This is a genomic window from Massilia aurea, assembly GCF_040790145.1.
GTDB lineage: Bacteria > Pseudomonadota > Gammaproteobacteria > Burkholderiales > Burkholderiaceae_D > Telluria > Telluria aurea_C.
Window position 1 is genome coordinate 287063 of the sequence record NZ_JBFMMP010000001.1, and the last position, 57671, is coordinate 344733.

Annotated in this window: 42 protein-coding genes and 1 tRNA gene (2 of these 43 running past the window's edge); 28 read left to right on the forward strand and 15 right to left on the reverse strand. The window is 63.6% G+C overall.

The window, feature by feature from the left end:
• Window positions 1-574 carry the 3' portion of an SGNH/GDSL hydrolase family protein gene (locus AB2N08_RS01225; RefSeq protein WP_367608806.1) on the forward strand. 521 nt of this gene lie to the left of the window's left edge, so only the last 574 of its 1095 coding nucleotides appear in the window; the start codon falls outside the window, past its left edge; its stop codon occupies window positions 572-574.
• 201 nt (window positions 575-775) lie between these two features.
• A complete protein-coding gene (locus AB2N08_RS01230) occupies window positions 776-3706 on the forward strand; it encodes a PAS domain-containing protein (RefSeq protein ID WP_367608807.1) in 2931 nt (976 codons plus the stop codon).
• Here the strand turns inward: AB2N08_RS01230 and AB2N08_RS01235 are convergent.
• The 5 genes from AB2N08_RS01235 to AB2N08_RS01255 all read right to left on the reverse strand — a co-directional run bounded on the left by AB2N08_RS01235 (window position 3703) and on the right by AB2N08_RS01255 (window position 13631).
• Window positions 3703-5268, reverse strand: coding sequence for a GH39 family glycosyl hydrolase (locus AB2N08_RS01235; protein WP_367608808.1), 1566 nt, complete (start codon window positions 5266-5268; stop codon window positions 3703-3705). The genes AB2N08_RS01230 and AB2N08_RS01235 overlap by 4 nt on opposite strands.
• Window positions 5269-5325: 57 nt before the next feature.
• Window positions 5326-6564, reverse strand: coding sequence for a helix-turn-helix domain-containing protein (locus AB2N08_RS01240; protein ID WP_367608809.1), 1239 nt, complete (start codon window positions 6562-6564; stop codon window positions 5326-5328).
• A gap of 13 nt (window positions 6565-6577) precedes the next feature.
• The gene (locus AB2N08_RS01245) at window positions 6578-8782 is read right to left on the reverse strand and encodes a beta-glucosidase family protein (RefSeq protein ID WP_367608810.1); all 2205 of its coding nucleotides are present in this window, start codon (window positions 8780-8782) and stop codon (window positions 6578-6580) included.
• A gap of 74 nt (window positions 8783-8856) precedes the next feature.
• Entirely contained in the window at window positions 8857-10536 is a 1680-nt protein-coding gene (locus tag AB2N08_RS01250; RefSeq protein WP_367608811.1) for a sodium:solute symporter family transporter, read from the reverse strand.
• Between the two features lie 98 nt (window positions 10537-10634).
• Window positions 10635-13631, reverse strand: coding sequence for a TonB-dependent receptor (locus AB2N08_RS01255; protein ID WP_367608812.1), 2997 nt, complete (start codon window positions 13629-13631; stop codon window positions 10635-10637).
• Between the two features lie 431 nt (window positions 13632-14062).
• Between AB2N08_RS01255 and AB2N08_RS01260 the strand changes: the two genes are divergently transcribed.
• The 10 genes from AB2N08_RS01260 to AB2N08_RS01305 all read left to right on the forward strand — a co-directional run bounded on the left by AB2N08_RS01260 (window position 14063) and on the right by AB2N08_RS01305 (window position 24739).
• Window positions 14063-14416, forward strand: coding sequence for a hypothetical protein (locus AB2N08_RS01260; RefSeq protein WP_367608813.1), 354 nt, complete (start codon window positions 14063-14065; stop codon window positions 14414-14416).
• A gap of 136 nt (window positions 14417-14552) precedes the next feature.
• Window positions 14553-17627 (forward strand): formate dehydrogenase-N subunit alpha, encoded by a 3075-nt coding sequence (fdnG, locus tag AB2N08_RS01265; protein ID WP_367608814.1) that lies wholly within the window; start codon window positions 14553-14555, stop codon window positions 17625-17627.
• Window positions 17628-17630: 3 nt separating this feature from the next.
• Window positions 17631-18557 carry a formate dehydrogenase subunit beta gene (gene fdxH / locus AB2N08_RS01270; protein WP_367608815.1) on the forward strand — a complete coding sequence of 309 codons (927 nt, stop codon included), beginning with the start codon at window positions 17631-17633 and terminating at the stop codon, window positions 18555-18557.
• A 10-nt stretch (window positions 18558-18567) separates the two neighbouring features.
• Complete coding sequence (locus AB2N08_RS01275) at window positions 18568-19197, forward strand: formate dehydrogenase subunit gamma (RefSeq protein ID WP_367608816.1); 630 nt, start codon at window positions 18568-18570, stop codon at window positions 19195-19197.
• A gap of 156 nt (window positions 19198-19353) precedes the next feature.
• Entirely contained in the window at window positions 19354-20373 is a 1020-nt protein-coding gene (fdhE, locus tag AB2N08_RS01280) for a formate dehydrogenase accessory protein FdhE (RefSeq protein WP_367608817.1), read from the forward strand.
• Window positions 20374-20375: 2 nt separating this feature from the next.
• A complete protein-coding gene (selA, locus tag AB2N08_RS01285) occupies window positions 20376-21833 on the forward strand; it encodes an L-seryl-tRNA(Sec) selenium transferase (protein ID WP_367608818.1) in 1458 nt (485 codons plus the stop codon).
• Complete coding sequence (gene selB, locus AB2N08_RS01290; RefSeq protein WP_367608819.1) at window positions 21830-23749, forward strand: selenocysteine-specific translation elongation factor; 1920 nt, start codon at window positions 21830-21832, stop codon at window positions 23747-23749. The genes selA and selB overlap by 4 nt, the downstream gene beginning before the upstream one ends.
• Window positions 23750-23792: 43 nt before the next feature.
• Window positions 23793-23888: transfer RNA gene (locus AB2N08_RS01295), tRNA-Sec, on the forward strand.
• 33 nt (window positions 23889-23921) lie between these two features.
• A complete protein-coding gene (locus AB2N08_RS01300) occupies window positions 23922-24368 on the forward strand; it encodes a glycine cleavage system protein H (protein ID WP_367608820.1) in 447 nt (148 codons plus the stop codon).
• A complete protein-coding gene (locus tag AB2N08_RS01305) occupies window positions 24365-24739 on the forward strand; it encodes a hypothetical protein (RefSeq protein ID WP_367608821.1) in 375 nt (124 codons plus the stop codon). Before AB2N08_RS01300 ends, AB2N08_RS01305 begins: the two co-directional genes overlap by 4 nt.
• Window positions 24740-25252: 513 nt before the next feature.
• Here AB2N08_RS01305 and map read toward each other — a convergent pair.
• From map to AB2N08_RS01320, 3 genes are all read right to left on the reverse strand, one after another.
• A complete protein-coding gene (map, locus tag AB2N08_RS01310; protein WP_367608822.1) occupies window positions 25253-26026 on the reverse strand; it encodes a type I methionyl aminopeptidase in 774 nt (257 codons plus the stop codon).
• The gene (locus tag AB2N08_RS01315) at window positions 26023-26241 is read right to left on the reverse strand and encodes a ParD-like family protein (protein ID WP_367608823.1); all 219 of its coding nucleotides are present in this window, start codon (window positions 26239-26241) and stop codon (window positions 26023-26025) included. Before AB2N08_RS01315 ends, map begins: the two co-directional genes overlap by 4 nt.
• A 114-nt stretch (window positions 26242-26355) precedes the next feature.
• Complete coding sequence (locus AB2N08_RS01320) at window positions 26356-29586, reverse strand: di-heme oxidoredictase family protein (protein WP_367608824.1); 3231 nt, start codon at window positions 29584-29586, stop codon at window positions 26356-26358.
• A 340-nt stretch (window positions 29587-29926) separates the two neighbouring features.
• Between AB2N08_RS01320 and AB2N08_RS01325 the strand changes: the two genes are divergently transcribed.
• The 3 genes from AB2N08_RS01325 to AB2N08_RS01335 all read left to right on the forward strand — a co-directional run bounded on the left by AB2N08_RS01325 (window position 29927) and on the right by AB2N08_RS01335 (window position 33352).
• A complete protein-coding gene (locus AB2N08_RS01325; protein ID WP_367608825.1) occupies window positions 29927-30616 on the forward strand; it encodes a hypothetical protein in 690 nt (229 codons plus the stop codon).
• A 132-nt stretch (window positions 30617-30748) separates the two neighbouring features.
• Window positions 30749-31699, forward strand: coding sequence for a heme o synthase (gene cyoE / locus AB2N08_RS01330; protein ID WP_367608827.1), 951 nt, complete (start codon window positions 30749-30751; stop codon window positions 31697-31699).
• Between the two features lie 96 nt (window positions 31700-31795).
• Window positions 31796-33352 (forward strand): alpha,alpha-trehalose-phosphate synthase (UDP-forming), encoded by a 1557-nt coding sequence (locus tag AB2N08_RS01335; RefSeq protein WP_367608828.1) that lies wholly within the window; start codon window positions 31796-31798, stop codon window positions 33350-33352.
• A 21-nt stretch (window positions 33353-33373) separates the two neighbouring features.
• Here the strand turns inward: AB2N08_RS01335 and AB2N08_RS01340 are convergent, their stop codons facing one another.
• Genes AB2N08_RS01340 through AB2N08_RS01355 form a run of 4 tightly spaced genes read right to left on the reverse strand, consistent with a single transcriptional unit; the run spans window position 33374 to window position 36456 of the window.
• Window positions 33374-34087, reverse strand: a complete 714-nt coding sequence (locus tag AB2N08_RS01340; RefSeq protein WP_367608829.1) for a glycosyltransferase — start codon at window positions 34085-34087, stop codon at window positions 33374-33376.
• A complete protein-coding gene (locus AB2N08_RS01345) occupies window positions 34084-34677 on the reverse strand; it encodes an SAM-dependent methyltransferase (RefSeq protein ID WP_367608830.1) in 594 nt (197 codons plus the stop codon). The genes AB2N08_RS01340 and AB2N08_RS01345 overlap by 4 nt, the downstream gene beginning before the upstream one ends.
• Window positions 34670-35443 (reverse strand): PIG-L deacetylase family protein, encoded by a 774-nt coding sequence (locus AB2N08_RS01350; RefSeq protein ID WP_367608831.1) that lies wholly within the window; start codon window positions 35441-35443, stop codon window positions 34670-34672. Before AB2N08_RS01350 ends, AB2N08_RS01345 begins: the two co-directional genes overlap by 8 nt.
• The gene (locus AB2N08_RS01355; protein ID WP_367608832.1) at window positions 35431-36456 is read right to left on the reverse strand and encodes an acyl-CoA dehydrogenase; all 1026 of its coding nucleotides are present in this window, start codon (window positions 36454-36456) and stop codon (window positions 35431-35433) included. The genes AB2N08_RS01350 and AB2N08_RS01355 overlap by 13 nt, the downstream gene beginning before the upstream one ends.
• Window positions 36457-36635: 179 nt before the next feature.
• On the opposite strand from AB2N08_RS01355, the gene AB2N08_RS01360 reads away from it, so the two are divergent.
• Entirely contained in the window at window positions 36636-37106 is a 471-nt protein-coding gene (locus AB2N08_RS01360) for a DUF2721 domain-containing protein (RefSeq protein ID WP_367608833.1), read from the forward strand.
• 6 nt (window positions 37107-37112) lie between these two features.
• Here AB2N08_RS01360 and AB2N08_RS01365 read toward each other — a convergent pair whose 3' ends face one another.
• Window positions 37113-37997 carry an alpha/beta fold hydrolase gene (locus AB2N08_RS01365; protein ID WP_367608834.1) on the reverse strand — a complete coding sequence of 295 codons (885 nt, stop codon included), beginning with the start codon at window positions 37995-37997 and terminating at the stop codon, window positions 37113-37115.
• 130 nt (window positions 37998-38127) lie between these two features.
• On the opposite strand from AB2N08_RS01365, the gene AB2N08_RS01370 reads away from it, so the two are divergent.
• From AB2N08_RS01370 to AB2N08_RS01380, 3 genes are all read left to right on the forward strand, one after another.
• Window positions 38128-38715, forward strand: coding sequence for a CGNR zinc finger domain-containing protein (locus AB2N08_RS01370; protein ID WP_367608835.1), 588 nt, complete (start codon window positions 38128-38130; stop codon window positions 38713-38715).
• A 221-nt stretch (window positions 38716-38936) separates the two neighbouring features.
• Entirely contained in the window at window positions 38937-39350 is a 414-nt protein-coding gene (locus tag AB2N08_RS01375) for an Rrf2 family transcriptional regulator (RefSeq protein ID WP_367608836.1), read from the forward strand.
• Between the two features lie 46 nt (window positions 39351-39396).
• Complete coding sequence (locus AB2N08_RS01380) at window positions 39397-40230, forward strand: hypothetical protein (protein ID WP_367608837.1); 834 nt, start codon at window positions 39397-39399, stop codon at window positions 40228-40230.
• Here AB2N08_RS01380 and AB2N08_RS01385 read toward each other — a convergent pair.
• Complete coding sequence (locus AB2N08_RS01385) at window positions 40191-41183, reverse strand: tyrosine-type recombinase/integrase (RefSeq protein WP_367608838.1); 993 nt, start codon at window positions 41181-41183, stop codon at window positions 40191-40193. The genes AB2N08_RS01380 and AB2N08_RS01385 overlap by 40 nt on opposite strands.
• Before the next feature lie 157 nt (window positions 41184-41340).
• Window positions 41341-41733, reverse strand: a complete 393-nt coding sequence (cadR, locus tag AB2N08_RS01390) for a Cd(II)/Pb(II)-responsive transcriptional regulator (protein ID WP_367608839.1) — start codon at window positions 41731-41733, stop codon at window positions 41341-41343.
• A 91-nt stretch (window positions 41734-41824) separates the two neighbouring features.
• Between cadR and AB2N08_RS01395 the strand changes: the two genes are divergently transcribed.
• The 9 genes from AB2N08_RS01395 to AB2N08_RS01435 form a co-directional block, all read left to right on the forward strand.
• Window positions 41825-44107, forward strand: a complete 2283-nt coding sequence (locus AB2N08_RS01395; protein ID WP_367608840.1) for a heavy metal translocating P-type ATPase — start codon at window positions 41825-41827, stop codon at window positions 44105-44107.
• A 13-nt stretch (window positions 44108-44120) separates the two neighbouring features.
• Entirely contained in the window at window positions 44121-44495 is a 375-nt protein-coding gene (locus AB2N08_RS01400; protein WP_367608841.1) for a hypothetical protein, read from the forward strand.
• Window positions 44496-44618: 123 nt separating this feature from the next.
• Window positions 44619-45926: a TolC family protein gene (locus AB2N08_RS01405; RefSeq protein ID WP_367608842.1), complete on the forward strand. Its 1308-nt coding sequence runs from the start codon at window positions 44619-44621 to the stop codon at window positions 45924-45926.
• Window positions 45923-47143: an efflux RND transporter periplasmic adaptor subunit gene (locus AB2N08_RS01410; protein ID WP_367608843.1), complete on the forward strand. Its 1221-nt coding sequence runs from the start codon at window positions 45923-45925 to the stop codon at window positions 47141-47143. Before AB2N08_RS01405 ends, AB2N08_RS01410 begins: the two co-directional genes overlap by 4 nt.
• A 12-nt stretch (window positions 47144-47155) precedes the next feature.
• Entirely contained in the window at window positions 47156-50362 is a 3207-nt protein-coding gene (locus tag AB2N08_RS01415) for a CusA/CzcA family heavy metal efflux RND transporter (protein ID WP_367608844.1), read from the forward strand.
• A 1187-nt stretch (window positions 50363-51549) separates the two neighbouring features.
• Window positions 51550-52173: a hypothetical protein gene (locus tag AB2N08_RS01420; protein WP_367608845.1), complete on the forward strand. Its 624-nt coding sequence runs from the start codon at window positions 51550-51552 to the stop codon at window positions 52171-52173.
• Between the two features lie 2461 nt (window positions 52174-54634).
• Complete coding sequence (locus tag AB2N08_RS01425) at window positions 54635-55000, forward strand: helix-turn-helix domain-containing protein (RefSeq protein ID WP_367608846.1); 366 nt, start codon at window positions 54635-54637, stop codon at window positions 54998-55000.
• A 158-nt stretch (window positions 55001-55158) separates the two neighbouring features.
• The gene (locus tag AB2N08_RS01430; RefSeq protein ID WP_367608847.1) at window positions 55159-55857 is read left to right on the forward strand and encodes a hypothetical protein; all 699 of its coding nucleotides are present in this window, start codon (window positions 55159-55161) and stop codon (window positions 55855-55857) included.
• Window positions 55854-57671, forward strand: the 5' portion of a protein-coding gene (locus AB2N08_RS01435) for a hypothetical protein (protein WP_367608848.1). It continues 162 nt past the right edge of the window; only the first 1818 of its 1980 coding nucleotides appear in the window; its start codon is at window positions 55854-55856; its stop codon lies beyond the right edge, outside the window. Before AB2N08_RS01430 ends, AB2N08_RS01435 begins: the two co-directional genes overlap by 4 nt.

Here is a 57671-nt window from a genome sequence, read left to right on the forward strand (position 1 = left end):
GGCCAAGGACAAGAACAGTTACATGTCCTATGCCGCGATCTCGGCGCGCGCGCTGGGCGCGGAGGCGCACATCACGTCACAGAGCGGCATTGGCGTGATGATCAGCTGGTTTCCTTTTACGATGCCGGATTTTTATGACCAGTCCAACGCCGTGGGCGACAACGACAGCCGCTGGGACTTCAAGCGCTGGACGCCGGACGTCGTCGTGATCAACCTGATGCAGAATGACTCCTGGCTGATCGGGCGCGATCACAAGCTGCAGCCGGAACCGAATGATGCGCAGCGCGTGGCGGCCTACCAGGCGTTTGTCGCGCGCGTGCGGGCGCTGTATCCGAAGGCGTACATCGTCTGCGCGCTGGGCAGCATGGAGGCGACGCGCGCGGGGTCAAGCTGGCCGGGCTATGTCAAGTCGGCCGTGGCCAATCTGCGCGCATCGGGCGACGCGCGAATCGATACGCTGTTCTTCCCGTTCACCGGTTATGGCCAGCATCCGCGCGTGAAACACCATCAGGCGAATGCGGAGCGCTTGACTGCGTTCATCCGGCAAAAGATGGGATGGGCGCGGGTCGAATGAGGTTGTAGCGCATCCATCGCATGCAACCGACCGGTAGATGGCCGATTAGTTGCCGCGAACTAAGGTTCAAGCGTGCCATGGCGGCAGGCCCATCATGCTAATATGACCACCGTTGATGGGTGCAGGCAGGCATGCGCGCCGCATCGCCGGTTTCTCAACTCAATCGTGTCATGGCAAACTTCCAGTCTCCAGAATCGCAGGATGCAGTCGCGCCAGCTGCCGCAGGTCAGCCCATTGGTCGCGGCCATTCGTCGTTGCGGCCCTGAGCGCGTGGACACCGCGCACGCACAAGAGCGCCTGCTGCAGGTACTCGAACTTGTTTCCAGCCTTGCTGGCCTCGACAGTAGCGATGACGTGATGCAGCTGGCGCAGCGTCGCCTCCCTGCGATCCTGCCGATCGAGGCTTCCGCGCTGCGCCCTGTTCTCCACGACCTGCTCCAGCCTGGGCAAGATGAGCCATCGGCACAGCAGATCGAACAAGCGCTTTCCACTGGCGCGTTCACGCCGGATGAACGCGCGCTGCTGCATCACGTCTGCGTGGGCCTGGGCGCAGCCCTGGCGCGCATCGGTCATGCGCGCACTGTCAGCACCTTGCAGGAACGAACCGCGCAGCTGGAAGCGCGCTGCGCCCGGCGCGCAGTGGCGCAGGACCGTGCATGGGCCGTCAGCCTGGAGCCGCTGTGCATCATCAATGCCGATGGGGTGGTCGAGATGGCCAATCCGGCGTGGGAGACGGTGCTGGGCTGGAGCGAAGCCCAGGTGTGCAGCCAGCCATTCATGGCGTTCGTGCACCGCGACGATCTCGCGGCGACGAAGGCGGCCTGGGTCGATGCGAGCGAGCGGGGGCAGGCCGTCGTGCGGTTCGAGAATCGCTACCGCACCAGTGGCGGGGCCTGGCGCTGGCTGTCGTGGGTGGCCGTGCCCGAGGACGGGAAAGTCTACTGCGTCGCGCGCGATATCACCGACGAAAAGCTGCAGCGCGAAGCGTTAATTCTGCGCACGCGCGAACGCGATGTGCTGGCCGCCGTGTTCCAGGTCACCAACCTGTTCTTGCAGGTAGTCGATGCAGACTACCGCTTCCTGGCGATCAACCAGGCCAGCATCGATGAATACTGGCGCATTTTCAAACGCCGCGTCGCGGTAGGCGATCGCCTGACCGACGTGCTGGCGGGCCAGCCCGAACAGCTGCAGGCAGCGCTTGTGCTGTGGAACCGCGCGCTGAGCGGCGAGGCGTTCGGTCTGCAGCACGCGTTCGGCCATGATCCGCTTGCGCAGCGCACCTACGAAATGCGCTTCGAGATCCTGCGCGATCAGGACGGCCATCAGATCGGGGCGTTCATGACGTCGCTGGACGTCACCGAGTGGCATGTGCAGCAGCGCGCGCTGGTCGAGACCCAGGAGGCGCTGCGCCAATCGCAGAAACTCGAAGCGATCGGTCAGCTCACCGGCGGCGTGGCGCACGACTTCAACAACGTCCTTGCCGTGATCAAGTCGAGCATCGAGCTGCTGCGCCGGGTGCAGCTTGGCGACGAGCGCCGCCAGCGCTTCATGGACACGATCTCCAGCGCCGTTACGCGCGGCGCCCGCCTGACCGGCCAGCTGCTCGCCTTTGCGCGCCGGCAGGCCTTGCAGCCGGCCGTGTTCGACGCCGGCCACAGCACGCGCGCCATCGGCGAAATGATCGGCAGCCTGACCGGCGTCGGGGTCGAGGTGGTGCTCGATTTGCCTGATCAGGCCTGTTTCGTCAATGCGGACCAGAGTCAGTTCGATACGGCGCTGGTCAACCTTGCGGTCAATGCGCGCGACGCCATGCAGTCGCGGGGAACGCTGTCGGTGAAGGTGGCCTCGGTCGACGGCCTGCCGCAGCATGGCGCGCAGCCGGCGGTCGACGGTACGTTCGTGGCCGTGTCGCTGCGCGATACCGGCGCCGGCATCGCGCCCGAAAACCTGGACAAGATTTTCGAGCCGTTCTTCACGACCAAGGGCGTCGGCCACGGCACCGGCCTGGGGCTGTCGCAGGTGTTCGGCTTTGCGCGCCAGTCGGGCGGCGATGTGCGGGTCGACAGCACGCCCGGTGCGGGGACGACCTTCACGCTGTATCTGCCCTGCGTAACGCAACCGGTTGCGGGCGGCGCCACGCAGAGCGTCCACCACACGCTGCCCGGCGGCGAGGGACTGCGCATCCTGGCGGTAGAAGACAATCCCGAACTGAGCGCCATGGTCGAGAGCACGCTGCACGAACTGGGCTACGCAACGACCGTCGTCACAAATGCCGAGCGCGCGCTGGCGTTGCTGCGCGATGAACCCGAACCGTATGCCGCCGTGTTCTCCGACGTCGTCCTGCCGGGCATGACCGGTATCGATCTGGGGCGCGCACTGACGCGCCTGGGGATCGACATCCCGGTGGTGCTCACCAGTGGCTACAGCCACGTGCTGGCGCAGGAATCGGACCACGGCTTCCTGCTGCTGCCCAAACCCTATGCCCTGGACGACCTCGCGCGCGTTCTGCATGACGCCGTGCGCCGCCGCGATCGCGCGGCGGGCGTTGCCAAGACCAGTTCGACGAAGGCCAAGAGCCTGGTTGAAACTGCGTTCGGCCAGCCGTCGCGCGAGCCGGACGAGCAGGTCGAGCGCATACGGCTCGCCGAACTGGCGGCACTGCGCGTCATGGATACCGAAGAAGAAGTGGCCTATGACGAGCTGACGCACCTGGCCAGCGTGTTCTGCCAGACGCCGATCGCGCTGGTCTCGCTGGTCGACGACAAACGTCAATGGTTCAAGGCGCGCGTCGGCCTGCAGGCCCGTGAAACCCCGCGCGAGCACGCGTTCTGCACCCACGCGATCGAGCACCCCGAGCAAATCATGCAGATTGTCGACGCGACGCTCGATGCGCGCTTCGTGGACAATCCGCTGGTGACCGGTGACCCTGGCATCCGTTTCTATGCCGGCGCGCCGCTGGTGACGTCGACCGGACAGGCACTGGGCACGCTGTGCGTGATTGATACCGAACCGCGCAAGCTCACTGTCAATCAGCTCGACGCGCTGCGCCTGCTCGCTGCGCGCGTCATGGAGCGGCTCGAAGCCCGCCGCACCGAGCTTGGGCTCGGGGTGCCGGGGAAGGGGGAGCACTAGCGCGCCGCGTCCAGTTGCAGCAGGTAGACGTCGTTTTCCCGCATCGGCAATGCGGTGCTGAAGACGCCATCGCGACCGACCGTCACTGATTGACGGCGCGACGGTTTTCCGGTGGCGGTCGCTTTCAATGTGGCGACTTGCGGGCGCGTCAACTGCTTCGGTGACCCCATGCCGATATACGCCGTGAACGCATCGTTCTGCTTGTACCCGACCTGCGACACCGTCATCGTGTACGCGCCCGGTGTCAAGCCGCGCACGGCCACCTTGACCGAACCCTTGGCCCTGGGCGGCAGGTCCTGGATGAAGTACTGCTGGTTATTCACGCCGTCCGGCAGCGTGTACGTCACATCCCACAGCAGCACCTGCGCATTGCCCTTGTCGTCGCGCGCCGCCATCGAGTCCTGGTCGGCGTTGTCCAGTTCATGCGCGCCGAGCTGATTGAGGAACTGGTACGCGAAGTAGGCCGGCTTCTTGATCCCTTGCGTGTTCATCAGGCCGAATCCGCCGTGGAACGCCTCGAAGCGCGGGCCTGGTTCTTCAAAGATGTCGGTAAATACCCAGTACGACATCGACTGCACGGCGCCGCTGCTCTGCTTGAGCTTTTTCAGGATGTACGCGGCCTGGTGGTAGCTGTCGTGGGTGGGGTCGGCCGGGGTGTACGACGAACTCCATTCGGTGTAGTGCAGCTCGAGCTTGGGCATGCCTGATGCCGCGATCTCCTTGCGGTTCCTGAGCACGTCGCCCGCCACCGCCATCTCGTCCTTGCTCAGCACGGTGCCGGTGGTGCCGAATTCGTCGAGGAAGCCCTGGTTCACGCCGTACGAGTGGGTGCTGACGAAGTCAAGGGGCACGCGGTTCTTGCTGGCGTAGTTGATCATCTCGGGGATCCACGCCGCGCCGGCGGTGGCCGGACCGCCCACGCGGTACGACGCATCGACGCTCTTGACGGCGCGCGCCGCGTGCGCGTACAGCTTGAAATACTCGTCCTGCGTGCCGGCCCAGAAGCCGTCCAGGTTCGGCTCGTTCCAGACTTCGAAGTACCAGCTGGCCACTTCGGCCTTGCCATAGCGCTCGGTCCAGTGCCGGGTAAGCGCCTTGACCAGGCGGCCCCATTGCTCGTAGTCGCGCGGCGGCGTGACGTTACCGCGCCACCAGAAGATGGTCTTGGTACCGCTGGCCATCGCCGACGGCATGAAGCCCAGTTCGACGAATGGCTTGATGCCGATGCCGAGCAGGTAGTCGAACAGCGCGTCGATGTACTGGAAGTTGTATTGTTCCTGGCCCTGCGGGTCGATCCTGAAGACGCCCATGTCGTCGCTCAGCAAGCCATGCATGCGGATGTAGCGAAAGCCGGTGTCCTTGCGCAGTTCGGCCAATTGCTGTTGCCAGTCTGCGCGCAAGCCCTCGTTGGCGCGCCCGGCCCCGACCGACAGGTTGAACATGCGATCGAGCGGGCCCTTGACTTGCGTGACATCGACATCAATCACGCGTTCCTGCGCGTTCAGGGCCAGCGGGATGGCAATCAGCGCCGCCAGCGCGGCCTGGGTAATCGTGTGCTTCATGGTCTTCTCTCTGGACGTGGGCAAAGTGAAAAGCCAGCATACGACGCGCCACAGGGTTCAGCCAGAAGCCTGGCGCGGCGATTCACGCGCCATGCGGATAGTTGAAGCGATCGTGGCAGAAGTTGCAGGAGTCGGCGGCTCGGTCGGCGCGCCCAGCGCAGCGCGGAAGGCCTTCGGCGTGCAGCCGTATTCGAGCTTGAACAGCTTGTTGAAGTACGAGACGTTGTTGTAGCCAACCGTGTACGCGATTTCCGAGATGGTCGCCGCATCGCGTTCGGCCAGCAGGCGCGCCGCTTCTGTGAGGCGCAGCTTGTTCAGGTAACCGGTAAAGGTAAAACCCAGTTCGGCCTTGAGCACGTCGTTGACCTTGTTGCGATTGACACCGGCGCTGTGCGCCACCCCTTCCAGTTCCAGGTCCGCGTCGGCGAAGCGGCTGGCGATGGCGTGCAGGATGGCGGATTTTTCACGGTCGCGGTGCGGTTCGAGCGAGAGCTGCTGGTAGGCCACGATCGGTAAGTCTTTCTGTAGTTTGTCGTGCAGGTCGGCGACCAGTGCGCGCGCGTGGCTGCGGAAGAACCACCAGCCAAACCCGCCCCATGCCAGCAACAGCAACGCGCCGCACAGCACCAGCGGTTGTGGGTCGCGTCCGTGCAGCTGCAGGGCGCTGATGTCGAGCGCCATGTCGATGTCGCGCGGACTCTGGAAGGTGCTGCCGAATGCCAGCTTGGCAACCTGGTCGAGGCGGTACGACTGGCGCGACAGGTCAAGCCCGAACATCGCGAACCACCACTGCGGCGTCTCCATGCGCGTCAGGTCCAGTTGCACGCGTGTGCCGGCTTCGCTGCACGAGAAAAAGCTCGACGGCGAGCGGTAGGTCAGCAGATCGCCACGGCGGGAGACACCCGGTTCGAACGTCGGCGCGACCAGTGAGAGCGTGTTGGCGGGCGCGCAGGTGGCAACGAACGACACCGAACTGTAACGCGCCAGGTCGGCGTGTACCCGCTGGCCGGTGCGGTCGACAAAGAACAGGTTCGCTTGCGCATACGGGTTCGCCGCGGCGCCGGCAACGTGCAGGTCGATGCGCAGGCGCCGGCCGTCGTCCTGCAGCCGCACGGCGGACCGGCCGCCAGGCGAGGCGTCGGCTACCGCGCGGATGCGCCAGGGCGCATCCAGGCCAGGGGCCGGCAGCAGCGGCGCATCGAGCACGCTGCTGCGGTAGCTGGCGACCCCTGACACCACGCTGGCACACAGCAGCGCGATGAACGCGAGCAGCGCATGCCGCTTGAGCGTGTGCATGGCTCGTTCGTGATCAGCGCGCCCCGGCGGCGAACTCGCGCGCCGGCAGGCGCACCGTCACCGTCGATACCGGCGCATCGGCTGCCGTGGCCAGGATCACGCGGTATTCGCCGGCAGCGATCTTCCAGCGGTTGCTGGCGCCATCGAACACCGCCAGCGTGCGCGGATCGATCGTCACTTCGCTGGCGCGGCTCGCGCCGGCATCCAGCACCAGCTTGTCCCAGCCGCCGAGGCGCTTGGGCGCTTCCCACCCGGCGCCGACCTTCGACACGTACACCTGCGGCACGGCCTTGCCGGCGCGCGCGCCGCTGTTGGCCACATTGAAGGTCACGCGGATGCTGCCGTTCGTGGCATCGGCCTTCAGGTTGGTGTAGTTGAAACTCGTGTACGACAGGCCGTGCCCGAACGCGAACAGCGGCTTGTGGCCTTTCAGGTCAAACCACTTGTAGCCGACGGCGGCGCCCTCGATGTCGTAGTCGACGTCAAAGCGCGTGTCCTTCGGCAGGTCGATGCCGTCGATTTTTGGGCGCGGCAGCTGGTTCTCCGACATTGGGAACGTCTGCGGCAGGCGGCCCGACGCGTCGACTTCGCCGGTGAGCACGCGGGCAATCGCCTCGGCCCCGTTCGTGCCCGGATACCATGCCTCGACCACGCCCGCGACGTCGTTCACCCATGGCATCGTCACCGGCGTACCGGTTTGCAGCACGACCACGGTGCGGGCATTGGCCTTGGCCACCGCCGCGATCAGCGCGTCCTGCCGGTTCGGCAGCGACAGCGTCGCCACGTCGGCCGCTTCGGACGTCCACTGCGTCGCGAACACCAGCACCACGTCGGCATTGGCCGCCACTTTTGCCGCCGCTGCCGCATCCTTGCCATCGTGCCAGGTGAGCTTGGCCTGCGTGCGCGCGGCCAGCGCCTTCATCGGCGAGCCTGGCAGGTAGACCATCGGGCCGGGCCATGCGGCCGGGCCTTCGTTCGGCACCGCCATGCCGCCGCGCGGATAGACCTGGGCCGAACCGCCGCCCGACAGCACGCCCTTGTTGGCGTGGCCGCCGATGATGGCGATGCGCTTGATGTCCTTCGCCAGCGGCAGCACGTTGCCCGTGTTCTTGAGCAGCACGATCGCTTCTTCGGCGTCGCGCTGCGAGATCTTGCCGTGCGCGGCGTAGTCGATCTGGTTGGGTTGCACCTTGACTGGGTTATCGAGCACGCCGTGCGCGCCCATCGCCCACAGGATGCGTTTGACCATATCGTCCAGGCGCGCCTGCGGCACGTGGCCGTTTTCCACGGCCTCTTTCAATGCGCCGTCGAAGTAGGGCGATTTGTCGAACGGGTAACCCGATTGCTGGTCCAGGCCCGCGAGCGCCGCCGGAATCGTCGAGTGGACCGCGCCCCAGTCGGACATCACATAGCCCTTGTAGTCCCAGTCGCCCTTGAGCACCTTGTTAAGCAGATGGTCGTTCTCGCAGCCGTACGGGCCGTTGATGCGGTTGTACGAGCACATGACCGAGCCCGGGTTGCCGCGCTCGATCGCGATCTGGAACGCCAACAGGTCGGACATGCGCCCGGATGCGTCGTTGATCTTGACGTTGACGTGGTTGCGCCCCGTCTCCTGGTCGTTGTACGCGTAGTGCTTGACGGTGGAAACCACGTGGTTCGACTGCACGCCGCGAATCTGCTCGCCGGCCATGATCCCGGCCAGCAGCGGGTCTTCGCCGGTGTACTCGAAGTTGCGGCCATTGCGCGGCTCGCGCGCCAGGTTCACGCTACCGCCCAGCATGATGTTGAAGCCCGACAGCCGCGCTTCCTTGCCGATCATCGCCGCGCCATCGAATGCCAGTTGCGGATTCCAGGTGGCGGCCGTGGCGATCCCCGATGGCAGCGAGGTGCGTTCGCGCGTTTGCTTGCCCGGCTGCGACGCCACGCCGATGCCAGCGTCGGTCAGCCACTGCGCCGTGATGCCCAGGCGCTCGATGCCCTTGATGAAACCGGCCGACTGGGGCAGGGCGTCCTTTGGCGCCTGCTTGCCCTGGAACTCGGTGCCGAAATAGCCGAACACCATGCCGATCTTTTCGTCGAGCGTCATCTGGCTCACCAGTTTGGCGGCGCGTTCCTGCGCTGCATCCTGCGCGGCGTCCGGCGCGGCATGGGCTGAACCGAAAACGAGGGCAGCGGCGAGGGCGATGGCCGAGCGGCCGAAGGGCAAAGCTGGGTGCATACGTGTGTCTCCTTGTGTGTCTTTATTATGGTGTTGAACGTACATGCGTGCGTGCATCTGAACCGACGAGCGCCTTACCACCAGGCGCCGTAGATCGCGATCAGGGCAATGCAGATGACGGCGGCGCCGAAGCCGAAGCCGGGCTCCACCCGGAACATCTTCGCCTCGACCTCGACCCCACGGCTTTGTTCGAGGCCGGCCTTCGGCCACAGCTTGCTGATGACGACCATGCCGATGATGACGGCGACGAACACGAAGCCCATCCGGTCGAGGAACGGGATCTCGTACACGCCGGCGGCATTCGGCACCGCAAAGCCCAGCGGCGCCAGGAACGACAGGTCCATCACGCCGGGCAGGAACTTGAGGATGATCGAGCCGACAAAGCCGCCGACGGTGGCGAACATCGCCGCCGCAGCGGTTGCGGGCCGCCAGAAGAACCCCATCAGGAACATGGCCAGGATGCCCGGCGAGACAAAGCCCGTGTATTCCTGGATGTACTGGAAGCCGCCCTTTTTGTCGATGCCCATGAACGGGGCGATCAGCACGGCCAGCAGCATGGCCACGACCACCGTGACGCGGCCGATCCAGACCATGCGCAATTCGGAGACATCCTTGTTGAAGGCTTTCTTGTGGATGTCGAAGGTGTAGATGGTGGCGATGCTGTTGGCCTTGCCGGCCAGCGAGGCCACCACTGCCGCCGTCAGCGCGGCGAACGCCACGCCTTTCAGGCCAGTCGGCAACAGGGTGAGCAGCACCGGATAGGCGCGGTCGGGATTGACGTCAGCGCCCACGCCCATCGACGCGCCCAGCACGCCCTGCTGGTGCAGCACGAACGCGGCGATGCCGGGCAAGACCACGATCACCGGCATCAAGAGCTTCAGGAACGCCGCGAACAGGATGCCCTTGCGCGCCGTGTGGAGGTCGGCGCCCAGTGCGCGCTGGATGATGTACTGGTTGCAGCCCCAGTAGTTCAGGTTCACGATCAGCATGCCGCCGATCAGGACCGACAGGCCGGGCAGGTCGAGGTAGTTCGGGTTCTCGCGCGTGAGCACCATGTCGAAGTGATCGGGCGCGACGCCCAGCAAGTGATTGAAACCGGCCACCACGCCGCCGCCGCCATTGTTCTGCGCGACCAGGTCGAGCGCGAGCCAGGTGGTCACCAGGCCGCCGAGCACCAGGCACAATACCTGGATCACGTCGGTGTAGCCGATGACTTTCATGCCGCCCAGCGTGATGACGACGGCGAAGACTGCCAGGAACACCATGCAGGTCCAGACGTCGATGCCGGCGATGGCGCCGATGGCCAGCGCGCCCAGATACAGGATCGAGGTGAGGTTGACGATGACGTACAGCGAGAGCCAGAACAGCGCCATCACGGTAGCGACCGTGCTGCCATAACGCTGCTCGAGAAATTGGGGCATCGTGTAGATGCGGTTGCGGCGGTAGATCGGCATGAAGAACACCGCCACCAGGATCAGCGTGAAGGCGCCCATCAGCTCATAGACGGCAATCGCCATGCCCATCTTGAAGCCCGAGCCGCTCATGCCGATGAACTGTTCGGCCGAGATGTTCGACGCGATCATCGAGGCGCCGATGGCCCACCAGGTCAGCGAGCCTTCGGCGAGAAAGTAGTCATGCGAGGCGGACGTGGAGCGCTGCTTGCGCTTGTAGACCCAGAAGCCGTAGCCGGCGACGATGACGAAGTAGACGAAAAAGACGAACGTGTCGAGCGACGAGAAAGTCGAGTTCTGCATGAATCAGGCCCTGAGAAACGAGAAGCGCCCGCCGCAACACCCGCTGTCATGGACAGCAGGGCTGGACGGGCGCAGGATCAACTTAGAACGGCATCGACTTAGAAAGACATGCCCAGGCGGACGCTGTAGCGCGGACCGCTGACGAACCACGCACGGCCCTTGTCGCCGATGTGGTGCGTCATGATCTGCTTGTACTTGGCGTCCGTCAGGTTGGTCGCCTGCAGGTCGAGACGGAAGTTCTCGTTGAACTTGTAGCTGACGCCACCGTCGAGCTGACCGTAGTCGTCGGCCCAGATCGGCAAGCCCCAGGCGATGACATTCTGGCCGAAGGTCGGGCTGTCCGGATTGGTGTCGACGCCGTTGGTGCCGTTGGTGCCGTTGTTGTTGTTACCGAGCAGACTCTTCGAGCGCCAGCTGTAGGCCAGGCGCGCCGACCATGGGCCTTTGTCGTACAGCAGCGCCAGGTTGTACGAGTTGCGCGACAGGTATTCCAGCGGCAGGTCGCCGAAGGTGCGGCCATCGGTGTCGCAACCGTTCAGGTTCAGGTTCAGGTTCGCCGCACCCGAGACGTTCGAGCAGTATTCCGAGAACACCGGGGTGTACAGGTCGCGCTTGCTCTTGACGTGGGTGTAGTTGGCCTGCACGCCGAAACCCGACAGCCAGCCCGGCAGCTTGTCGAAGTACTGCTGGTACGCCAGCTCGATACCGCGTGCGCTGCCGCGCGCGCCGTTGACGGGCGTGGCTACCGTGAAATCGATTGCATTGCCGTTCAAGTCAGTCAGCTGGTAGGACGAACTCTGCTTGACGATGATGTCTTTCAGGCGCTTGTCGAACACGGCGAAGGTCAGCGAGCCGGCTTGTGCGAAGTACCACTCGGCGGTCAGGTCGAGGTTGCGCGAAGTGACCGGGCGCAACAGCGGATTGCCGACCGATTCGCCGGTGTGGGCCACCGACGTCACATTGGTGACCTGGCCGGTGCCGGTGCCGCTGGTGGTGCTCTGGATGCTCTGGCCCAGCGTGGTGTATGCCTGCAGCTGGCCGAAGTCAGGCCGCGACATGCCCTTGCCCAGCGCGAAGCGGAACTGCAGCTGGTCGCTGGCCTTCAGGCGCAGGTTCAGGCTAGGCAGCCAGTTGTGGTAGCTGTTCTCGTAATCCTGGCGGCCGGCGAACGGCGCGATGATCGGCACCGGCAAACCGGTGGTGCCGCCCGGCGGGATGATGAAGGTCGAGTTGTACACGGTATAGCCGAACGACTCGTTGTCGGTCTTCACATAACGCACGCCGACATTACCGTCGATTGGCATGCGCAGGTCGTCGAAGGCGAAGCGCAGCTGGGTGTAGATCGCCTTGGTCTTCTCGGACTGCTCGTTGTCACCCGATGGATTGGCTTCGCCGAACGCAGCGGCCTTCCACGGTTCGCAACTGTTGCCGGCTTGCGCGCACAGGATGTCGTGATAGCTGTGCAGCTGGGCGTAGGTGCCCGGATAGCCTGCCACCAGCGACTGGGCCGGGAACACGACGGCCGGCACGCTGGCGTCGCCATTGAAGAAGTTCTTGAACTGGTTGACCGTCGTCGGTGCATTGAAGCGCGGGTCGCTCAGGTAGGCCAGCTGGTTGATCTGCCACGGCATCATCCAGCGCTGCGACACGGCCGACCAGTTGTAGTTCGGGTTCGAATTGATGGTCTTGGCGTCGCGGTCGGTCAGGCGCACACCGACGCGCAGGTCGCGCAGGATCGGGTGGTCGAACTCATACTTGACGTCGCCTTTCCAGGCGGTCTGCTCGGTGACGCTGCGGTCGCGGTGTTCCTGGGTGAATGCCCAGAAGTAGTTGGCCGGGTCGCTCAGCGCGGCGGTCTGCGCTGCGTCGAAGATCAGTTTCGGGTAGCTGCCGGTCAGGTCGAGGTTCTGCTGCTGCATGATCGTGCCCAGCGCCACGGTCGAATCCAGGCCTTCCGATTCGGCTTTCACGTGCTGGATGTCCGAGGTGAGCGTCCAGTTGGTGGCCGGCTTCCATTCGACGTTCCAGGCGACGTCGGTGGTCGACGAATCGCGGTTCGAGGTGCGGGTGTTGTTACCGAACTCGATGCCGCCGTTGGTCGGGTTGGTCAGGATGCCGCTCAGGAACGCGCCATTGGCGTCATACACGCCATTGGTCACGCGCAGATTGGTCGGATTGCCTTCGGCCGAGAACAGCGCGTTCTCGTCCCACTGCATCTTGTACTTCGACTTGAAGTAGGTCAGGTGGCTGCGCAGGGTGTTGTCGAGTTTCCACTGCAACGCGGCGTACGCGCCCTGGCGCTTGCGCTCGAAGTCCAGCGTGCGCCACTGCGCGCCTTTCGGGAGCCAGACGGTGCGGCCTGGTTCGGCATCGGCCACCGGGTAGTATGGCTCGACCTGGAAGGCGTCGGTGCGGGTGTTGCTCTCGGAATTGGCGTAGTTGACCAGGATGCCGAATTCGCCGAAGCCGGTTTTCCAGCGGTTCGAGTACATGAACGAGCCGGCCGGATCCTTCTCCTTGTTCAGTTCGGTGTAGGTGCCTTCGAGGGAGGCAGAGATGCGCTGGCCCTTGATGTCGAACGGCAGCGCCGTGCGCAGGTTCACCAGGCCCGAGATGCCGCCTTCGATCTGTTCGGCGGACGGATTCTTGTAGACGTCCACGCCGGCCATCAATTCTGGCGGCACGTCTTCGAAGCTCAGTGCGCGCCCGCCATTGGACGAGAACGAATCGCGGCCATTGAGTTCGGAGCGCACCCAGGTCAGGCCGCGGATCGACACCCCCGAACCTTCGACCGAGAAGTGTTCCGGATCCGAACGCGACATGGTGCGGTCGATCGTCACGCCAGGGACGCGCTGCAGGACTTCGGTGATCGACTTGTCGGGCAGCTTGCCGATATCGTCGGCAACGATCGAATCGACCACCTCGTCCGAATTTTTCTTCAGTTGCTGTGCGCTATTGAGTGCGGCGCGCTGGCCGGTGATCGTGACCACTGCAGGTTCGGCAGATGCCGGGGCGGCTTCCTGGGCAAACGCTGCGGACAACCAGCACAGGTGTGCCACGCCCACGGCAATCGCCGATCGATTCAGATGTTTCATTCTGTTGTCTCCGTCTTTGTTGTGAAGAGCCCGTCTACGGGACTCTTGTCTTGGTACTACCGTGCTCGCCAGGGGCGTAAGGGTGGCATCTGTGCAAGCTGTAAAATAATATAACACCAAATGTTATGCGCAACCATTTTTTGTTGAAGCTTGTCGGTAAATACCTTTTTTGTCACAAAACGCTTGACGCGCGCGACCGGATTTGCAATCGAGCTGTGCCGGGAGGCAAGAGGGGGTTGGCGCAGAGCAACACTTGGGGAAGGGATAATATCGTCTTTACGCTAGGCATTTCCCACAATAATCTTCACGAGAGCGGGACAAATATCACGGAAACTCACCATTTGTGAACGGCTGTGCGTAAAATACTTATTTAGGCAGTCAATCAAATCCGCTATATTTCCGGTTGTATCTCTAAGTCAATGGATATTGCAATGCAACATATTATTCAGCAGTCCCAGCGTACGCTGCGCAACGCTGCCATCGTGGCGGCCGCCGTATTCGCCCTGGCCGCGTGCCACAAGACCGAAACGACGGCGCCAGCGCAAACGCCGGCGTCGGCCGGCCCGAATGGCGCCGCCATCGATCCGCATGCCGGCCTCAAATCCGAATCGGTGAGCGCCGACGCGGCGGTGCCGGAAACCGGCCCGGCCGAAGGCGGCACTGCGATCGGCGGTATGGTCGCGGGGCAAGATGCAGACTCGAACAAGCCCCGCGACAGCGGTGCTTCAGAACCAACGGGTGGCGATGGCGCCACCACACAGGCAGTGACGCCGCCAGCCAAATAAGGCTGGCGCGTCCGACGGCGCGCACACCGGTGCTGATCGGCGCCGGTAACGGTCATGATCGACCGGACAGCCAGGGCCTCGACCCTGGCTGACCCCATTGTGATGTGCGCAATCTTTTACTTTCAGGAGAACCTGGATGGGCATGAACAGAAGGCAGTTCCTCCGCGCAAGCGGTGCGGGACTCGCCGCATCCACCATCGTCGCGCTCGGCTTTTCGCCGCTGCCGGCAATGGCGGAGACGCGGCACTATAAATTGGCGAAGGCCAAGGAGACGCGCAACACGTGTCCTTACTGCTCGGTGGGCTGCGGCCTGCTGATGTACAGCCTGGGCGACGGCGCAAAGAACGTCACCTCGGACATCATTCACATTGAAGGCGACCCGGATCACCCGGTCAATCGCGGTACGCTGTGCCCGAAAGGCGCCGGCTTGCTCGACTTCATCCATTCGCCGAACCGTCTCAAGTTCCCGGAAATCCGCGAACCTGGCACCAATGAATGGAAACGCGTTTCCTGGGATGAGGCAATGACCCGTCTGGCTGGCCTGATGAAGGCTGACCGCGACGCCAACTTCATTCCGACCAATGCCGAAGGCCAACTGGTCAATCGATGGACGAGCACCGGCATGCTGTGCGCGTCCGCGTCGAGCAACGAAACGGGCTACATCACGCACAAAGCGATGCGTTCGATGGGCATGCTCGTATTCGATAACCAGGCTCGCGTTTGACACGGACCTACGGTGGCCGGTCTGGCCCCGACGTTCGGACGAGGAGCGATGACCAACCATTGGGTTGACATCAAGAATGCCGATGTTGTACTGATCATGGGCGGCAATGCCGCCGAAGCACACCCATGCGGTTTTAAATGGGTTATTGAAGCAAAGCATCACAATAAAGCCAAGCTGGTCGTGGTCGACCCGCGCTTTACGCGTTCGGCCGCCATGAGCGACTATTACGCGCCGATCCGCGCTGGCTCGGACATCGCCTTCCTGGGCGGCGTCCTGAACTATCTGCTGACCAACAACAAGATCCAGACCGAATACGTCCGGAGCTACACCAACGCGCCATTCATCGTGGGCGAGGGCTATGACTTCCAGGATGGCCTGTTCTCGGGCTACGACGAAGCCAAGCGCCGCTACAGCAATGAAAGCTGGGGCTACGAAATCGGTGAAGACGGTTACGCCAAGGTCGATCCGACCATGGAAGATCCGCGCTGCGTGCTGCAAGTGATGAAGCGCCACTATTCGCGCTACACGCCAGAGCAGGTGAGCAAGATCACCGGCACCCCGGTCAAGCAATTCCTGAAGGTCTGCGAATACATCGCCTCCACCGCCCAGCCGGGCCGTGCGATGACGATCCTGTACGCACTGGGCTGGACCCAGCACAGCCAGGGTAGCCAGATCATCCGTACCGGCGCGATCATGCAGCTGCTGCTCGGTAACGTCGGTATCGCCGGCGGTGGCCTGAACGCACTGCGCGGTCACTCCAACATCCAGGGTCTGACCGATCTGGGTCTGCTGTCGAACTCGTTGCCGGGCTACCTGTCGCTGGCAACCGACAAAGAGCAGGACCTCGAAACGTACTACAAGCCGCGCGCACTGAAGCCGCTGCGTCCGAACCAGATGAGCTACTGGCAGAACTATCCCAAGTTCTTCGTCAGCCTGCAAAAAGCCTGGTGGGGCGACGCCGCAACCAAAGAGAACAACTGGGCCTTCGACTACTTGCCGAAAATCGACAAGCTGTACGACGTGCTGCAGGCGTTCGAATTGATGGGGCAGGGCAAACTCAACGGTTACATCTGCCAGGGCTTCAACCCGGTCGGATCGTTCCCGAACAAGAAGAAGATCATCGCCGGTCTGTCGAAGCTGAAATTCCTGGTGACGATGGATCCTCTGAACACCGAGACGTCCGAGTTCTGGAAGAACTTCGGCGAATCGAACGACGTCGATCCAAGCCAGATCCAGACCACGGTGTTCCGCCTGCCGACCACCTGCTTCGCCGAAGAAGACGGTTCGCTGTCGAACTCGAGCCGCTGGCTGCAGTGGCACTGGAAGGGCGCCGAAGCGCCGTACGAGTGCAAGCCGGACATCGAGATCATCGCCGACCTGTTCTCGCGCATGAAGAACCTGTACCTGAAGGATGGCGGCGCTTTCTCGGATCCGATCACCAAGCTTGCGTGGCCGTACAAGATTCCGCACAGCCCTTCTGCCGAAGAGCTGGCCAAGGAATTCAACGGCAAGGCGCTGGCCGATATCTATGACGCAAAAGATCCGACCAAGCTCATCCTGAAGGCCGGTGAGCAGGTGCCGGGCTTTGGCGTGTTGCGCGACGATGGCTCCACAGCCAGCGGTTGCTGGATCTACGCCGGTGCCTGGACCCAGGCCGGCAACCAGATGGGCCGCCGCGACAATGCAGACCCGTACAATATCGGGCAAACGCTCGGTTGGGCCTGGGCCTGGCCGGCGAACCGCCGCGTGCTGTACAACGGCGCCTCGACCGATCCAAAGACCGGCAAGCCGTGGAATCCCGCGCTGAACCTGATTTCGTGGAACGGTACGGCCTGGACTGGTTCGGATATTCCGGACATCCGTCCCGACGCCGATCCGGGTGAAGAGAACCGTACGCAGCCGTTCATCATGACGTCCGAAGGCGTGGCGCGTCTGTTCGCACCGACCGGCATGGCCGAAGGGCCGCTGCCAGAGCACTACGAGCCGTTCGAGTCGCCGTTCCCGGTCAATCCGATGCACCCGAAAAACCCGCTTGCCCGCGCCAATCCGGCGGCCCGCGTGTTCAAGGGCGACATGGAAGCGTTCGGTACGGCCAAGGACTTCCCGTACGTCGCGACCAGCTACCGCCTGACCGAGCATTTCCACTACTGGACCAAGAACGTGTTGTCGAACGCGATTATCCAGCCACAGCAGTTCGTGGAAATCGGTGAAGAGCTGGCCAAGGCCAAGGGCATCGCGAATGGCGATATGGTGAAGGTGTCGTCGATGCGTGGCTTCATCAAGGCCAAGTGCCTGGTGACCAAGCGTATTCCGCAACTCGATTGCGATGGGATGAAGGTCGATACAGTGGGTCTGCCGAACCACTGGGGCTTCGTCGGTGTGGCCAAGCCGGGCTTCCTGGTCAATACGCTGACCCCGTTCGTGGGCGACGCGAATACCCAGACCCCGGAATTCAAGTCGTTCCTGGTCAATATCGAAAGGGTCTAAACAATGTCTTCATTACAATCTCTCGATATTGCGGCGCGCTCGGCAACCACCACGCAGTCGCCGGTGGCCCGTACGCACAAGCCAGAAGTGGCCAAGCTGATCGACGTTTCCAGCTGCATCGGCTGCAAGGCCTGCCAGGTGGCGTGCATGCAGTGGAACGATCTGCGGGACGAGGTCGGCGAAACCCACGGCACCTACGACAACCCGATCGACCTGACGCCACAGTCGTGGACCGTCATGAAGTTCTCGGAAGTCGTGACCAAGAACGACGAGGGCGACCGCCTCGAGTGGCTGATCCGCAAGGACGGCTGCATGCACTGCGACGAGCCAGGCTGCCTGAAGGCCTGCCCGGCGCCGGGCGCGATCGTCAAGTACACGAACGGTATCGTCGACTTCATCAGCGAGAACTGCATCGGTTGCGGCTATTGCGTCGCCGGTTGCCCGTTCGACGTGCCACGCATCAGCAAGGTGGACTCGAAGGCCTATAAATGTTCGCTGTGCGCCGACCGCGTCGCAGTGAACATGGAACCGGCCTGCGTGAAGATCTGTCCGACTGGCGCCATCCGTTTCGGCACCAAGGAAGACATGATCGAGTACGCGGGCGACCGCGTGGTCGACCTGAAGGAACGTGGTTACCAGAACGCCGGTTTGTACAACCCGGCTGGCGTTGGCGGCACGCACGTGATGTACGTGCTGCAGCACGCGGACAAGCCGAACCTGTATGCCGGCCTGCCTGAAAATCCAACGATCAGCCCGACGGTAGCGCTGTGGAAGGGTATCGCCAAGCCGCTGGGCGTGGCGGCCATGGTCGGCGCTGCAGTGGCCGGCTTCTTCCACTACATGAAGGTCGGTCCGATCGAGACGCACCACGACGAACCCGATGTTCAGCCGACGCCTGGTCCCGACCAGCGCGACGACGAACGGGTATAAGGAGAAGACCATGTTTATCACTCGCTATCGCGACATGACGCGCATGAACCACTGGGCCGTGGCCCTGCTGTTCATCTGCGCCGGATTGACTGGCCTGGCCTTGTTCCATCCGTCGATGTTCTTCTTCAGCATGTTCTTCGGCGGTGGACAGTGGACCCGCATCCTGCACCCGTTCTTCGGTCTGCTGATGGTGCTGGGTTTCGTGTTCCTGTTCTTTGCCGTGGTGCGCGACAACTGGTGGACCAAGACGGACACCGCCTGGGTCAAGAAGGCGCCGGAACTTCTCAAAGGTAACGAGCACGCGATGCCGCCTGTACACAAGTACAATGCGGGCCAGAAAGCCGTGTTCTGGATCTTTGCGCTGAGCCTGGTGCTGCTGCTCATCACCGGCTTCATGTTCTGGCAACCGTGGTTCGCGGACTTCTTCCCGATTCCGCTGCGTCGTTTTGCCATGCTGGTGCACGCGGCTGCGGCCCTGGCGCTGGTGCTGAGCGTGATCATGCACGTGTACGCCGCCATCTGGGTCAAGGGCTCGTTCCGCGCCATGACCCGTGGCACGGTGCACGAGGACTGGGCCAAGTCGCACCATCCGCTGTGGTACAAGGAAGTGGCTGAGGAAGCCAAGCGCAAGAAGCTGTAACGCTTGAGCACCGTCGTTCCCGCGCAGGCGGGAACCCAAGTTTGCATGCAATCCGGGCCGCATGCAGAATTAGGTTCCCGCCTCCGCGGGAACGACGTTTTCTGGCCACCGATTCAGTATCGACATAGCAAGAAATTCTAAGGAAGCATCTTTTCCATGAGCATTACCAAAGCCACCAAGCTGCTGAGCCCCGAAGAAATCGCCGTCCGGGCTGGCGAGCAGATGCCCTATATCCAGCTTCCGGTACGCCGCGAAGTGTTCTCTACCCGCGCCACCCGTCTGCGCCAGCTGGCGCCGGGGCACGCGATGCACGACTTCTTGCTGTTCGCCGCCGAACTGGCCGCCGTCCAGCACGAAGTGTTGCAAGATTACCCAACCGTCACGCTGCCAAGCCTGGACGACCTGGCAGCGGCCGCGCGCGCCGCCCAGGCGCCGGTGCCTGCGCCGCTGTGGCCGCGCGACCCGGTCTGGCGCGGCGCAATGCGCCGCATGCTCGAACTGCTGGCGCCGCGTCTGGCCGGCAGCCCGGCGCAGGCCGCCGTGCTGGCGCTGCTGGCCGCCGGCGACGACCATCTCGAAGGCCAGGCCGAACTGCTGCTGCAAGGCGCAGCCGGCCTGGACATGCGCGCCGCACCACTGGTGGCCGCGGGCCTGCAGGTGTACTGGACCAATATGGTCCTGGCCATCCAGGAAGCCTACGGCGTGGCGCGCCAGCAACCCTACGGCCGCACGCTCGACATGACCACCTGCCCGTGCTGCGGCAGCCTGCCGACGTCGTCGATCACCCGTGTCGACCAGACCGGCAGCAACTTCCGCTACCTGCATTGCTCGCTGTGCTCGGCGCAGTGGCATATGGTGCGGGTCAAGTGCAGCCACTGCGAAAGCACCAAGGGCATTCACTACCATTCACTCGAAGCACTGGCCACCGATGGCGCCGTGCAGGACGCCTCGCAGGCGTCGGTGCAGGCCGAAACGTGCGACGAATGCCATCACTACATCAAGATCGTGCGCATGGAGCGCGAGCTCAACGTCGATCCGGTGGCGGACGACCTGGCGTCGCTGACGCTGGACATCCTGGTGTCGGAAGCGGGCTACGAGGCGCATGGCATCAACCTGCTGCTGCTGTCCGGTGGCGAGGCCGATGGCGCCGATCCTGAACCACATCGGAGTAACTGATCATGTCGCTCAGCGAGTCCGTGGTCCACGGCTCGAAGGCGACAGTCAAGGATCTGCCTTCGATCGATAAACTGCTGCGTCTGCCGTCGGTGCAGGCGCAGATATCAAGCCACGGCCACACGGTGGTCGCCGGACAAGCCCGCGCGCTGGTCGACGACCTGCGCGCGCAGGCGCTGGCCGGTGTGCTGGCTGTCAGCGCCGTGCTGCCCGATGCGCTGGGCCAGGCTCTGGACGAGCGCATCGCGGCCCGACTGGCGCCGCGCATGCGCCGCGTGATCAACCTGACCGGCACGGTCATTCACACCAATCTGGGCCGCTCCGTACTGCCCGATGCGGCGATCCGTCACCTGACGACCATGATGGCCGGCCCGAACAATCTCGAATACGACCTGGACAGCGGCTCACGGGGCGATCGCGACAGCATTGTCGAAGGCTTGCTGTGCGACATCACCGGTGCCGAAGCGGCGACGGTGGTCAACAACAATGCCGCCGCCGTGCTGCTGTCGCTGGCCGCCCTTGGTGGCGGGCGCGAGGCGATCGTCTCCCGCGGCGAACTGGTGGAAATCGGCGGCGCCTTCCGCATGCCGGACGTGATGGCCAGCGCCGGCGCGATCATGGTCGAAGTGGGCACCACCAACCGCACGCACCTGGCCGACTACGAGCGCGCGATCAACGAGCGCACGTCGATGCTGCTGAAGGTCCACACCAGTAACTACATGGTGCAGGGCTTTACCAGCGCGGTATCCGAAGCCGAGCTGGCGCCGCTGGCGAAGGCGCGCGGTGTGGCGCTGGTGTCAGACCTCGGCAGCGGCTCGCTGATCGACATGGGCAAATATGGCTTGCCGCAGGAGCCGACGCCGCAGCAGATGCTGGCGGCGGGCTGCGATGTCGTCACGTTCTCGGGCGACAAATTGCTGGGGGGGCCGCAGGCCGGCTTGATCGTCGGCTCGCGCGAGCACGTCACGCGCATCCGCACCTTCCCGATGAAGCGCGCGCTGCGCCTGTCGAAACTCCCGCTGGCGGCGCTGGAAGCCACGCTCCAACTGTATCTGCAACCTGAACTGCTGGTGCGCGAGCTGCCGACGCTGCGCTGGCTCACCCGGACGCAGGAGCAAGTCGGCGCGACCGCAAACACCATCCTCGGTCCGCTGCGCGAGGCGCTGGCGCCGCGCTACACGGTTACGCTCGAGGCGATGCTGAGTCAGATTGGCTCCGGCTCGCTGCCGATCGACCGCCTGCCATCGTGCGGGCTGGCCATCGCCCCGGTCTTGGCCGGCAAGCGCGGCATGGGCACCGCGCTCGATGCGCTGAGCGACGCGCTGCGCGGCTTGCCGGCCCCAGTCATCGGGCGCATCGCAGAAGACCGGGTGCTGCTCGATTGCCGCTGCGTCGATGATCCGAACGAGGTGATCGGCCAGCTTGCCGGGCTGCGCCTGGCCTTGATCGGAGAAACGCCATGATCGTCGGCACCGCAGGCCACATCGACCACGGCAAGACGGCGCTGGTGCGCGCACTGACGGGCATCGACGCCGATCGCCTGCCGGAAGAAAAACGGCGCGGCATCACCATCGAACTCGGTTACGCCTGGATGCCATTGGACGATGGCAGCCGGATCGGCTTCGTCGATGTGCCCGGCCACGAGAAGCTGGTGCGCACGATGGTGGCTGGCGCCAGCGGCATCGACTTCGGCTTGCTCCTGATCGCGGCCGACGACGGGCCGATGCCGCAGACGATCGAGCATGCGACCATTCTGTCGCTGCTGGGCGTGCGGCGCGGCGCGGCCGTGATCACCAAGATCGACCGCGTGGATGCCGGGCGGGTAGCCGACACCGAAGCGCGCGTGCGTGCGCTGTTGGCCAGCAGCGGACTGGATGATTATCCGGTGCTGCACGTCTCGAGCGTGCGTGGTGACGGCATCGACGCATTGCGTGCGAGGCTGGTGCACGAACTGGCGGCAGCGCCGGTGGGTGGCGTGGACGGCGCGGGTTTCCGGATGGGGCTGGACCGCGCGTTCACCCTCGATGGCGTCGGCACCGTCGTCGCCGGCAGCGTCTCGGCCGGCAGTGTGACGATTGGCGACGCGCTGGCCCTGGCGTCCACGCCGGACGCTGCCCACCGCGTGCGCAGCCTGCAAGTGCACAGCCGCGCGGCGCAGGATGCCCATGCCGGCCAGCGTTGCGCCGTCGGCCTGGCCGGACTTGAACGCACCGATGAATTGCGCGGCCAGGTGCTGTGCGACCCGGCCATCGCGCTCACCACCCAGCGGATCGACGTCTGGCTCCAGGTGGCCAGCCTCGAAGAAAAAGCCCTGCGCTCGGGTACGCTCGTCCACCTGCACGCGGCCACCCAGGATTGCCTGGCGACGGTGGCCGTGCTTGGCCAGCCGTCCATCGCGCCAGGCGGCGGAGCGCCGGCGCAGCTGGTGCTGCACAAGCCGGCCAATGTCTGGCATGGCGACCGCTTCATCCTGCGCGATGCCTCGGCGATGCGCACGGTGGCCGGCGGCCAGGTGCTCGATCCGCTCGGGCCCGTGCGCTATCGCCAGACGCCCGAACGCCTGGCATACCTTGACACGCAGCGCGCTGACGATCCGCTCACGCGCCTGCTCGGCGCGCTGGCGCAGGCGCAATATGGCGTCAATGGCGCGACCTGGCTGCGCAGCAGCGGCCTGGCGCGCTGGCCGTTCGATCTGGCGGCCGTGCCCGATATCGTTGTCGGTGCCGGCGGCGAGTGGGTGATTTCCCGCGCGCGGCTGGACGAGGCGCAGGCCGGCCTGCTGGCCGCCTTGCGCGACTTCCACGACAAGTATCCCGACGAGATCGGCCCCGATCTGCTGCGCGCCCGCCGCCTGGCCGCGCCGCGCATGCCCGAGGCGCTGTGGCTGCAACTGACCGGCCACATGATCGAGGCTGGCGCGATCGCCCGCAGGAACGGTTTTTTGCACTTGCCAGAACATGGCGTCGCGCTGCGCGCGGCCGAGCAGATCGTGGCCGAACACGCACTGCCGATGCTGCAAGAGGGCCGCTTCGATCCGCCATGGGTGCGCGACATCGCCCAGACGGCGCGCCTGCCCGAAGCGCAGGTGCGCCAGGTGCTGGGCCGCATGGCGCGCGGCGGCGATGTGTACCAGGTCGTGAAAGACTTGTTCTACCACCCGGCCGTGATGCACGAGCTCGCGGGCCTGGCGCGCAAGCTGGCGGCCGAGGAAGAGGGCGGGCAGGTCACGGCCGCGCGCTTCCGCGATTTGACCGGCCTGGGCCGCAAGCGGGCGATCCAGATCCTGGAGTTTTTTGACCGCATCGGCCTGTTGCGCCGGGTCGGCGACGCGCACCTGCTGCGTCCGGGAACGCTGCTGTTTTCCGAGAGCACGCGTTGAGACTGTCGCGATTCGCCCGTACAGGGTAAAATCGCGGCTCTGCGGAAGGAAATCGTCCCTGGTGGGGCGGCTGGGCTTCAAACCCAGTTGGTGGCGCCATGCGTCGCCGGGTGGGTTCGACTCCCGCATCCTTCCGCCATCCTTTCTGTTCTGCTCTGTTCGATACACTCCTATGATCATCCTTGGCTTCGACTATCCGGACGACTGTTACTTCGACCTCGACAACGATATGTGGTGCCGCGAGCTGGGAGATGGCCGCCTGCAGGTCGGCGTGAGCGCGTTTGGCGTCAAGATCAGCGGCAACCATTTCTATATGTGCCGCCCAAAGCCAGTGGGCAATGAGGTCGAGCAGGGCAAGACGGTGGGCGTCGTCGAACTGAGCAAGACGGTGGTGACGATCAAGACGCCGGTGGCCGGGACGATCGTCGAGATCAACACGGCGCTGGAAGAAACGCCCGAACTGATTCACCAGGACCCGTACGGCGCCGGCTGGATCTCCGTCATCCAGGCCAGCGACTGGGAACGCGACCGGGTGCTGCTGGCGCATGGCGCCGCGCTGGTCGAGCTGGCCGAACGGCGCATGCGGCTGGAACCGGTCGATGACTGGATCAAGCCGTGAGCGGACTGGCGATCATGGTCTGGTCGTGCGACCTGACCCGTCCGGAACTCGTGGCCACGCCGTTCATGACGGCGCAGGCGGCAGCGGCGCTCGATATGCCGGTCAAGATGCTGTTTACGAACCAGTCGGTGGCATGGCTGCTGTCCGAAAACGGTGCGCGCCTGGCTGGTTTTGGTGACGACCGCTGGACGGTCGCGCGGCATCTGGACGCAACGGTCGATCTGGGCATCGAGATACGCGCTTGCAGCCAGGCATTGAGCGCACTGGGCAAGAACCCGGCATCGCTCGCGCCGCAATGTGCCGGCGTCGAAGGCATGGTCGCGTTTGTGGAACAGGGAAGCGCGCCAGGCTGGCGCATGCTGGTATTTTAAGCCGCGACCATCTGCGCTTCTTTCGGTCCACCCCGGTGTCAGGTTCACCCCGGTGTCACGGTCCACCCCGGTGTCACCGGTCCACCCCGGTGTCAGGTCTGACATTTGGACACGGTCTCAAGAATGGACCCAACTTCGGTGTCGGACCCAACTTCGGTGTCACAACTTCGGTGTCAGGTCTGACATCCGGACACGAGCTCATACATAGTCATAATTTTCGTTTTTCTCAACAACTTCGGTGTCAGGTCTGACATCCGGACACGAGCTCATACATAGTCATAATTTTCGTTTTTCTCAACGGCATCACCGAAAAAAAGTGCGCTTCCAAAGCACTCAGATACCGTTGAGCTCGTGTCTGAATGTCAGACCTGACACCGGCTTTGTTACAGGTTTTCTGAAAAAAAGTGCGCTTCCAAGGCACTCAGATACCGTTGAGCTCGTGTCTGAATGTCAGACCTGACACCGGCTTTGTGACACCGGCTTTGTGACATCGGCTTGGCGCATGCTGGCGTTCTAAACGGCGATCATCGCGGCTTCTTCCGGCCGCAATGTCAAGACCGCCACGCCGGTCGCAGTGACCGCCACTGTATGCTCGAATTGCGCCGACAGCGAACCGTCGCGCGTCACTACCGTCCAGCCATCGGCTTCCGTGCGCACACTGCGCCCGCCGCGATTGAGCATCGGTTCAATCGTAAACACCATGCCTTCGACGAGTTTGAGGCCCGTGCCCCTGGTGCCGAAGTGCAGCACCTGCGGTTCTTCGTGCATCTCGCGTCCGATGCCGTGGCCACAATACTCCCGTACGACCGAGCAGCCATTTCTTTTTGCATGGCGCTCGATGGCCGCGCCGACGTCGCCCAGGTGCGCACCGGGCTTGACGGCGCGGATCCCTTTCCACATCGCTTCGTAGGTCGTCTGCACCAGGCGTCTGGCTGCCAGATCGACGTCGCCGACCAGATACGTCTTGCTGGAGTCGGCGATATAGCCGTTCTTTTCCAGCGTGATGTCGAAATTGACGATGTCGCCATCCTCGAGCACATCGCGCGTGTCGGGCACGCCGTGGCACACCACGTGGTTGATCGATGCGTTGAGCACGAAGCCGTAGTCGTACTGGCCCTTGCTGGCCGGGCGTGAGCCGAGCTCGTCGACGATGAAGCGTTCTACGAGCGTGTCGACCTCGAGCGTGGTCATGCCCGCCAGGGACAACCCGTCGAGCATGCCGAATACGGAGGCGAGCAACCGCCCCGACTCGGCCATGAGCGCCAGTTCATGCGGTTGCTTGGTCATGCGACGCGCAGCCCCGTAGTGAGTGGTGGCACCGACACGCCGGCGGCAGCCAGTTCGCGCGCCATGATCTCGTTGAAACTCAGCGACGGATTGGTCTCGGCCAGCATGCCGACCTTGAGCCAGAATGCGGCCTGCGCGTTGATCGAGCGGCACGACACCTTGGTGGCCAGGCGCACCTGATCGTGCAGGTCGCCATCGATATTGACAATGCCCATTGCACTACTCCTGTATATGTAACGTATACGAAGTATATATTCAGCCGGTCGCAAATGCCAGTAAAAAAAATGGCGCCGGGTGCAAGCCTGGCGCCATCGTCCCACTACGGACAATTACAGCGAGCGCAGGAACGCCAGCAACGCCTCACGCTCGGCCGTGGCCAGCTTTTCAAAGCGCCTGCGCGCGGCGGCCGCTTCGCCGTCATGCCACAGGATCGCTTCGCTCAAGGTGCGTGCGCGGCCATCATGCAGGTAGCCGACCTTGCCGTCCTTGCCCATCACTTTTTCGCTATAGCCGATGCCCCACAGCGGCGCGGTGCGCCACATGCTGCCGGTGGCCTGGCCTTCGACGTAGTTGTCCGCCAGGCCCGGCCCCATATCGTGCAGCAGGAGGTCGGTGTAGGGACGGATGGTCTGGTCACGCAGTTCGGCGAACTGGTGGTTCGAGCCGGTCTTCATCGACGCCGTGTGGCAGGCCACGCAACGCATCGTCTCGAACAGCTTCTGGCCAGTGGCGACCTGGCGCGTGTCGACGCGGTGCTCGTCGAGCGGCGCGACGCCTTTCGGGAAGCCGCTCGCCAGGCTGCGCTGGGCCGGTACGGCCAGCAGCGCCAGGTAGTTCGAGATCGACTGCAGGTCGGCTTCCGAAATCCCTTTTTGCTTGGGCGCCGTGGCGCAGGCCGCCGGGTTGGCGTCGCACGAGAGGCTTGGATACACGGGCGAGGTGACCGCCATGTCCGCCAGCAATGCCGATGCCGCCTGATGGCGCAGCGTTGCCTTCGAGGCCTTCCAGCCGAAGCGGCCCAGGCGCGTGCTGCCTGTCTCGGGATCGAACACGAAATTGGCCGTGCCTTTCACGCCGTCGCCGTCCGGGCTCGAACGCACCCGCGCCAGGATGTCGGCTTCGGGAATCGCTTCCAGAAGGCCCGTACCGATCATCGGCTGGGCCGCGCGCAGCGAGACGGTCTCTGGCACCGGACCGTCGAAGGCGATTTTTGGCTTGCGCAGTTCGACCGCGCTGCCATCGGCGAGCGTGACCACGCGGCTGTCGAAGCCCGTCACGCGCACGCCCGTGCCCCAGTTCTGCGGCGTGCCGTTGCTCGACAAGGCATTCATCTGCACGGTGGTGCCGTAGGTCGGATGCGGCAGTTGCTGGCCTTGCGGGCCGACGCGGGCGACACGCACCGCCATGCCGTCCAGGCGCTGGTTGATGGCCGCCGGCGCCGGGCTGCGGCCGTTGCCGACGTGGCAGGCAATACAGGCCGACTGGTTGAAGCGCTGGCCTTGCAAGCCCATCGCCGCCACGTACTTGTCGTTGCCCGGCTCGTTGTGTTCACCCGTGGTGAAATTGGTGTGCAGCAGGCGGCGGCCTTCGACGAAGCGCTGCATGTTCTGCATGCCGACGTTGTTGTGCGGCTGCTGGAACATGAACAGGCCGTTGTCGCTGTAGTTGTACGAGACCGAGCCAAGGCCGCCCGACAGCACGTCGTCCGGCAGCGGCACCGAGTTCAGGCGCGGTTGCACGCCGTACCACGGGCGCAGGCCCTGGCCGACGACGTAGCTCCATTCCTGCGAATAGTAGCGGATGCCGCCCGTATCACCGATGGCGCCCAGCGCTTCGCGCGTGGTGAAGTACGAGGGCGAGACTTCGATGATGTCGCCCTTGACGAGCGGCCGGCCTGGCACGCTGCGGCCGGTCTTGAAGCCTTCGCTATTGAGCTCGCTGTGGCCCGGATAATCCTTTACCAGCAAGGTGCAGCCGCCGTTGATGCCGTTGGCGCTGGCCAGGCGGTTGTTTTGCGGGTACGGCGTCGGCTTGCAGATGGGGATATTGTTGTCGACCAGTTCGCCAGGGCGCATCCAGCCGTAGCCGGTGGAGTACGGCTCGTCGAACTGGCGGAAGAAAGCGACGCCGCCTTTCAGGAAGTCGACCGTCGTGTACTGGTTCACGACCAGCATCGGCTTGGTTACGCCCGCGACGCGGCTGTTGTCGATGATCTCGACGCCCCAGGTGCGGTTCTGGTGGTACTGCGGCACGAAGGTCAGATAATTGCCCGGGCCCTTGTCGAGCGGCAGGCCGGTGGCGGGATCGACGGTATCGTTCGGCCCGTAGCCGATCTCGTTCCACTCTTCGCCGCGCTCGCGGCCATGGCGCGCCAGGCCCCGGGCGCCGAAGCGTGTGACCAGCGTGCCGTCGGCCAGGGTAAATTGGAGCGACTCGATCGGATCAAGCGTGCCCGGCAGCGGAATCAAGCCGCTGCCGTTGGCCGGGAACGTCACGGCCGAGGTTGGCGCATCGGGCAGCGTGTTGTCGCTGCCCGGCGTCTTGAATTCGACCTCGAACAGCGAATACCCGTATTGCGTGGCGCGCGCCACGCCCTGCAGGCGCAGGTAGCGGGCGCCAAAACCCAGGTTGAAGAATTCTTCGACGCCGCCCTTGCCGGTGCCGACGTGGCGCAGCTGCGTCCATTCCTGGCCGTCGTTCGACGCCAGCACGGTGTACACCTTGCCGTACGAGGCCTCCCAGGCCAGCTTCATGTAGCCGACGGCGGTGGGGGCGCCGAAATCGAACTGGATCCAGGCGCCGTCTTCCGGCCGGCTCGACCAGCGCGTGCCGGGTTTACCGTCGATGGCCATGCCGGCCGCCATGCCGCCGTTTTCCGGCGTGGACGACGTCGCAGCGAGGGGCTTGATGGTCGCGCCCGGCTTGGTCAGGTCGATCGGCAGCTGTGGCGCCGGCAAGTCCGGCGTCGGGGCAGGTTCCGCCGGGGTGCCGGTGAAGGCTTGCATCTCGAGGATCGAATAGCCGTACTGGCCGGCGCGCTTGACGCCCTTCATCCGCAGGTAGCGGCCCTGGCCATTCAGGCCGGTGAAATCCTCGGTGCCGCCGACACTGTCGGTGACCGTCTTGATGGTGATCCAGTTGCCGCCATCCTCGGACACTTGCAGCAGGTACTGGCTCGCATGCGCGGCTTCCCAGTCGATCCGCACGCGGGTGATCGTCTGTACCGTGCCGTAGTCCAGCGTCAGGAACTCGTCGTCGGTGAAGCGGCTGCCCCAGCGGGTGTTGGTGTCGTGGTCGATGGCCGCATGGCCATCGAGATCGAGCCGCTCGGCGGAGCTGGCCTGGGCCTTGAGCGGCGTGAGCGCCGTTTCGGTGCTGGCGAACACGCCGGCCACGGCCTTGAGCAGGCTGGCGCTGGTGTTTTGCATGACAGCGACGGGCGACTCGCCATTGCTGCCACCGCAGCCGGCCAGTAGCAACGACAGCAACATCGATGGCGCGAGCGGCAGGCCGGGCATGCGGATGCGGCGTGACGACTGCCCGCGAGGCAGTTGATCCATGGTAAAACTCCTGAATTGTTCTTTCATTGGGATACCGCGCTCGCCTGGCAGCTCTGCCTGGCGCACGGTCCTGTTTTTTCCGCATGCCCCGGACCTGTGCAGCAGCGAATCCGGGTTGGTTGCTCTGTGGCAATTGTTAACCATAAAGTAACCGAACTCGTCAATACGTGTCAAGCGGTGTGCGCGAATTTGACACTCCTGGTAGCGTCAGAACATCGGTCAATATGACCACCAGTTGTTGGGTTGTCCAAAAAAACAATCGTGCGCAGCTGGTCTGTTCGTACAATTGCAAACTAGGCCGTTCACTCGGGCAACAATAGCGACATGCGAAGGAGATGACATGGGGAGATTGATCTTGTGGGCGCAAGCGCGGCCGGCGCAGTGGGCGCTGCTTGGCGCCCTGGTGGCGTGTTACCCGTTGAGTGCGTTCCTTCCAGCAGCGTGGGGTCGCGAGTCGGGCATCCTGGAAAGCCTGCAGGTGCTGGTATTGCTGAGCGGCTTCGTGCTGGCGATGGTGGTGTTCGTGCGCCTGCGGCCGGAGCGCACGGCGATGCTGGCATTGTGGGCCGCGCCGGTGTGGCTGTTGCTGGCGGGCCGCGAGCTCAGCTGGGGCCGGGCGTGGCGCGCCGTACCGGGATTCGATGCTGCGGGCAGGGCGCTGCCGCCGGAACCGCTCTGGTTCCAGCCGCTGGTCTGGCCCGCCGCCGCGCTGCTCATTGGCTGGCTCATCTATAGCGCCTGGCACTACCGCATCGACGAGGTGGTGCGTGTGGCGTTTGTGCGCAGCGCGCCGTGGCTGCTGCTGCTCGTGGCGCTGGGCGCGGCGGCGGGCTCGACCTGCGCCGAAGGCCATATGTCGTGCCATCTCGATCTGGTGGCGTCGCGTTCACAGGTGTTCGAAGAAATGGTCGAATTGCTGGCCTACATTGCGCTGTGCGGCCTGCAAGCTGTGGTATTGACGCATCGCGTGCCGGCATTGCCGGCGCGTCTCAAGCCACCGGTCGATGCACGTGTAAAAGAGCTGCGCTAAGCCCGACTTCATGGCGCGCGGCATGTGGCTTGCTTGCCAACTGGGACAAATTGCCCGTTTGTCGCGCTGCCGTTTTCCACTAGCATGATGGGTTTTGCGAAATGACCACCTGCCCGCGCTGGTCGCCCGATCATGTCGAATTCAAAAGTTGTCGAAATCCAGCCGGCCGACCTGGCCATCCCTGACACGTCCGTGACGGCACGCGCACTGGCGCGTGCCAGCCAATACTGGGCGCTGACCAAGCCGCGCGTGACGATGCTGACGGTGTTCTGCGCCGTCATCGGCAGTCTGCTGGCGACCGACGGCGTGCCTGATATCAGGGTCTTGCTGTGCAGCGGCGCCGGCATCTGGCTGTTTGCCGGCGCTGCGTTTGCCGTCAATTGCCTGCTCGAGGCGCGCGTCGATGCGCGCATGACGCGTACGGCGCGCCGCGCCACCGCACGTGGCGATCTCGCGCCGGGCCAGACGATCGTGTTCTCGCTGGCGCTGGGCGGGGCTGGCGCAGTGTTGTTGTATACCCAGGTCAATCCGCTGACGATGTGGCTCACGCTCGCGACCTTTGTCGGCTACGCCTTCATCTACACGCTGCTGCTGAAACCGGCCACGCCGCAGAACATCGTGATCGGCGGTTTCGCCGGCGCGATGCCGCCGGCGCTCGGCTGGGCGGCGATGGCCAACGGCGTGCCGCTCGAGGCCTGGCTGCTGGTGTTGATCATCTTCTTGTGGACGCCGCCGCATTTCTGGGCGCTGGCGATGGCGCGGCGCGACGACTATGCGCGCTCCGGCCTGCCGATGCTGCCGATCACCCACGGCATGGCGCACACGGGCCTGCAGGTGTGGCGCTACAGCGTGGCACTGGCCGTCGGCACGGCGCTGCCATGGGCGGTCGGGATGAGCGGACCGTTCTACCTGGCCGCCGCGTGCGCCCTGAACGCCGTGTTCCTGCGGCATAGCTGGCTGATCCACAAGCACTATAGCGACGCCATCGCCCGCAAGGCGTTCACTTGGTCGATCGTCTACCTGGCGCTGCTGTTCGGCGCGCTGCTCGCCGACCATTACTTGCACCTGATATTGTCAGTTTGACTGGTTTTTGGTACGTCATCGAACAGAAAGGGCGAACACTAATATCTTAAGCTGTTCTCCATGACAGCTCGATACCACTCCGCCCCCACGACGAGGATGCGCAGCAATCCGGCGCCTCTGCCCCTTCCAACCGAGCGCCGCCAGACCGTGCGGCCCGCGGCTCTGGCGCCCGAAGACGTGCGCGACAGCGCCGACCTGGCCCGCCTGATCGAACAACTGGGCTGCGGCGACGATCTGATCGTCGTCTCCAACCGGGCGCCATGCGTCCATTCCAGATCCGCCGACGGCATCGTGGCGCAGCGCCCCGCCGGCGGCCTGGTCACCGCACTGGAGGCCGTGCTCTCGAAAGAAGGCGGCTGCTGGATCGCCCATGGCAGCGGCGACGCCGACCGCGCCACGGTCGACGCCAACGATCACGTGCTGCCACAGCACATCGACGCGCCATACCGGCTGCGCCGCCTGTGGCTGAGCGACACCGAGGTGGCCGGCTACTACGACGGCCTGGCCAATGAAGCGCTGTGGCCGCTGTGCCACCGCACCGGCGTCGCGCCGACCTTCCGTGCGGCGGACTGGGCCAATTACGTGGCCGTCAACCGGCGCTTTGCCGAGGCAGTGGTCGCGGAAGCGTCCAGCGCGCGGCCCGTGGTGCTGGTGCAGGATTACCACCTGGCGCTGGTGCCGCAGATGGTGCGCGAACAATTGCCCGACGCCGTGATCATCCTGTTCTGGCATATACCGTTCCCGACACCGCAAGTGCTCGCCACCTTCCCCTGGGCCAGCGAGCTGATGGCGGGCCTGCTGGCCAGTACCGTGATGGGCCTGCAAACACCGGGCGACCTGACCAACTTCAGCCTGGCCCGCGCCAAGATTGCAGGTGCTCATGGACGCGGTGTGGCGCATGCCGGCGCCTATCCGATCTCGATTGCCTGGCCGGCGCGCGCCGATGTCGCCGCGCCTGGCGTGCGCGAGTCGGTAGGCCGGCAGTTCGGCATCGCCCCCGGCGTGCGGCTGCTGGTGGGTGTCGATCGCATGGATTACACCAAGGGCTTGAGCGAACGGTTGCAAGCGTTCGAGCTGCTGCTCGAGCGCCGGCCCGATCTGCGCGGCCATGTCACGCTGCTGCAGATCGGCGCGCCGTGCCGCTCGGCGCTGGCCGCATATCAGAAGATCACGCGCGACGTGGGTGCGCTCACGCAACGTGTCAACGCGCGCTTCGGCAAGGACGGCTGGCAGCCGGTGGTGCTGCATGCGCAGAGCGCCGATGCGGCCACCGTCACGGCGTGCTACCGCGCAGCCGACGTGTGCCTGGTCACGAGCCTGCACGACGGCATGAACCTGGTGGCGAAAGAATTCGTGGCGGCCCGCACCGACCTGCGTGGCGCGCTGGTGCTGAGCAGCCAGGCCGGCGCCGCCGCCGAACTGCATCAGGCCTTGATCGTCGACCCGCGCGATATCGCCGGCATGGCGCGCGCCATCGAACGCGCGCTGGACATGTCGCCGGACGAGCAGACCCGGCGCCTGCGCGCCATGCGCGGCGTCGTCAGCCAGTTCACGGTGTTTCGCTGGGCGGCAGCGTTGCTGGTCGACGGGATGCGCATTGGGGCGGGGCGCCAGTCGGGCCGCATTGCCATGATGGCCACGGAACGCGCCTAGAGACAGCGTCCCCGGCGGCGCTCACGCCGTCGGCAGGGACGCTTCCAGTTCGCACGTCACGGCCAGCAGTGTGTCGCCGAAACCGCCGCGCGCCCGCGCATCGAGCCTGGCGCTGGTGAATACGCGGGGCAGCGCGCTCCACGCGAAGCGCGCGCCCGTTCGTTCCAGTGCCCGCACCAGGAGCACATCTTCATGGCAGGCCACCGCCGCAAAGCCGCCCGCGGCCTGGTAGGCCAGCGCGCACACGCCCAGGTTGGCGCCATGGATGTGGCGGTGATCTTCGCGGTCCTGATAGGTGAGCGCGAAGTGCTCGCGCAGCAATTGGGCCTTGTCGGCGTGGGGCGACCAGTCGTCGACAGCCACCGAGCCGCACACGACTTGCGCGCCGAGCGCGACCTGCGCGGTCAGCCATTGCGGCGAGACGCGCGTGTCGGCATCGGTGAAGGCCAGCCAGCGCGCATCGGCAGCGATCAGGTGCAGGGCGCCGGCCGCGCGTGCGCTGCCTACCTGGCGCGCCGAGATTTCCAGCGCGTCGAGGCGGCAGCCGGCCAGCGTGAACTGCGGCTGCCACTCGCGCACGACGTCGGCCGAGCCATCGTCGCAGGCGTCGAGTACGACGCACACCAGCACCGGTTCGCCCGCCAGCTGCGGATGCGTCGCCGCCCGCAGCACCGCGTGCAGGCAGGCGCCGAGGCACGCCTCTTCGTTATGGGCCGGGATCGCGACGCCGATCATGGCTGGTGGCCTGTCAGCCGCCACACGTCGAGCACGAAATCGGCGTCGAGATGGTGCAGCGTGCGGTACAGGCCAGGCAGCGCGTCGGCAATGCCATGCACGACTGCGGTGGGCGTCACGCGGTCGTCGAAGTCGTGCAGGTAGTGGCACAGCACCAGTTCACCGTCCGGCGCCAGGCTGGCGCAGGCGCTCGTGAGCATCGCCGTGATTGCGTCCCGATCGAAGTAATAGGCCAGTTCGCTCAGCACGATCAGGTCGAACGTCTCGTTGACCGGCCAGTCGGTCGGCAGGCGACGCCTTTCAAAGCGGATGCCCCGTGCGGCGGCATCTGGCACGCGGCGGTGCGCCGCTTCCAGTGCACTGGCGGCGCCGTCGCAGGCCAGCAGGCGTTCGCAGCGCGCGGCCAGCGCGGCGCTCATCTCGCCATTGCCGCAGCCCGGCTCGAAGGCGCTGCGGTAGCGCGGCTTGGCGAGGCTGGCCAGCAGGATCGCCCGCTTGCGCTGCTCGTACCAGGCGCCGCGCACGTCCCACGGGTCGTCCGAGGCGGCGTACAGCGTTTCGAAATGGGTGAGAGGCTGGGCGTTACGCATGGTCGGTAAAGTACAGTTCAAAGGGATGCAGGACCCGTTCCATCGCGAACGCGGGCAGGATGGGCGCCGCGCCGCTGCTCGCGTCGCCCTCGATCTGGCTGTGAAAGCAGCCGAGCGCGGCGCGCTTGCGCACCAAAGAGGCGTGCGGCGCCGGCAGCTTGCGCGCCTGCGCCAACGGCATCGCGCCATCGCCCGGCGCGCTCCAGTGCCAGCCCCAGACGGGCGCTTGCAGCAAACGGGCGCCGCGCTGGCGCGCCACGTTCGCGCAGGCCAGCGCCGTCGACTCGTGGTCGGGATGGCCATCGAAGCGCCAAGTGGTGATGACGACGTCGCCCGGCTCGACGATGGCGGCCAGTTGGTGCTCCAGAAGCGCCGCCGCATCGGTTACGCCGCCATCGGGAATGGCCAGGCGCCGCACGCGGCTGGCGTCGATGCCCAGGCACGCCAGCGCCGTATTCGTCTCGCTCGTGCGGACCTGGCGCAGGCGCTGCGGCGGCCATTCGGACGAGCCGGGATGACTGGCTTCGCCATCGGTGACCGCAACGATCAGCGGCGCGTCGCCGCGCGCGGCCACCAGGTGCAGCAGGGCGCCGCAGGTCAGGATCTCGTCGTCGGGGTGGGGCGCGACCACGACCACGCGCGCGCCCGGCGGGATCAGCTCGGCGAGTTCGATGCTCGGGACGGCGGCCAGTGCGGCGTCGCGCGCCCAGTCGCCGGCGGACGGGCCGGCGCCGCCGATGTGGCGCGAGCGGTTCAGAGCGTCCATGGCGCCGCTCCTTCGCCGGCCACGAGCTTGCCGACGGCCTCCAGGTCGCGCTCGGCGTGGCTCTGGCGCATAAACACCGGCAAGTCGGCGTAGATGTGCGCCAGCGCGGCGTCCTTGCACAGCGGCCCCGCGCCCAGTGCGCGCCCGACCGCGTGCAAGACCGTGTTGGCCGCTGCCTCTACGCTCAGGCGTACCGTCAGCGCGGTGCGCATCGCATTCGCACCAGGCGCGCGGTCGATGGCGGCGGCGGCTTCGCGGATCAACGCGGCGCAGCCTTGCAGGGCCACGGTGACGTCGCCCAGTTGGGCCAGCCGGTGCGGGTCGCCCCGTTCGGCAAGCCGCGCGCGCAGTGCGTCAGCCAGGCGCGTGGCAGCGCCGAACCAGCACGCGGCCACGCCGGCGCCGCCGTGCCAGAAGCCGGCGCGCTCGACGTAAAAGCCCGGGCTGCCAAGCGGCGTGGCGACGACGTCGTCGAACCAGACATCGACGCTGGCGGTGGCGCGCATGCCCACCGCGTTCCAGCCGTCGTCGGTGATACGCACGCCGCGCTGGCGCAGGTCGACCGCGGCCAGCATCGGGGCGCCATCGGCATCCCAGCAGCTGACCACCGCATGCGCGACGCCTTGGGCGCCCGAGCACCAGGCCTTGCGGCCGCGCAGGACGCGGGCGTCACCTGCAGGCAGCAGCGCCAGGCGGGCATCGGGCGGCTCGGCGCACCAGGTGCCCCAGGTGACATGTGGCTGGTTCGCCTGCTCATGCGCCGTCGCTTCGTGCAGGATGGCCAGGGCGTCCGTGTGACCTTCGTACAGCTTGGCCAGGTTCAGGTCATGGGCGCCGACAGCGGCCAGCGCTCGCCAGCGCGCCAGCGTCGCCCCATGGCCGGGCAGGGGCAGGCGCCCATGACCACCCTGCACAAGTTCGGCCAGCGCCTGGGTCGGCGGCATGCCGGTGAGACTGGCGAGCCTGCTGCGCAGGGAGATAAGGGCAGGTGTGGCGGAGACAGGCGTCTGCATGGCGTCGACATAGTGATGTGCAATGCCTTGATGCTAGCAGTCGCCTGGGCGGTTCGCCTGTTCGCCATATCACATAGACAAGAAGTTATGTCAGCGTGGCGGCGTGCGTTATTCGCTACTCGTGGGGTTGCGAAATGGTAGCCTGCTACACTGTGGTCATTCTTGCTACTGGTAGCGTCATGAAAATCGAGCTCAGCGATGTTGGTCAGGTCATCCAGTTGGCCACGGCGCCCGTGTTCCTGCTGGCGGGCGTGAGCATCCTGCTGATCGTGCTGACCAACCGGCTGGGGCGCATCATCGACCAGATGCGCTCGCTCGAAGACCGGGTTGCCAAGTGCGTCGATGCGGCGTGCCTGGCCGAATTGCGCAATCTGCACCGCCGCTCGAACCTGATCAATATCGCGATTGCGGCCAGCACCCTGTGCGGGCTGCTGGTCTGCGTGGTGATCGCGATGCTGTTTCTCGGCGATGCGTCCGACCTGCCGCTCGACCATTACATCGCCGTTTGTTTTATCGGTGCGATGCTGGCGCTGACGGCCAGCTTCGTCTACCTGATGCGCGAGGTGTATCTGTCGTACCGCTTGATGCGCGCGCAGCAGCTGGAGGCGATGGCCATGTGCGCGGGGCGCAGCGGGACGTCAGTGAGCTGACGTCCGTCAGCCGAGGTGCTTGGCGAGGAAGCTGCGCATCGCATCGGTGATCTCCGGGCCGTGGGTTTCCAGCGCAAAATGACCGGTCTCGAGGAAGCGTACCTGGGCCTGCGGCAGGTCGCGCTGGAAGCAGTGCGCGCCGACCGGCAGGAAGAACGGATCGTTCTCGCCCCAGATCGCCAGCAGCGGCGGCTGGTATTGGCGGAAGTACGCGTGCAATTGCGCGTACTGTGCGATGTTCTGTCCGTAATCGACCAGCAGGTCCATCTGCGCCTCCACGCCGATGCGCTCGGTAGCGGCAAACGCCAGCGCATAGCCGTCCGGCGCCACGCGCGCCACATCCTTCACGCCTTCGGTGTACTGCCATTGGGTCATCTCGAACGAATTGAATCTGCGCAGCGCCTCGCGGTTGGCCGCGCTCGGCTCGGCCCAGGCGGCGCGCATCGGCGCCCAGCCCGGGCTCAGGCCTTCTTCGTAGGCATTGCCGTTCTGGCTCACGATCGCCGTGATGCGTTCCGGATGGCGCACCGCCAGACGCCAGCCGACCGGCGCGCCGTAGTCGAAGACATAGATCGCATACCTGTCCAGGCCCACGGCCGTGGTGAAAGCGTCGATCACATCCGCAAGATGCTCGAACGTGAAGGTGAACGATGCGTCGGTGCGCGTCATGCCGAACCCCGGCAGATCGGGCGCCACCACGCGGTAGCGGTCGGCCAGTGCGGGGATCAGGTCGCGGAACATATGCGACGACGCGCCGAAGCCATGCAGCAGCAAGACGGCGGGCGCGTTGCTTGGGCCGGCCTCGCGGTAAAACACGTCGACGCCGTCGATGTCGATCGTGGTATGGCGTACAAGGGGCTTGGTGGTCACTGGCTGGTGGAGCTGGTTCATGGGTGTTCTCCTCGGGGATATTGATCGGAATAACCATCAATGATGCTGGATACTGGTTATGCGCTCATTGTTGCACGCTTCCAGTAACCATTCAAGTATACTGTCGAGGGTTATTTAATCGGGAGCGTCCATGACGACCACACTGCAATCCGAGCCGGGCGAAGCGCCGTTGATCGCCGACGATCTTGCGCTCGACATGCTCAATACCGAAGCCGGCATCGGTGACTCGCAGCGCGATTCCTGGCACGATGCCGACGCCGTACTGGCATGGCTGGGGCGTTGCGGGATCGATGCCGGGACGGATGCCAAGTCGGTCAGTGCCGATTTTTTGTGCGATGCGACAGCGCTGCGCGCCATTGCGCGCGACCTGATCACGCTGCGCAAGCAGGGTGAGCGCGGCGATCCGGCGCCGCTCAATCGGTATCTGGAGGCGCTGGCATCGACGCCGGTCCTGGAATGGAAAGAAACGCAGCCGCAGCTCGCGCGGCGCGGCGCCGGAGCGTCGCCAGAGCGCGCACTGGGAATACTGGCCGAATCGGTGGCGGCATTGCTGGCGGAAGGCGAATTTTCACTGGTGCGGCAATGCGAACACCCGGAATGCGTCCTGTGGTTCTACGACCGTACAAAATCGCACCGGCGGCGCTGGTGCAGCATGGCGTTGTGCGGGAATCGCCATAAAGCGGCAGAGTTTCGCAAACGCACCAAGCTCGCGGCATAGTTCCTTGAACTGAAACTGCAGGGGTTGCAGTTTGTGCGCCGGCGAAAAAACTCGCTGTGCCATGACGGAAAGCGGGTTTTCAGAGATCACGTCGATGTGCGGTGCCACAAGCTGGACCGCCAAGCGCGCTGTTAATTGAAACTCGACGAATTGCGATTGGGGGCTGATCATACCGAAACTCCTGAAGTTTCGGTATCATGATCGCAGGAGGAAATTCAATCATGAGAGCAGACTTCAGGCTGGCGCGCATGCTGCATGTGCTGACCCATATCCACGGCCGCACGGGGACGACGAGTTCAGAGGAAATCGCTGTCATGCTCAATACCAACCCGGTGCTCGTGCGCCGGATGATGGGCGGCCTGCGCAGCGCCGGGTATGTGAACTCGACGTCCGGGCGCAATGGCGGCTGGGTACTGGCGGTCGATCCGGCCGAGATCACGGTGCTCAATATCTACCAGGCGCTCGAGGAACCGGTGATCTTCGCGATCGGCGCCAACGTCGATCATCCTGGCTGCCCGCAAGAGCAGGCCATCAATGGCGCGCTCGAAGTGGCGATGGCGCAGGCGGCAGGCACGCTGCTGCGCGAATTCGGGCAGCTACGCTTGTCGGCCTTTCTGCGACCAGCGGCGGCGTAAGGAAGCACGATGACAACCGGTCCTGCCATTCACCCCGAAGCCGCGGTTGCGCCCGGCTACCTGGCCAACGACGCCCGCCGCCTGGTGGCTGGCGCAGTACGGCGTCGAGGTGGAACTGGTCGAGCGCGCGCCGGCCTTCCGCGATGGCGGCCAGAACGTCGACGTGCGCGGCAACGCCCGTGAGGTGCTGCGCAGGATGGGCCTCGAAGCGGCCGCCTTCGAGCGCAGCACGAAGGAGAAGGGCACGGATTGGGTGACCGGGGATAATCGGGTCATCGCCCGCTTCGAGGCCGGCAATTCGGCCGCCGACAATGGCCCCACGGCCGAGCTGGAATTCAGTATTCCGGCCACACCCCATGACGGGGAGTTTGCCCGCCAATACAACACCGTGGGCGGGCGCGGTGCGGCGCTCAAACCTGCGCGCGACGGCAAGCTTGGCGCCTACGTTGGCGTGCACATGAAGCAAGACGGCGAAGATACATGGGACGTTGGCCGACAACGCCAATTCATCGAACAACAGTTCGCCAATGACGGCTGGGAGTTCCCACGCATCCTGGACGCACTGAAAACGGCGGACGATTTTTATTTCGACGTGCTGCGGCAAGTGCGCCTGCCGCGCTGGGGCGCCGGTCAAGAAGCTGATCGACAAGGGTTTTGCATGCGCTTCGGACGACGTCGCCTTGCCGAGCTATCGCAACAGGCAGTAGCCGATCGACATGGGCAAAGAGGCCAGCGATCTGCGCGACATAAAGGCATTCCCCGCTTTGACGGATGCGCGCTTGGCAGAGGCGGTTGTACTGGCGGTACGAACCGTGTTCGATTCGACGCCGCCAGGCAGTTCTACCGAGATGGATCCGGCGTCACCCGCGTGAGCTTGTAGTCGGCGGCCGAACGTTCAAGCGCCAGGCCCAGCACGTCCTTGAGGTCGTCAGGGCTGGCGCCGGCGTCGAGCTGCTGCTTGGCAAAGGTGTTGCGCAGCGTGCGGCCACCGGAGCGCGCCAGGTCCATGCCAGCGCGCTCGAACGTGGCGCGCATCTGCACGTAGACAGTTTTGCGGGTCATCCTGGCGCCGGCCATGTTGGCCGGGAAAACGAACTGGCCAGGGATCGCCAGCGTTTCACGCTCGGCCAGCCATGGCAATAGCTCATCGGCGCCATCGCGGGGCAGGGTGATCGTATGTTCGTGGCTGGTGTCGTGTTTTTCATCGGGCGTGATGGTCAGGACGATCGATCCGTCGATGGCCGCCTGGCGCCCGACCTCGGACACCAGCAGTCCGATTGCTTCCGACACCCGCAGGCCGGCCAGCGCGATGACGACCTGCATCGCGCGGTCGCGTCGCCGCTTCCAGCCTTCGAACGGGGTGCTGGTGCGGCGCTTGGGCGCCTCTGCCGGCAGCGCCGCGAAGAAGCGCGCCAGCTGCGCGTCCGACAGGGTGCGGCCGGCCTCGTCGCGCGTCATGTGGGCGCGGTCGATGTGGAGGATGGCCTGCTGCGCGGGATTGGGCGAGACGTCGAGATGCTCGTAGCAGCGCTCCAGCAGTCGCAGATAGCGGTAGGCGATCTTGCTGTTGAGGATAAGCTTGCCCTTGACGGTGCGGCCGATGAAGCGGGCGAGGTCGGCCTGGGTCACGGTGGAGAAGGTGAGGCCCTGTTCGATGAACCAGCCGGCCACGTTCGCGAACATGAAGTTATAGATCTTTGCCGATTCCGCCGACGGCACCCGTAACGTGCCATCGGCGCGCAGGCGGCGGCCGGTCTCGGCGAACGCCGTGGTGGCGACAAATTCCCTGAATGCCTGGATGGGATTACGGTCCCATGAACTAAGGTTGCGCATGGACGGGCCTATTGGAATGGATGCTTCAGGATACCATAAAAAGGTAACTAACCAACATGGACTTAATACCACACAAATAATTCAACGGTTTCGACTACAGCCGTGCACGAGGCTGAAAAAAACCAGCCATCAAGCAGGAGGGGTGAGCCCACCGTCATCAGGCCGCATCGAGCGCGGCCATGATCGCGCACGAGCGAGTCGCGTCGGTTGAACTGCATTGACTGCGCAGATGTTGCAGCTGCCCTTGGAGCGCCGTGAGCGACGCAATGCGCTGGCTCACGCTGGCGATGTGCCGGTCCAGCAGGGCATTCACAGTGCCACAATCCTGGTCGGGCCGATCGCGCAGGTCCAGCAACGTACGAATCTCGCCAAGCGCCATGTCCAGTGACCGGCAATGGCGGATGAAACCGAGCCGGTCTGCATGCTCCTGCCGGTAGTTGCGGTAATTGTTCTCCGTGCGATCGGGAGGAGGGAGCAAGCCTTCGCGCTCGTAGAACCGCACCGTTTCCACCAGACAGCCGGCTCTCGTCGCCAGTTCACCGATTTTCATGTTTCCGCTCCCCAAACGTCATGAATGACTTGACCCCGTATCAGGTACAGGCCTTTAAATGGTCATCATACACAGCTTCGAAAGAACGGCCATGTCCGAATGTCAGGCAAGATCCTGTTGCGCTGCGAAGCCCGCGCCCGTTATAGGCACGCCGTTGCCTACCTCGCCGACCACGGGACAGGAATTGACCATTCACATCGCGCAGATGTGCTGCCCAACCGAAGAACGCCTGCTGCGCCAGGTCCTGGCCAAGGTCGATGGCGTCCACGAACTCCGGTTCAACCTGCTGCAGCGGCAACTGCGCGTCACGCATTCGCTGGCCGATCCGGCGACCATTCTGGACGCCATCAGGTCACTCGACATGATACCGGTGCTGTCCGCGGCGCCGGGTGCACCCGCCAAGCCGGCTGCCACGACTGCCACGCCATCCCAGCGGGATGTCGCAGGCACACCGCCGTCGTCGGTGCCACGGCCCTCGCGCATGCCCCTCGTCAAACTGCTCCTGGGCCTGGCCGCCGCCATCGGCGCCGAGATCGTCGCTTGGGAAAGCGGGAACGAGAATTCGCTGGCGGTGCTCTCCCTGGCACTGGCCGCGATTGCCCTGACCGGACCAGGCGTGTACCGCAAGGGCTGGGCCGCGCTGCGCCATCGCGACCTGAACATCAATGCCCTGATGTCGATCGCCGTCACCGGCGCCGTCCTGATCGGCCAGTGGCCCGAAGCGGCCATGGTCATGGTGTTGTTCGCGCTGGCTGAACTGATCGAAGCGCGCGCGCTCGACCGCGCCCGCGACGCCGTGGGGCGCCTGATGGCGCTCACGCCAGAGCGCGTGACGCTACGGGGCAACAATGGCGCCTGGACCGAGGTCGATGCCGCCGGCGTGGCCGTGGGCGCCCTGGCGCGGGTGGCGCCGGGCGAGCGGGTCGCGCTGGACGGCGAGGTAACGGCGGGCGAGTCCGCCGTCAACCAGGCGCCGATTACCGGCGAAAGCATGCCGGTCTTCAAAACAGTGGGCGACAAGGTTTTCGCCGGCACCATCAACGACACCGGCTCGTTCGAATACCGCGTGACGGCGCCGCATGACAACTCGACGCTGGCGCGCATCATTCGCACCGTGCAAGAAGCGCAGGGCCGGCGCGCCCCGACCCAGCGCTTCATCGACCGCTTCGCCGCGATCTATACGCCAACCGTGTTCGCGATCGCCCTGCTGGTGGCGATCCTGCCGCCGCTGTTGCTGGGCGGCGCCTGGGGCGACTGGATCTACAAGGCGCTCGTTCTGCTGGTCATCGCTTGCCCGTGTGCGCTGGTGATTTCGACGCCGGTCACGGTCGTGAGTGGGTTGGCGCGGGCGGCGCGGGCGGGCATCCTCGTCAAGGGCGGCGTGTACCTGGAGCAGGGCGCCGCACTGCGCAGCATTGCACTGGACAAGACCGGCACGATCACCGAGGGCCGCCCGGCGCTGGCCGAGGCGGTGCCGCTGTCAGCCGACCTGGATGCGGCGCTGCGCCTGGCCGCCGCGCTGGCGGCGCGGTCGGACCATCCGGTATCCGGCGCGATCAGCCGCCATTGGCAGCGCACGGGCGCAGCCGCGGTGCCGCCTGACGTCGACGGTTTCGTGGCCTTGCCTGGCCGCGGCACGCGCGGCGTCATCGCGGGAAGCCTGGTCCAACTCGGCAACGCGCGCATGCTCGCCGAAGCGGGCATCGCCGACACTCGGGCCAACGTCATCATGGCGCGCCTCGAAGGCGCCGGCCAGACGGCCGTGGCGTTGTGCCAGGGTGGACGCGTGCTGGCGGTGTTCGGTGTCGCCGACACCGTCCGCGCGACCAGCATCCAGGCGATCGCCCGCCTGCACCGGCTGGGCGTGCAGACCCTCATGCTCAGCGGCGACAACGCCATCGCCACCGCCGCCATTGCGCGCCAGGTGGGCATCGACGATGCGCGCGGCGCGCTCTTGCCCGCCGAAAAGCTGGCGATCGTCGAGGCCGAGGTCGCGCGCCATGGCGCCGTCGGCATGGTGGGTGACGGCATCAACGACGCGCCGGCGCTGGCCCGGGCCACGATCGGCTTCGCCATGGGCGCCGCCGGCACCGATGCGGCGATCGAGACGGCCGATGTCGCGCTGCTCGACGATGACTTGCGCAAGCTGCCGGAATTCATCGTCCTGAGCCGCCGCACCCGCGCGATCCTGCGCCAGAACATCGGCGCGGCGCTGGGCATCAAGGCGCTGTTTCTCGTGCTGGCGATTGGCGGCTGGGCCACGCTGTGGATGGCGGTGTTCGCCGATGTGGGCGCGAGCCTGCTGGTGATCTTCAACGGACTACGGCTGCTGCGTGCGGATCTACGCGATGCCGGCGCCCGGCCGCACCGATGATATACTCGCGGCCATGACCCGTCGCTTCCTTTCCTGCCTGCTGCTACTGCTGGCGTTCCAGTTTACCTGGACCGCGATCAGTGCCTACTGCACGCACGAGTCGGGTGTGGCGGCCCAGCACCTGGGTCATCATCAGCATCGCTCCGACCCTGATGCGCAGGAGTCCAGCGAACAACTGGCAGCTGGCGACAACGGCACAGCCCCATCGGCCAAGAAGATGGGGCATACGCACTGCGCCTCATGCGCACATGCCGTCCTGGCCCCGAGCGCCTTCGAGCCGGCGGCGTATCGATCGCTGGCCAGCGTTGCTCCAGTCCTCATCAATCCCGCGTTTTCTTCCGTCGTACAGACCCCGCCTGAACGCCCCCAGTGGCGCGCCACCGCATAAGTCCGGTGGCATTTCCTTGCTGTTGACCTGAGCCCATGCGCCAGGGCGCGCCTGTTTGCGCGGCCTGCGAGCGGGCAGCATCGTCGCCGGATATCTTTCGATTCATTTTATTCGGAGCTATCCATGCAACCCAGAGGCATCCTCCTGGGGGCGCTCGTGCTGTTCGTTCAGTCCGCCCCCGTATCAGCGCAACTGTCGGCGCAGTCCCCGACGGCACAGTCCGTGGCCGCCGTCGATGGCGCGCGCATGCCGCTCACGCTGCCACAGGCGCTGCAAACCGCCTATGCGAACAATCCGACGCTGCGCGCCGCCGGGCGCGCGATCGGTATCGCCGACGGCGAGCGCGTACAGGCCGGCCTGCTGCCCAATCCCGAGCTGAGCGTGTCGACGGAGGGAACCGACCGCCGCAGCCGGGTCGAGACTGTCGAGATGTCACAAGTGATCGAGCTGGGCGGCAAGCGCAGCGCGCGCATTGCCGCCGCCGACCACGAGCGCCAACTCGCCATCGAAGCGCTGCGCGACAGGCGCAACCAGCTGCGCGCCGACGTCATGGCCGCCTATCTGGCCGCGTTGACGATGCAAGAGCGGGTGCTACTTGCCCGGTCCGCTATCGATGTGGCCAGTCGCGCGACCAATGCGGCCACGCGGCGCGTCACCGCCGGCAAGATTTCGCCGGTCGAACAGACCCGATCCAGGGTCGCCGAATCGACGGTGCGGCTCGAGCTGAGCCAGGCTGAAGCCGAGCTGGCCCTGGCCCTGCGCAGGCTGGCCACGCTGATGGGCAGCACCGGCGTCATCGGGCAGCCGCTGGTGATGCCGGCGTTCGATTTCGCCGCGGTGCCGGCCATGAGCGAGCTGGCGCAGCGCCTGGCCAGCGCGCCGCGGATGCGGCAAGCGCGTGTCCAGGTCAGCCGGCAACAAGCCCAGGTCGATCTCGAAAGCGCCCTGCGGGTCCCGGATTTGCGGGTGACCGTGGGCAGCCAGCGCGACCGGGAACGGGCCAATGGCACCCAGGCCGTGCTCGGGATCTCGATGCCGCTGCCGCTGTTCAACCGCAACCAGGGCAATCTCGCCGCCGCGCTGCACCGGGCCGACCAGGCCCGCGACGAGCTCGACGCGCAGCAGCTCGAGCTGCACCAGGCCCTTGCCGATGCACGCCAGCGCGCCGAGGTGTCGCAGGCCCAGCTCGACAGCTTGACGAGCGACCTGCTGCCGGCCGCGCAGCAAGCCTACGACGCCGCTGTGATCGGCTTCGAGCTGGGCAAATTCAGCTTCCTCGATGTCCTGGACACCCAGCGCGCCCTGATCCTGGCGCGCACCCAATACCTGGGCGCACTGTCGGCCCGCTATCTGGCCGCCACCGATCTCGAACGCATCGTGCCATCCACCGATGCCGGCGCCACCGCTGTCTTTAAAGAAAACCTGCAATGAAAACCGAACCGAATCACAGCAAGACATCCCTGTCGCTGATTGCCGCCATCGTCGCGCTCGGCGCAGTGCTGGCCGTCGTCATCCTGTTCTGGAACCGGGATGGTGCAGCGCCAGACAGCCATGGCGAGGCCGCGCACGACGTAACGGGCGACGGCGAACAAGAAGGCGAAAAAGAGAGGGATACCAACAGCGACGTGATCCGCTTGAGCGCGGCGCAAAGCAAGAGCGCCGGCATCACGACCGCCATCGCGGGACCAGCGAGCATCACCAATATGATCCGCTTGCCGGGCGAGGTGCGCGTGAACGAAGACCTGACAGCGCACGTGGCGCCGCGCCTGGCCGGAATCGCCGAATCGTCGCTGGCCGAACTGGGCCAATCGGTGAAGAAAGGGCAGGTGCTGGCCGTGATTTCCAGCCCGGCACTGGCCGACCTGCGCAGCACGCTGGATGCGGCGCAAAGCCGCCTGGTCCTGGCCCGGACCCTGTACGAGCGCGAGAAAAAGCTGTGGCAAGACCGCATCTCGGCCGAACAGGATTACCTGCAGGCGCAGCAGGCGTTCCGGGAGGCCGAACTGGCCGTGCAAACGGCGCGTTCCAAATTGACCGCGCTCGATGTCAAGACCGGCGGTGGCGCCCTGAACCGCTATGAGCTGCGCGCGCCGTTCGATGCGATGGTGGTCGAAAAGCACATCACGCTGGGCGAAGCGGTCCAGGAAAACACCAATGTCTTCGTGCTGAGCGATCTGTCGCGCGTGTGGGTCGACCTTGCCGTGACGCCGAAGGACCTGGGAACGGTACGCAGTGGCGTGGCGGCAACCGTGACGGCCCCCACCGCCGGCATGAGCGCCACGGGCACTGTCAGTTACGTCGGCTCCTTGGTCGGCGCGCAGACGCGCAGCGCGATTGCCCGGGTGGTGATCGACAACCCCCAGGGCGCCTGGCGGCCGGGTTTGTTTGTCGACGTGATGCTGGCCCAGGGCACCCGCATTGCCCCTGTCACGGTTGCTGCCAGCGCCATCCAGACTGTGGAAGACAAGCCGTCCGTGTTCGTCTCGACGCCTGAAGGTTTTCGCGCCCAGCCCGTCAAGACCGGGACCGTCGATGGCGAGACCGTCGAGATCCTCGAAGGCCTGGCGCCCGGCGTGCGCTACGTGAATCAAGGCAGCTTCGTGCTCAAGGCCGAACTCGGCAAAGACAGCGCCGGGCACGCACACTGACAAGGAAATCCCATGTTCGAACGCATCATCCGTTTTTCCATCGACAGCCGCTGGCTGGTCATGGGACTGGTCCTCGCGATGGCGGCGATCGGTGTCTACAACTACCAGCGCCTGCCGATCGATGCCGTGCCGGACATCACCAATGTCCAAGTCCAGATCAATACGGCCGCGTCGGGATTCTCGCCGCTCGAGGTCGAGCAGCGCATCACCTATCCGATCGAGACCGTGATGGCGGGCTTGCCCGGCCTGCAACAGACACGCTCGCTGTCGCGCTACGGCCTGTCGCAAGTGACCGTCATCTTCAACGATGGCACCGATATCCACTTCGCCCGTCAACTCGTCAATCAGCGCCTGCAAGAGGCGCGCCAAGGGTTGCCCGACGGCGCCAGCCCGGTGATGGGACCAATTTCGACCGGCCTTGGCGAAATCTACCTGTGGACGGTGGAGACGGAGGAGGGGGCGAAAAAACCGGACGGCAGCAACTACACGCCGACCGACCTGCGCGAAGTGCAGGACTGGATCATCAAGCCGCAGCTGCGCCAGGTGCCGGGCGTCACCGAGATCAACTCGATCGGCGGCTATGCCAGGGAATACCACATCACGCCGGACGCCAACCGGCTCAGCTCGTTCGGGCTGGGAATGGGCGACATCGCACTGGCGGTCGAGCGCAATAACGCGAGCATGGGCGCCGGCTATATCGAGCGCGCCGGCGAGCAATTCCTGATCCGCGCGCCCGGCCAGGTGCGGTCGATCGATGACATCCGCAACACCGTGCTCAAGAACGTGGACGGCGTGCCGGTGCGCATCCGCGACGTGGCCGACGTGGGCATCGGCCGCGAGCTGCGCACGGGCGCCGCGACCGAGAATGGCAAGGAGGTCGTGCTCGGCACGGTGTTCATGCTGATCGGCGAGAACAGCCGGCGGGTGTCACAGGCTGTCGCCGAGAAAATGGTCGAAATCAACAAGACCTTGCCGGCGGGCGTCAAGGCGGTGCCGGTCTACGACCGCACGGTGCTGGTCGACAAGGCCATCTCGACCGTGCGCAAGAATTTGCTGGAAGGCGCGATCCTGGTGATCGTGGTGCTGTTTTTGTTCCTTGGGAATATCCGCGCGGCGATCATCACGGCGATGGTCATTCCCTTGTCGATGCTATTCACCTTTACCGGCATGGCGTCGTTCCGCGTCAGCGCCAATCTGATGAGTCTTGGCGCGCTCGACTTCGGCATCATCATCGATGGCGCGGTCGTCATCGTGGAGAATTGCGTGCGGCGGCTGGCGCATGTGCAGACAAACCTCAAGCGCGACCTGACGCTGCAGGAGCGCATGCGCGAGGTATTCGCCGCAGCGCAGGAAGCCCGCCGCCCGCTGCTGTTCGGCCAATTGATCATCATGGTCGTCTACCTGCCGATCTTCGCCCTGAGCGGGGTGGAGGGCAAGATGTTCCATCCGATGGCGTTTGCCGTCGTGATTGCCCTGATCGGCGCCATGATCCTGTCGCTGACGTTCGTGCCAGCCGCCGTCGCCCTGTTCATTGGCAAGCGCGTGGCCGAGAAGGAAAACCGCGTGATGACAAAGGCGCGCACTCTGTATGCGCCGATGTTGCAGGCGGTTTTGCGCAACGGCCCGGTCGTGCTGACCGGCGCCATTGTCACCGTGGTCCTGTCGGCGCTGCTGGCAACGCGCCTGGGCAGCGAATTCATCCCCAATCTGAACGAAGGCGACATCGCCATCCAGGCCTTGCGCATTCCTGCCACCAGCCTGACCCAGTCAGTGCAGATGCAGCAGCAGATCGAGATCGGCCTGAAAGCCAGCTTCCCCGAGATCGACCGTATTTTTGCACGCACCGGGACGGCCGAAATCGCGTCCGATCCCATGCCGCAGAATATTTCGGATGGCTACATCATGCTCAAACCCGAGGCCGATTGGCCGGCGCCCAAGCGCAGCCACGCCGAACTGGTGGCCGCGATCCAGGCGCAAGCGGCGACGTACACGGGCAACGCGTATGAATTCTCGCAACCGATCCAACTGCGTTTCAACGAACTCATTTCAGGCGTGCGCAGCGACGTGGCGTTCAAGCTGTATGGCGACGACATGGCCGTGTTGAACGACACCGCTGCGCGCATCGCCGCCGTCTTGCAGCAGGTGAGGGGGGCGGCCGAGGTCAAGGTCGAACAAACGACGGGCTTGCCGATGCTGACCGTGAACATCGATCGCGACAAGACGGCGCGCTACGGGCTGAACCTGGCCGACGTCCAGGAAACCATCGCCGCCGCGACGGGCGGACGCCAGGCCGGCACCATGTTCGAAGGCGATCGCCGTTTCGCGATCGTCGTGCGCCTGCCCGAGGCCCAGCGCACCGACGTCAACGCCCTGCGGCGCCTGCCGATTCCGCTGCCAGCGCAACTCGGCACGGAAGGTGTGGCCGGCACCGGCCTGGGGGCGGCGCCATCGTCCGGCGCCGCCTTCATTCCGCTGGGCGAACTGGCGACACTCGAGCTGGCGCCCGGCCCGAACCAGATCAGCCGCGAAGACGGCAAACGGCGCATCGTGATCAGCGCCAATGTGCGTGGCCGCGACATCGGCAGTTTTGTGCCGGAAGCCGAAGCCGCCATCGCCGGCAGCGTCAAGATTCCCGCCGGTTACTGGATGCGCTGGGGCGGCACGTACGAGCAGCTGCAGTCCGCCACCGGGCGCCTGACGATCGTCGTGCCATTGGCGCTGTTCCTGGTGTTCACGCTGCTGTTCATGATGTTTCGTAACGTGACGGACGGCTTGCTGGTGTTCACCGGCATCCCGTTTGCGCTCACCGGCGGCATCGCCGCGCTCGCCATGCGGGGAATCCCGTTATCCATTACGGCTGCGGTCGGCTTTATCGCGTTGTCGGGCGTGGCGGTGCTGAATGGGCTGGTGATGATTTCGTACATTCGTTCATTGCGCGAGAATGGCATGTCGCTCGACGAGGCAATCACGGAAGGCGCGCTGACGCGCTTGCGGCCGGTGTTGATGACGGCGCTGGTGGCATCGCTGGGCTTTGTGCCGATGGCGATTGCGACTGGCACCGGCGCGGAGGTGCAACGGCCGCTGGCCACGGTTGTCATCGGCGGTATCTTGTCGTCGACCGTGCTGACGTTGCTGGTGTTGCCGTTGCTGTATCGGATGGTTCATCGAAGGGATGGTGGCAAGGGGCTGCGGATGGAGCCGGTGGGGGATTCCGAATGATCTGACTTGCGCGGCAGGCTTTGAGCAAGAGGTCGGGTGTGGGAGCGGCGTGTCGGTCTGGATACGCCGCCTGATATTGCGGGTTCCTGAAGGGCGCATTCTTGGTAGTTAGGGAAAGGGCGCATGCATTCTCGCTCTTATAACCCAAATATTCCAAGAAGTCCTCTAAGTCACGACCATGAAAGGTGGACTTGACGCCCCTACAGAATTTAGCGATTTTACTGCATACGGATAAAATCGCTAAAAAAGGTAAATATGGATCCAATTCTCAACCCTTACGCTCGGGATGCGGGTAGTCCCCCGCCTGAATTAGCTGGAGCAGTTCATCGTACCCTATATGCATGGGAGTTCGTTCTTTGCGGGGGCATCGGTCGTGTCTCCCGAAGAGCCTCGGAAAGTACGAATTATCGAAACGCGGGTGAAGGAAGCTGAGGCAAGGGGGCAGGTCAAATTAGTTGACTTTCTAGTTTGATTTTTGAAGAGACTTATAGCCTGTGTTTTCGCCTACCATGTTTGCCCTGCCGCGCTCGGCGCGGCTGAAGTCCAGATTCGCTCAGGTCGATCTGCGTACAGAAGCAGGTAATTGCCACTTCGCAACCAAACCGAAACTCTAGGGATTACGAAAAATATGAGCATGCAACTCCACCGACGCGTTAGCGACGACTACCAGAACTGAGTGGATGCCCGCTTAGTCGAGCTGAGTTTGTCCCATTTCACCGGCGCCGAATCTCCTATCGTTGATGACTGGGCGTGTTTCGATTTTTTAGCTGAAGACTGTGCAGAGTACATCGCTGGACAGCGAGCAAAGTCTGCCGCAACGTCATAACGGAAACACAATGAAAAGAATTTTACCTACCATCGTTTGTGTCCTAAGCCTCCCGGCGTCTGCAGCAGAGACAGCGAAGCCTGACCCACTGGCTCTCTGCGAAGTCGCAGGGGCAGCGTATGGTGCTCAGAAAGAGCTGGTGGCAAGCGTAGCTTCGCGGCTCGTTGCCAGGCCTGGACTGACCTCCAATGACACTAAGTGCGGTCCGATTTGGCGAGAGGCATACCAGATTGGCCGAAAAATAGTTCAGGGCGACCTTGGCTCTGAATCCGAAATGCAAGTGATCCTTCGTATGCAGGCATTCGAGACCAAAGTACTCGATGCAGTTATCGAGAAGATCAGCTTCTGAGCCCGGAGAACCATGCGCAAGCCAAAATCTGTGGACTCGCTTGATGCCCTGGGCAGAGTTCGTTTGTCGCGGAATTTCTACATGCGGGAATTCTTGTACAGTGAAATTGCTGCCATGTACGGTATCGCAAATGTGCCTGATGACCCAGATCTGGCGGTCTACGTCGGAAAACAGTTGTGCGAACATCTGCTTGAACCATTGAATGCCACATTCGGTAGGGTCGTCCTACGGTCGTCGTACAGGTCGGTCGCAGTCAACGATCTTGGGGTTGGACGGCACAACTGCGCCAAGTCTGAAAGTAACTTCGCAGGGCATATCTGGGACCGTCGTGACAACAAGGGCCGATGTGGCGCGACTGCATGCATCGCTATTCCTTGGTTCACCGATCGCTACGCAAAGGGCGCAGACTGGCGTTCGTTGGCATACTGGATCCATGATCACCTACCTTATAGCGAACTTGAATTTTTCGATGGCGCAGGTATGTGCACCTTCAACTTGTCGTGGCATGAAAAACCGAAGAAGACTGTCACGAGCTATATCGTGAATAAGCAGACTCTGCTGAAGAATGCCCATAACGAGCGTGGCTTTTTGGATTGGTATGCCGACTTCCCCGCTTGCGTTTCGGAAAATCTTTAGGAAGCTCAAGTGCGCCATTCAATCCTTGTGCCCATCCCGGAGCTCGATCTGGCGGCAAAACTGCTGGATGCGTCAGCATCAGCAATGCTTACTGGCAGACTCTCCTTAGCAGCGAGCTTGCTCGTCCAGGCCGACCTACCAGAAATCATGAATTATGCACGACGTGCAGTTGGCCCCTTGAGTATCGAAGTGCACAAGATTACAAAACGCCCCAAGTGCCTCCCTCATCGTGAGCGGCATCCAATCAGGATGCCCGACGCTATCGCTCAGCGCGCCATCTTCAAACGGGATGGATGGCGCTGCCGCTTTTGCGGAACGAAGGTAATTTGCAAAGGGGCACGTGCAGTGATTGCAAACGCGTTCGTGATTGAGGCACGTTGGACAAGCAAAGAGTATCAAAGACACTCAGCTCTCTACGCACTGGCATCTTCGCTTGACCACGTAGTGCCACACGGCCGAGGCGGAAAAAATGAGGATTCAAACTTCGTGACTTCGTGTTATTGCTGTCAGTTCGGGCGAGGTGAGTGGACACTCGAAGAAGCTGAACTTTACGATCCGAGGCTGCGAGAACCCGTATGTGACGGATGGGATGGCTTGTCGCGACTGGCGGCCTACAGCACACAACCCTAACTTAAATCCGACGTCATATGCCGATAGTTGTGGTCGAGGGAAAACTGATGAAGAAGGTTGAGGCTAACAAACATGCCGGGTCTTGCATTGCGATGCTTGATGCCGGGAACGTGGCGGCCGCCCTTGCATATTGCGCCGCCCAACAAAGTCGAGGAGGGTGGCCGGAAACCCAGCGTTGCCGAATTCATCCAGGTCTTGGTTAACTAGCTTGCGGATCAGCTTCGGGGTGAAGCTACGACTGAGGTCGACGTAGTGCGCACCCGAATGGTTGAACTATAGGAAGCCCACGAACATGTCCAGGCTGCCCTGGAATCGCAGTTAATCGAATTGCGGTAATCGCTGGAGGTCGTGCCCCGCCTATCGGCATCGACCGAGCAGGACCTGGCCGCTCTAAAGGACAGCTCAGCTTTAAACAATTTGACCGGGATACTGCGAAACAGCGCAGTCGAGATCTTGGCGGAAGAGTCGCCGACGCCGAGCGGCACCAGGCTTCACTGGAGGAAAAGCACCTGCACGCACGTGTTTCGCTGGAACACTATCGAACCACTTCAAAGGAGCAGCGTGAGCAGGAAAACCGACCCAATGAACAGCAGGTCCAGAACTTGCAGGTCGAACTGCGGCAGGTCTAGCTCGTGCCAAGGATTGCACCGAACTCCGGCAGCAAAAGGCCGTGCTCGGAGTCTAGCTGGACGGCGCAAAAGGTGCGATCGCGTTGGGCGAGCGCTTAGCCAAGCTCGACAAGACTGTTGAACATCGCGGTCGCTCGCTCTAAGCTGAACTATGTCCCTACGGTCAATGCACTTGGAAGGAAATTCGTTAGATTGCTGCTGCCGGAGGGGCAACTAACAGATTTACAGTACTCGTACCTAAATCAGGTGACGTAATTTTCGACTAAGTGATTGAATTGTTTGGGATACGTGCAAAAGTCATCTATTTTGAGTACTTTGGCACTTCTCTCGTCGGCAACATTGTACCTAAATATGGTGACTTAGTAGACGGGATCGAATTCAAACCTAAACACTTAGACTTAGCGCACATCCCCGCATTTTCCTTGACCTGCTAGTTAGCAAGACGTTGGCAGCACAGGGCAAATCGAAACCAGCTCAGCTTTCAAATATCCTCGCAATAGTCACCCTCCGTACGAAGTTCAAGCTTCATGGATTTAGCAAAACATCGAGCATCAGTCGCATTCAATTTTCCTATCGAAATACCAATTTCCAGGAGTAATCATAATGCTCCTTGGTAGAGCTGCCGACGCGGCTACGCCGATTTAATCCAAAGTTAGTCATTGATGTCGGAAAAAGTTACTTTTCAGGTGCTTGGCGCGGAAGATCGCTGCGGGACGGACCCACTGTCCTCGTAGGGATGGCGAAACCGAACCCTAGGCCAAGCAGCGTCGCCTTAAAGGTTAGTTTTGAGCGATTCTTCTAGACGTTATCTAGATAATCCGTAGTTGGTTTTTGACGTTGGAAAAAGTTACTTTGCAGGTCTGCACGCGAAGGCCCTCTGCCAGACAGATGCTCTGTCCTCGTAGAGATGGAGAAACGGAACCCTCGGGCCAAGCAACGACGCCCCAAAAGTTAGTTTTTGGCGAATCGACCAGACGTTATCTAGACATCTGCCCTCATGAGCACCGCGTTCTTGTCTCGCGACTGAATATACGCGGTGCAGCCTTTGAAACACGTACCCAGATATTATCTGGGGCGGTCTTCGTGGCAGAAAAAGCAGTATCTCCAGTATTATCTAAACCCAGAAAATATTTTGCTTGCGGAATACCGAAAGCAGTTGTATAAACTGCATTCGCACTCACAATCAGCATCCGCTTTAAAACATGCGAGCAGCCGAAACTAACTTTGGCAGTGAATTGTACGCCCTAAGAATTCGTACAGGCGTGACGCAAGCAGACGTCGCCTCTCGTGCTGGATTGGGTAGAGGCTACTACTCGCAGCTGGAAAATTCAAGAAAGGGGCCGCCTTCGACGCTCCTCTTGTGCCGCATCGTCGAGGCGCTAGAACTGAGCGACGCTGAGTCGCACCGTTTGTTCGCTGTCGCGGTTGCAGATCGGTGCGCCGCAACTTGCCACAGTTCTGTGGCCTCGATCTCTATAGCACCACTCGTGAAGTCATTGATTCAATCAGCGCCCAGGATTACACACGAGCAAACGGTGCGTATCGCAGCGATCCTTAAGGAGGAATAAATGTAGAAAACGACGAACCCCCTACAACTGAGATCCGCCGCTTTCTGGCCGAGATAGTATCTTCGAACGTGGAAATTCTAAGATATCGCTCTCCGGCCGGACGGTCAACTGTTGTTTTCAAAAAAGCTGCATCCGTCTATTAACAGGAGGGTAGAGCAATGGTGAAAGCAGTCTTAGAACGCGTTTCCTCAAGTGCGCATGCTCGGGAAACTCTTACGCCTTTGTCCGCGATACGCAAACGCGCGGCCAAGGTATCGAATCTCTGGATCTTCGATTCCCCCAAGAATAATCGGCGCCTTACCGTGTCCGGTGACGTGCCCTTCATGCACTTGATGCTACTTGAAGGTGATACGGGCGTTGCTGGTTACGAACTCGTCGATGATCCTTTTAAAGTTGCTTCAAACAATGATGCCGGCTATGTCAGGGTACGCAGCCGCGACGGCGATGAGCATTGGATCGTCATAGCTCGTTCTGGTCGCTCTTCACCAGGCAAGGACAGTGGTCCTTCGATTTCGGAGAACTTGCGAGAGAAGGCATCATTGGCCGGTGTCGAAGTTCATGCGCGTAGCGAACTTGAACTGCTTGGGAAGGAAGTCTTCCTGGACAACTGGCTCATGCTCTGCGCAATCATGACCCGTGCCAAAGCATATCCCACGTATCGTGAAACCGAGCTGTTCTTAGCATTAATGTCACGACACGGCGCGTTACGCGTACAGGATGTCTTGGCCGACGCCCGGGCCGATCGAAGCATCATGCTTGCCGTGGTGGCCAGGGCGCTCCAGGACGGCACGGTGCATAGCGATCTGACTCGCCGCCTATTCGGGACTCACTCGCAACTCGACCGGGTGCGGTCATGAGTGTCCCACGTAGCCGGACCCTTATTCCTGCTGCCTTTGCGGACTTGTCGCGGTGGCCAGCACCTGATGAGGAAGTCCTGAATGAAGAGATCCTGCGTATTTACCGACCTCGTAAGCTGGCTGTCGCAATGTATGCGGACGGAGTAGCGCACGAACAGATCACAGCTGCTACGGCGATACCGCGCCAGAAGATTTTCTACCTGGTTGGCCGATGCATGGCTGGTGGTGAGGACGGCACGATCGCCGGCTTTCGTGCGCTGGTGCCTTGGAAGCGTTTACGCGGCTACGAGCGCCGTGCTCCAGTTGTCCATGAGCTAGGTGAAGGATCGGGGGGGTGTGCAGGTGCTCTATCGCAGCTGTTCGCGCGATTTCCCGAAGTGGAGCTACACATTCGGAACCGCTTTCTTGGCACTGGAGAGCGTTCGGTTCGAGTAGTTCGGATCAGCTACGCCGAGCTTCATGGTGAATTTCTTGACCAGCTACGCTCACTGGGTTTTACGTCAGAGGACTGGCCATTCAGTACGAAGAACTGCGGATACAAGTCTCTTCGGCAATTTTGTATTGGTTTGCTGAGCGAGAACGCAACGCGCTGGTTCTCGGCTCGCTCTGGAGAGGAAGCGGCGCGTCGACATGGGATCGGGTCTGGGCGGCGCAGCCTTTTTCCGCAGCTTCGCGGCTATGGGGCATGCCAACTAGACTTTCATAAGGTCGACGCAGGTTCAGTTCTGATCCTGGAGACCGAAGATGGCGGACGATTACCAGTACCGCTTGCTCGCTGGCACATCGGCTTTCTTATTGAGGAGCGATGGAATCTTGTGCTGGGCGCGTTTGTAGCGCTCGAGGGGAACCCGAGCGGGGACAGTGTGCTAGAGGTGGTCGAGTCCGCGATACGTCCACCGGCCGAAGAAAGCGATGCGGCTACTTGCCCATTAACTATTGACGGCAAGGTTTTCCCCATACAAATCATGCCCGAGATAGCGTTCCAGGGCTTCGGCGTCCTGAAAATGGATAACGCATGGTCGAATGCGGCGACCGAAGTCGTCGATAACATTATCCGTACACTCGGTTGTGCGATCAACTTCGGTCCGGTCAAGGCGTGGTGGCGTAGGCATCCAGTTGAAAGGATTTTTGGCAAACTGAGCGAGCGTGGTTTAAAAAGACTGCCTTCCACATTCGGGTCTGGGCCAAAAGACACGCGCCGCAATAAGCCCGTCGAGCAGGCCGTGAAGTTCGAGATCACCATACGTGACCTCATTGATGTCATTTATGCCTGCATCAGAGAGCACAACGAGGAAGGGAATGAGGGTAACAATTTCTCTTCGCCGATAGGAGCGCTCCAGCATGGCTTGAATCGCTCCGATTCGGGAGTGTTTCTGCAGCCTTTACCCATTCCGGCGCAGCAAGACTTGAAGCTTCTTTCTCATGTCGAAGTTGTTAAGGTTTGCGGCAGCCGCAAGAATAACATCCGGCCTCATGTGACTCTCGGGCGATGGAAATATACAAACGCCGCGCTTGCGAACGCCTACGACCTCATCGACCGGCAACTCATCGTCTACTGCGATCGACGCGATGTCCAGGTCGCAAATGCGACCGTACTCGAGACGGGCGAACAGCTCGGCGCTCTGCAGGGCCCGGCGAACAAGCGAGGAGACCATATTTCGTGGCGCAACCGTGCACTTATGAACCAGGCAGGTCTGTCGCAACGCCTGCATGAGAATTCGACGTCAGTAGCGGCACGCTGGTGCGATGGGAAGGCCGACGAGCTGCGCGAACGCAGCAAGCGTGCTCGAAACGCCAAGCGCGCTTCTAAGGAA

Excerpts from the sequence above, each read along its gene's own strand:
- AB2N08_RS01230 (WP_367608807.1), top strand. The coding sequence starts at position 776 with ATGCAGTCGCGCCAGCTGCCGCAGGTCAGCCCATTGGTCGCGGCCATT.
- AB2N08_RS01235 (WP_367608808.1), bottom strand. The coding sequence starts at position 5,268 with ATGAAGCACACGATTACCCAGGCCGCGCTGGCGGCGCTGATTGCCATC.
- AB2N08_RS01240 (WP_367608809.1), bottom strand. The coding sequence starts at position 6,564 with ATGCACACGCTCAAGCGGCATGCGCTGCTCGCGTTCATCGCGCTGCTG.
- AB2N08_RS01245 (WP_367608810.1), bottom strand. The coding sequence starts at position 8,782 with ATGCACCCAGCTTTGCCCTTCGGCCGCTCGGCCATCGCCCTCGCCGCT.
- AB2N08_RS01250 (WP_367608811.1), bottom strand. The coding sequence starts at position 10,536 with ATGCAGAACTCGACTTTCTCGTCGCTCGACACGTTCGTCTTTTTCGTC.
- AB2N08_RS01255 (WP_367608812.1), bottom strand. The coding sequence starts at position 13,631 with ATGAAACATCTGAATCGATCGGCGATTGCCGTGGGCGTGGCACACCTG.
- AB2N08_RS01260 (WP_367608813.1), top strand. The coding sequence starts at position 14,063 with ATGCAACATATTATTCAGCAGTCCCAGCGTACGCTGCGCAACGCTGCC.
- fdxH (WP_367608815.1), top strand. The coding sequence starts at position 17,631 with ATGTCTTCATTACAATCTCTCGATATTGCGGCGCGCTCGGCAACCACC.
- AB2N08_RS01275 (WP_367608816.1), top strand. The coding sequence starts at position 18,568 with ATGTTTATCACTCGCTATCGCGACATGACGCGCATGAACCACTGGGCC.
- fdhE (WP_367608817.1), top strand. The coding sequence starts at position 19,354 with ATGAGCATTACCAAAGCCACCAAGCTGCTGAGCCCCGAAGAAATCGCC.
- selA (WP_367608818.1), top strand. The coding sequence starts at position 20,376 with ATGTCGCTCAGCGAGTCCGTGGTCCACGGCTCGAAGGCGACAGTCAAG.
- selB (WP_367608819.1), top strand. The coding sequence starts at position 21,830 with ATGATCGTCGGCACCGCAGGCCACATCGACCACGGCAAGACGGCGCTG.
- AB2N08_RS01300 (WP_367608820.1), top strand. The coding sequence starts at position 23,922 with ATGATCATCCTTGGCTTCGACTATCCGGACGACTGTTACTTCGACCTC.
- map (WP_367608822.1), bottom strand. The coding sequence starts at position 26,026 with ATGACCAAGCAACCGCATGAACTGGCGCTCATGGCCGAGTCGGGGCGG.
- AB2N08_RS01315 (WP_367608823.1), bottom strand. The coding sequence starts at position 26,241 with ATGGGCATTGTCAATATCGATGGCGACCTGCACGATCAGGTGCGCCTG.
- AB2N08_RS01320 (WP_367608824.1), bottom strand. The coding sequence starts at position 29,586 with ATGGATCAACTGCCTCGCGGGCAGTCGTCACGCCGCATCCGCATGCCC.
- AB2N08_RS01325 (WP_367608825.1), top strand. The coding sequence starts at position 29,927 with ATGGGGAGATTGATCTTGTGGGCGCAAGCGCGGCCGGCGCAGTGGGCG.
- cyoE (WP_367608827.1), top strand. The coding sequence starts at position 30,749 with ATGTCGAATTCAAAAGTTGTCGAAATCCAGCCGGCCGACCTGGCCATC.
- AB2N08_RS01335 (WP_367608828.1), top strand. The coding sequence starts at position 31,796 with ATGCGCAGCAATCCGGCGCCTCTGCCCCTTCCAACCGAGCGCCGCCAG.
- AB2N08_RS01340 (WP_367608829.1), bottom strand. The coding sequence starts at position 34,087 with ATGATCGGCGTCGCGATCCCGGCCCATAACGAAGAGGCGTGCCTCGGC.
- AB2N08_RS01345 (WP_367608830.1), bottom strand. The coding sequence starts at position 34,677 with ATGCGTAACGCCCAGCCTCTCACCCATTTCGAAACGCTGTACGCCGCC.
- AB2N08_RS01350 (WP_367608831.1), bottom strand. The coding sequence starts at position 35,443 with ATGGACGCTCTGAACCGCTCGCGCCACATCGGCGGCGCCGGCCCGTCC.
- AB2N08_RS01355 (WP_367608832.1), bottom strand. The coding sequence starts at position 36,456 with ATGCAGACGCCTGTCTCCGCCACACCTGCCCTTATCTCCCTGCGCAGC.
- AB2N08_RS01360 (WP_367608833.1), top strand. The coding sequence starts at position 36,636 with ATGAAAATCGAGCTCAGCGATGTTGGTCAGGTCATCCAGTTGGCCACG.
- AB2N08_RS01365 (WP_367608834.1), bottom strand. The coding sequence starts at position 37,997 with ATGAACCAGCTCCACCAGCCAGTGACCACCAAGCCCCTTGTACGCCAT.
- AB2N08_RS01370 (WP_367608835.1), top strand. The coding sequence starts at position 38,128 with ATGACGACCACACTGCAATCCGAGCCGGGCGAAGCGCCGTTGATCGCC.
- AB2N08_RS01375 (WP_367608836.1), top strand. The coding sequence starts at position 38,937 with ATGAGAGCAGACTTCAGGCTGGCGCGCATGCTGCATGTGCTGACCCAT.
- AB2N08_RS01385 (WP_367608838.1), bottom strand. The coding sequence starts at position 41,183 with ATGCGCAACCTTAGTTCATGGGACCGTAATCCCATCCAGGCATTCAGG.
- cadR (WP_367608839.1), bottom strand. The coding sequence starts at position 41,733 with ATGAAAATCGGTGAACTGGCGACGAGAGCCGGCTGTCTGGTGGAAACG.
- AB2N08_RS01395 (WP_367608840.1), top strand. The coding sequence starts at position 41,825 with ATGTCCGAATGTCAGGCAAGATCCTGTTGCGCTGCGAAGCCCGCGCCC.
- AB2N08_RS01400 (WP_367608841.1), top strand. The coding sequence starts at position 44,121 with ATGACCCGTCGCTTCCTTTCCTGCCTGCTGCTACTGCTGGCGTTCCAG.
- AB2N08_RS01405 (WP_367608842.1), top strand. The coding sequence starts at position 44,619 with ATGCAACCCAGAGGCATCCTCCTGGGGGCGCTCGTGCTGTTCGTTCAG.
- AB2N08_RS01410 (WP_367608843.1), top strand. The coding sequence starts at position 45,923 with ATGAAAACCGAACCGAATCACAGCAAGACATCCCTGTCGCTGATTGCC.
- AB2N08_RS01415 (WP_367608844.1), top strand. The coding sequence starts at position 47,156 with ATGTTCGAACGCATCATCCGTTTTTCCATCGACAGCCGCTGGCTGGTC.
- AB2N08_RS01420 (WP_367608845.1), top strand. The coding sequence starts at position 51,550 with ATGCGCAAGCCAAAATCTGTGGACTCGCTTGATGCCCTGGGCAGAGTT.
- AB2N08_RS01425 (WP_367608846.1), top strand. The coding sequence starts at position 54,635 with ATGCGAGCAGCCGAAACTAACTTTGGCAGTGAATTGTACGCCCTAAGA.
- AB2N08_RS01430 (WP_367608847.1), top strand. The coding sequence starts at position 55,159 with ATGGTGAAAGCAGTCTTAGAACGCGTTTCCTCAAGTGCGCATGCTCGG.